Here is a 56,043-nt window from a genome sequence, read left to right on the forward strand (position 1 = left end):
TGGGTGTCGATGCCGCCGACCACCGATATCGAATCTGTCATCCTGATGGTGCTGCCTTCCGTGCGACGCGTGAAGTCAGTGCACGCGCGCGCCGGTCGGAAAGCCGGACAAGACAGTGACGGGACCTTTGGCCGGGCTCCTATGAAGTCACTGGCTCCCGGCCGGCGACGCGCTGAACGACACCGTCCGGGCAGCCGACGATTCAGACCAAAGACAGCCAAGGGACGTCAGTCAAGGGACGGGTCAGACCCCCGAACGGTGCCACCACCATCCTCACTGTCAAGGGTGGCCGAAGGCCATCGCGAAGCGACGCGACGACGAAGGAGGAGCGCCCTTTACAGGCCGGCCCGACACGGAAGGACCATGGGACTGACGGGAAACCCCCCGCGCCCTCCCTGATTCCGCCAAGCCCGGGCCCCCACCCCCCTCAGTGCTCCGGCAGTCGCTCCGACTCCCTCACCAGGGCCGCCAGGACCGGTGCGATCAAGGGGTGGGACTCCGCCCCGCGGCGGGTCGCCGCGAAGACGCGGCGGGTGGCGGCCGGGCCCGAGGCCGGGCCCCCCACCGGGGCCACCGGGCGGACCTGGACCTCCTTGAGGTCCATCCCGCGCAGTGCGGACCGCGGGACCAGGGCGACCCCCGCCCCTGCCCCGACCAGAGCGGTGACCGCCCTGAAGTCGTCCGAGGAGTGCACGAACCGGGGTTGGAAGCCCGCCAGTTCGCACGCCAGCAGCGTCACGTCGTGGCACGGGTTGCCCGGGTACTGGCCCACCCAGTCCGAGTCGGAGAGGTCCGCCAGCGACACCGCCGGGAGGTCGGCCAGCGGGTGCCCCGAGGGGAGCACCGCGTCGAAGGGTTCCGCGTACAGCGGGAGGACCGAGAGGCGGCCGTCGTCGGCGCCCGGGGCGCCCCGGTACTCGACCGCGAGGGCCACGTCGGCCTCGCCGTCCAGCAGCAGCGGCAGGCTCTGGTCGCCCTCCGCGTCCCGGACGCGGAGTCTGATGCCCGGGTGCTCCAGCGCGAGGCGGGCGATGGCCGGGGCCAGTACCTCCGCGATTCCCGTCGCGAAGGCGGCCACTGTGACCTCGCCCGCGGAGCCGCCCGCGTACGCGGCGAGTTCGGCTTCGGCCCGCTCCAGCTGCGCCAGGACCTCGTGGGCGTGCCCGAGGAGGATCTCGCCGGCCGCCGTGAGCCGTACGCCCCGGCCGCTGCGGGTGAGCAGCGTGTGGCCCGTCTCCTGCTCCAGTGCCGCGAGCTGCTGGGAGACGGCGGAGGGGGTGAGGTACAGGGCTGCGGCCGCGGCGGTCACCGTACGGTGGTCCGCCACGGCCCGCAGGATGCGCAGCCGGCGGGGGTCGATCACCCCACCATTGTCTCAGGCCTCCTCGGCCTCCAGCGCCGCCCGGGCGTCCGTGAACGCGGCCACGGCCCGCTCCACGTCCGCCGTCGAGTGGGCCGCCGAGAGCTGGACGCGGATGCGGGCCGCGCCCATCGGGACCACCGGGTAGGAGAAGCCGATCACGTACACGCCGCGCTCCAGCAGCAGCTCCGCCATCCTGGCCGCCTTCGCGGCGTCGCCGATCATCACGGGGGCGATGGCGTGGTCGCCGGGCAGGATCTCGAAGCCGGCCTCGGTCATCTTCGTGCGGAAGAGGGAGGTGTTGGCCGCGAGCTGCTCGCGGAGGTCGCCGGCCGACTCCAGGAGGTCGAGGACCTTCAGCGAGGCCGCGGCGATGACCGGGGCGAGGGAGTTGGAGAAGAGGTACGGGCGCGAGCGCTGGCGCAGCAGCTCGACGATCTCGGCGCGGGCCGCGACGTAGCCGCCGGAGGCACCGCCGAGGGCCTTGCCGAGGGTGCCGGTGATGATGTCGACGCGGTCCATGACCCCGTGCAGTTCGGGGGTGCCGCGGCCGCCGGGGCCGACGAAGCCGACCGCGTGGGAGTCGTCGACCATGACCATGGCGTCGTACCGCTCGGCCAGGTCGCAGATCTCCTGGAGCGGGGCGACGTAGCCGTCCATGGAGAAGACGCCGTCGGTGACGACCAGCTTGCGGCGGGCGCCGCCCTCGGTGGCCTCCTTCAGGCGCGCCTCCAGCTCGGCCATGTCGCGGTTGGCGTAGCGGAAGCGGCGGGCCTTGGAGAGGCGGATGCCGTCGATGATCGAGGCGTGGTTGAGGGCGTCGGAGATGACCGCGTCCTCGGCGCCGAGCAGGGTCTCGAAGACGCCGCCGTTGGCGTCGAAGCAGGAGGAGTAGAGGATCGTGTCCTCCTGGCCGAGGAACGAGGACAGGCGCGCCTCCAGCTCCTTGTGCACCTCCTGGGTACCGCAGATGAAGCGGACCGAGGCCATGCCGTAGCCCCAGCGGTCCAGCGCGTCCTTCGCCGCGGCGACGACCTCGGGGTGGTCGGCGAGGCCGAGGTAGTTGTTGGCGCAGAAGTTGAGCACCTCGCCGGCCTGTCCGCCCGAGGTGACGGCGACGGCGGCGCTCTGCGGGGTGCCGATGACGCGCTCGGGCTTGTGCAGGCCGGCGGAGCGGATCTCGTCGAGGGTGGTGCGGAGGTCTTCGCGGACGGTCTCGAACATACGGGTCTCCTATGCGGCGGAGGGCGGCGAGGGGAAGAGGAGGGGGCCGGACCCCGCGGAGGGGGGAGGGGGTGCGGGGTCCGGCCGTAGGGAGATGGTCTTGTGCGTGCCGACGGCCGACGCCCAGGTCGGGACCCGCCGGGCGGCTTGGCCCGGCCTGGCGGCCGGCCGGGCGGGCTTGGTCAGGCGGCGGAACCCGGAATCCCGCCGCGCTACGGCCGGAGGCCTACGCCGTCCAGTCCAGGATGATCTTGCCGCTGCGGGCGGTCGACGCCTCGTCGAAGGCGGCCTCGAAGTCGCGGTGCGAGTAGCGGCCGGTGATGACCGGGCTCAGGTCGAGGCCGCCCTCCAGGAGCACCGTCATCGCGTACCAGGTCTCGAACATCTCACGGCCGTAGATGCCCTTGATGGTGATCATCGAGGTGACGACCTTCGCCCAGTCCACCGGGAACTCCTGCGCGGGCAGGCCCAGCATGGCGATCCGGCCGCCGTGCGTCATGTTGTCGATCATGTCGCGCATGGCCTCGGCGCGGCCGGACATCTCCAGGCCGATGTCGAAGCCCTCGCGCAGCCCCAGCTGCGCCTGCGCGTCGGCGATGGAGCTCTTCGCGACGTTCACCGCGAGCGTGGCGCCGGCCTTGCGGGCGATCTCCAGGCGCTCGGGGCTGACGTCGGTGATGACCACGTTGCGCGCGCCGGCGTGCCGGGCCACGGCCGCCGCCATGATGCCGATCGGGCCGGCACCGGTGATCAGCACGTCCTCGCCGACCAGCGGGAAGGACAGGGCCGTGTGCACGGCGTTGCCGAACGGGTCGAAGATCGCCGCGACGTCCAGGTCCACCTTGGTGCGGTGCACCCACACGTTCTGCGCGGGCAGCACCACGTACTCGGCGAAGGCGCCGTCCCGGCCGACGCCGAGCCCGATGGTGCTGCGGCACAGGTGGCGGCGGCCGGCCAGGCAGTTGCGGCACTTGCCGCAGACCAGGTGGCCCTCGCCGCTGACGAGCGCGCCGATCTCGATGTCGCGGACGTCCGCGCCGAGCGCCGCGACCTCGCCCACGAACTCGTGGCCCAGTACGAGGGGGGTCTTGACCGCGCCCTGCGCCCAGCCGTCCCAGGCCCGGATGTGCAGGTCGGTTCCGCAGATACCGGTGCGCAGCACCTTGATCAGCACGTCGCCGGGGCCGTATTCGGGCTCGGGAACGTCCATGAGCCACAGTCCGGGCTCGGCCTTGTGCTTGACGAGTGCCTTCATGAGGGTGGCTCCAGGCATGCGGAAGGGGGCGCCACGGGCGTGCGGGCCCGAACGGCGTCGGTGTGGTTGACGTGACCAATCTGCCGATCGGCACGGTGATCAGTCCATCGAGACTTTCTTAAGCGGGTCGACAGCGCAGCTTCACGCCTATGCTCCTCCCTTGACGGGGCAGGGTCCCGGGCTGGCGCTACGGCCCGGGGAAAAGGGGAGGTGAGGGGCGTGCCGAGTCTGCGCAGCAGGGCGCTGTCGGCGGCGCTGATCGCGGCGGGCCGGCGAAGACGGTTCGCGAGCGCCGAGGCGGTACGGAGCCAGGTGGCGCAGTCCGCCCGGCGGCCCGCGTCGCATCTGCCGCCGCGCTCGCTGGGCCGGGTCGCCGACATATCGCGGACGTTCGTCGGGGCCTGGCCGGTGTACGACGTGTCCCCCCGCGGGACCGAGCCCGCGGCGCGGGTCCTGTACGTGCACGGGGGCGGGTTCATCAACGAGCTGGTCCGCCCGCACTGGGCGTTGATCCGGCACCTGGTCACGCACGCGCGGGCACGGGTGGTCGTGCCGGCGTACATTCTGGCGCCGCGCGGGACCGCCGACCGGACGGTCCCGGTCGCCGCCGACCTGCTCAGCGGTCTGATCGAGAGCGGCGGCGCGGGCGGCACGGTGCTCCTCGGGGACTCCGCGGGCGCCGGGCTGGCGCTGGCCGCCGCGCAGCGGCTGCGCGACCGGACCGGGGCGCAGCCCTCCCGGATCGTGCTGATCTCGCCCTGGCTGGACGTGACCGTGAGCCATCCCGACCAGGCGCTGATCGAGGCGGCCGACCCGATGCTGGCCCGCCCGGGGCTGCGCGAGGCCGGGCGGCTGTACGCGGGCACGCTGCCCGCCGACGATCCGCGGGTGAGCCCGTTGCACGGGTCGTTCGCGGGGCTGGCGCCGCTGACGGTGTTCGCCGGGAGCCGGGACGTGCTGGTCACGGACAGCCGGGAGCTGCTGAGCCGGGCCCTGGCGGCCGGGGTGGACGTGGAGTTCCACGAGGAAGAAGGGCTGCCGCACGGGTATCCGCTGATGCCGCTGCCGGAGGGGCGGGCGGCGCGGGAGCGGATCGTACAGCTGATCCGGGCCACGGCGGAGCTGTGAGGGCTACGCCGTGCAGGTCATCAGGGAGCTGACCGGCCAGGCCCGGTACGCCGTCCAGTACGCCTCGTCGCGTACGGGGTCGGCCGGCGGGGTCCGGGTCGGCTGCCAGCCGATGGTGGTGAAGCCCGCCTCCACGGCGGCTTCGGCGAGGTCGGCGTGGGCCCATTCGCGGAACTCGAAGGGCACCGGCGGCTCGGTGAGGAAGTGTGCCTTGAGCAGGGGTGCGTCGCCTTCCGGGAGCCGGTCGAGGATGCGGACTCCGTACGGGGACCAGTCGACGCGGGGGAACGCCCCCGCGTTGGGCACGATGGCGAGGAGTTTGCCCCCGGCGCGCAGGTTGGCGCGGACGGACCGGAACATCGCGTGCAGTGAGGTGCGGTCGGGCGCGTAGTTGAACAGGTAGACGGCTGTGGCGAGGTCGAAGGGGCCGAGGTCGGGAAGGCCCGCGGCGTCGGCGACGAGGTACTCGATGTCCGGCCGGTCCCCGGCCGTCCCGTGTCCGTCCGTGCCGTGTTCGTCCGTCCCGTGTTCGTGCGTCTGGTGCTCGCGGGCCAGTCTGATCATCTCCGCCGAGATGTCCACCCCGACGGTCCGGCGGGCGCCGCCGCGGGCCAGCAGTCGGGTGTTGTAGCCGTATCCGCAGGCCAGGTCGAGGGTGTCGAGTCCGCGTACCCCGCCGAGCTCGTCGAGGGCGCCGAGCAGGGTGTGGGTGTCGGCGGCCGAGAAGGCGGCCGTGGTCTTGGACTCCGCGAAGCGCTCTCCGATGGTGTCGTACTGGTAGCGCATGTTCTGCCTTCCGGTGGCCCGCCGGGGTGTGGGACGCGTGCGTATGGTGCCCCGCGGCGGGACCGGGGGCGTTCGGTACGCCCGTGCGTCCCCCGGACGAGGGAAGCGGTCGGCCTACTGCCGCCGATCGCGTACGGGGCTCAGCGCGATCAGCGCCGGGGCCGAGGGCCGCCCCGAGGGCCGTCCCGAGGGGCTCGGGCACGCGGCCGAAGGAGCGGGACAGCAGCAGCCGGTCCGCGCGGTCGGTGAGGGTGGGGCGGACCCGCTCGGGGCGGGGCGCGGTGCGTTCGATGACGGCGTGCGCCCAGTCGTAGCGGGCCTCCGCGACGAGGAGCTCGGCGTCGGCCGGCTCGGCGTCGGCCGGCTCGGCCGGGGCTTCCCGAGTCGCCGCGCGCACTCCCCGGCGTGCGCCGCCAGCTCGGCCGGCACGCCTGGCGGGTGCTCCCCGCAGAGCAGGCTCACGGCCAGCCAGCGTGCCGGGTACGGGTGCGGGTGCCGGGCGGATGCCCGTACGAGCTCCTCCAATTCGGCGGCGAGCGGCGAGCCGGGCACCGCCCAGGCGTGGCGGGGACCGGGCTTCGGGTGGACGGGTCGGCGCAGCAGATCGGTGACGGTGTCGGCGAGCTGCTCGAGCCCGGTTCCGGTCCGGCCCTCCACCGGTACGACGGGCAGCGCGAGTTCGCGGGCCAGGGCCCCGGGGTCGGGGGTCCGGCCGCGACGGGCGGCGACGTCGGTCATGGTGAGGGCGACGACCACGGGGATCCCGGTGTCGAGGATCTGCGAGAGCAGGTACAGGTTGCGGGCCGGGTTGGCGGCGTCGAGGGTGAAGGCGACCGCGTCGGGCCGCTGTCCGGCCGGGGCCGTCAGCACATCGCGTACGAGTGCCTCGTCCGGGGAGTCGGGCAGCAGGCTGTACGAACCGGGCAGGTCGGCGAGGCGCAGCCGCCCGGAGAGGGTCCGCCAGTCCCCTTGGGCGACGGAGACGGTCTTGCCGGGCCAGTTGCCCACCCGCTGCCGGGCTCCGGTGAGGGCGTTGAAGAGGGTCGACTTGCCGACGTTCGGGTTGCCGGCGAGGGCGACGAGCGGCGCACGCGCGTCGAGCGCCACGCCCGCGTCGCGCGGCATACCCCCGGCGGTGTGGCAGCTCATCGGGCCCACCGCAGTCGCCCGGCCGTGCGGGAGTCCAGTGCCACCCGGGTCTCGCCGAGTCCGACGAGCAGGCCGCCGGTGGCCCCTCGGGCTATGACCGTGACGTCGGCGCCCGGTACGAAGCCGAACTCAAGGAGCCGTCTGCGGCTTCCGCCGTCCTGACCGGCGGCGGGAGCGATCCCCGTGAGGCGTACGGTCGTCCCGGGACGGCTGTCGTTGAGCGACGGCACCGGACCTCCTTCATCGACTCTTCTTAGGCCACCCTGAGCAGAGCCCGGCGGTCCGGCGGGGCGCGCAAAGTCCCCGATCGGCAGGGACCTTCAGCCCGCCCGTCCCGGCCTGGCGTCGGCCGTTCGACCGAGTCCGACCAGGGCGGGCCGCCGGAATCGGATCCCGGGCGGAATGCGTTCGGCGCCCCGGTCCGGAACCTCTTCTTCGCGGGGGAATCCGTTTCCCGACATGGCTGCGGCGCTCGCCGGATTCAGGGCGACGGGAATATCGCGGAGCACGGCAATTCGGACGAGGGCGAGTACGTCGTGCACGTGCGGGGCGGCCCAGAGCGGGTCCCAGAAGAAGACGAGCGAGGTGACATCACCGGAGATCACCATCGAGCCGATCTGCTGGTCACCGCCGCGCGGACCCGACTCAACCGATCTGATCCGCAGGCCCAGTTCGTCTCTGAGCATCCGGGCGGTGGAGCTGGTTCCCACCAGTCCGCACCGGGTCACGACATCGCGGTTGTGCCGCACCCAATTCAGCAGTTCCGATTTCCTCTGGTCATGAGCAACGAGAGCGATCATCAACCGACGCTAACCCGGCTGGATTCCTTCCGCCATTCCGGGGAAACACCGGACGCGCCGCAGGGGTCGAATTCCGAATGGCATGGCCCGGAATCCGATAATCGGCGAGACGGCGCGCTCGTCCCACGGGCGGTGCGGGTGCGACGGCCCGGGCGCATCCTGAAGGGGTGACGGTGAGCCCGGACAACGGCGGCCCCGCCGCCGACGCCACGGCCCGGTTGCTCGCCCGGGCCTCCCTGGACGCCGTGGAGGCCGTCGGCGGGTACGCAGGCGGGGTCTACCTGCGTTCGGAGAGCGAGGACATGCTGCTGCTGGCGGTGCTCGTGGGGCTCCCGGGGCCGCTGTTCCGGCCGTGGTGGCGGATGCAGGTGAACCGTCCCTATCCGGTGGCGGAGGCGTACCGCTCGGGGCAGTCCGTGCACCTGCCCGACGCGGAGGCGGTCATGCAGCGCTTCCCCCAGCTGATGGCCGGCCTGCCCTACCCCTTCGCCTCCCTCTATGAGCCGGTGACCGCCGGGCCCGAGCGGTTCGGGGTGCTGATGGTGCTGCGCGAGGCCACCCCCGACGTCCCGGTCGGGGCGGACGACCGCGAGCGGCTGCGCACGGCGGCGGCCGGGCTGGCCCGGGGGCTCGCCGCGCTCGCGGCGGCCGGGGAGCCGGTGACCTGGGAGGGGGACCCGGTGTTCGTACCGCCGACCGCCCCGGCCCACGGCGCCCGGATGGCCGTGGACCGGCTCACTCAGGCCGTACTGTCCCTGGACCGGCAGGGCGGGATCCGGCTGGCGAACGCGGCCGCCGAGAAGCTGCTCGGCGGCCGCGAGGCCGAGCTGCTGGGGCAGGTGCTGTGGGAGGCGGCGCCCTGGCTGGGGCACCGGGCCTACGAGGAGCACTTCCGGGCCGTCTTCCTCTCCGGCGCGCCGGTGCGCTTCGCGGCCCGGCGCGGCCGGAACCCGCCCGGTGACTGGCTCTCGGTGGACCTGTTCCCGGGGCCCGACGGGGTGACCGTGACGATCGACGCCGCCGAGCGGCCCGGCGACGCCTCCGGGCCGCTGGTCCGGCCGGCCGAGGGACCGGTCTCGGCGACCGACCGGACCTCGGGCCCGTACCGGCCCGTGGCCCTCGCGATCGCGTTGACGGAGGCGGTCACGGCCCGGCAGGTGTCGGCGGTGGTCACGGAGGAGCTGCTGCCCGCCTTCGGCGGCCGCCAGCTGGCGATCTACATGCTCGACGAGCGGCATCTGCACCTCGCCTGGGAGACCGGCTTCCCGCAGGGCTTCCTCGACCGGTTCGACGGCGTCGCCCTGGACGTGCGGCTGCCCGGCGTGGAAACCCTCACCACGGGCCGGCCGCTGTTCTTCGAGTCGATGGAGAACCTCGCCGCCGCCTACCCGGGGATCCCCCTGGACGCGCACGTCGGCGCCCGCGCCTTCCTGCCGCTGATCGCCTCCGGCCGGCCCGTGGGCTCCTGCATCCTCGGCTTCGACGCGCCGCGCGGCTTCAGCGCGGAGGAGCGTACGGTGCTCACCGCGCTCGCCGGACTGATCGCGCAGGCCCTGGCACGGGCGAAGCGCTACGACAACGAGGCCGAGCGGGCGCGCGGTCTACAGGCGGCCCTGCTCCCGCACCGGCTGCCGGTGCGCGAACACGTGGACACGGTGGGCCGGTACCTGCCCGGCACCCTCGGCATGGACGTCGGCGGCGACTGGTACGACGTGATCGACACCGACGGGGGGCTGCTGGCGCTGATCATCGGCGACGTCCAGGGCCATGGCGTGGAGGCCGCGGCGACCATGGGCCAACTGCGCAGCGCCGTACGGGCCTTCGCGCTCAGCGGCAGCACCCCGGAGCAGGTGATGAGCGGTACCAACAGGCTGCTCATCGACCTGGATCCGGGACAGTTCGCCAGCTGCTGCTACGTGTTGCTCGACCCGGCGTCGGGTTCCGCCCGGGCCGTGCGGGCCGGCCACCCCCAGCCGCTGCTGCGCCACCCCGACGGCCGGGCCGAGGTGCTCGACCTGGCCGGCGGGGTGGTGCTCGGCATCGATCCGGGGGCTTCGTACCCGGTCACCGAACTGCGCTTGGCGGTCGGCTCGGTGCTCGCCCTGTACACGGACGGGCTGGTGGAGAAGCCGGGCACCGACATCGACGTCGGCGTGGAGCGGCTGCGCGCGGCGCTGGCGGCGGCCCGGCCGGCCCCGCTGACCGAGACCGCCGACCGGCTGATCGGCGAGGCGGGGAGCTCCGACCGGCCGGACGACATCGCCCTGCTGCTCGCGTCCCGTACGGGCGGGCCCGCGTAGCGGCGCGGCTCAGGCGGCCTTGCCCGCGGTGGCGCGGGCGTACGCGTCACCGGCGAGGAGGGCCTCCGCGACCATCTCCGGGGTCACCGCGAACGGCATGTTGTGCGTGGTCTCGCCCTCGGCGGTGGCCGCGCGGCCGATCGCGAGGAGCTCCTCGCGGTCCGGGTCGACGAGACCGATCTCGGCGAGCGTGGTGGGAAGGCCCACGGCCCGGCTGAACTTCAGGTAGGTGTTCAGCTCGTCGGTGTCCGCGCCCTCCAGGACCAGCTGGGCGAGGGTGCCGATGTTGACCTTCTCGCCGTGCATCATGCCGTGCACCTTGTGCGAGACGGTGAGGCCGTTGTGGATGCCGTGGGCGGCGGCGAGACCGCAGGACTCGAAGCCGAGGCCGGAGAGCAGGGTGTTGGCCTCGGTGACCTTCTCCAGGGCCGGGGTCACCACGTGCTGCTCGGCGGAGATCCGCGCCTGGTGGCCGTACTCCATGAGGGTCTCCCAGCACAGCCGGGCCAGGGCGAGGGAGGCCTCGGTGGCGAGGCCGCCGGCCATCGCGGTGCGGCGCGCGGCGACGCAGACGCGCGCCTCGTACCAGGTGGCGAGCGCGTCGCCCATGCCGGAGACGATGAACCGGCTGGGGGCGCCGGCGACGAGCGCCGTGTCCACGAGGACGAGGTTCGGGTTGCGCTGGAAGAAGGAGTAGCGCTCGAAGGCGCCGTCCTCGGTGTAGATGACGGCCAGCGCGCTGGTGGGGGCGTCGGTGGAGGCGACCGTGGGGGCGCTGACGACGGCGATGTCGTCGAGGGCGTGGCCGACGGCCTTGGCCGTGTCGATGGCGGTGCCGCCGCCGATGCCGACGATCACGTCCGCGCCGACGGCCTTGGCGGCCGCGGCGACCCGGTCGATCTCCTTCTGCGTGCACAGTCCGCCGAAGACCTCCTTGGTCAGCTTGACCCCGGCGGCGGCGAGGGAGTCGGTGACCGCGGAGTCCACGAGGCCCCACACACCCTTGTCGGCGAGTACGACGGCGTTCGAGCCGAGGCGTGCGGTGTGCTCGCCCAGGTCGTTCATCGCTCCGGCGCCCTGGACGTATTTCGCGGGGCTGATCAGCATGCGGGTACCGACAGTCTTCACGGCGAAACCTCCTGATTGGGAACTCATTTCCGCTCCTGCATTTCATCCCTATCACGGATCAGCGGATTGACCGCAATGCACGCGGAATGTATGGATCAACGGCTCCAGAGGGGCCCTTCCGCGCCCGGATCCGGGACCAACGACCCGCCCCCTGCTAGGTATGACACCGGGTAACGTGCCTGGCAGGCGGCCTGGAAGAGGGAGCGGAATTCCCGTTTCCCGCTTTCATTTCCGCATTCCAGAAATCAGGAGAGAGGCTCCCGTGAAGAAGCTCATCAATTCCCCGGAGAGTGTCGTCGCCGACGCTCTGAACGGAATGGCAGCCGCCCATCCGGAGCTGTCGGTGGAAGCGGAGAGGGGCATCGTCACGCGGGCCGGCGGGCCGGCGGCCGGAAGGGTCGCCCTGCTCTCCGGCGGCGGCAGCGGGCACGAGCCGCTGCACGCCGGCTTCGTCGGCCGCGGCATGCTGGCGGGCGCCGTGGCCGGGCCGGTCTTCACCTCGCCGGTGCCGGACACCATCGCGGCGGCGACGGCCGCCGTCGACTCCGGCGCGGGCGTCCTGCACATCGTGAAGAACTACACCGGGGACATCCTCAACTTCACGATGGCCGCGGAGGACTGCGAGGACGAGGGCGTCAAGGTCGAGCAGGTCGTCGTCGACGACGACGTCGCGGTGACCGCGGCGGAGGGCGGGCCGGGCCGCCGCGGCACCGGCGCGACCCTGTTCGTGGAGAAGATCGCGGGCGCGCTGGCGGAGGAGGGCGCGACGCTCGCCGAGGTCGCCGCGGTCGCCCGCAAGGTCAACAGCCGCTCGCGCAGCTACGGGGTGGCGCTGTCCTCGTGCACCACACCCGCGAAGGGCAGCCCCAACTTCGAGCTGGGCGCGGACGAGATCGAGCTCGGCATCGGCATCCACGGCGAGCCCGGCCGCGAGCGCCGCACCGTGATGACCGCCGCCGAGACGGCCGGGGCGATGCTCGACGCGATCCTCGCCGACCTCCCCGAGGCGGCGGGCGCGCCGGTGATCCTGCTGGTCAACGGGCTCGGCGGGACACCGCCGATCGAGCTGTACGTGATGCGCGCCGAGGCCGGGCGGGTCCTCGCCGAACGCGGGATCACCGTGGCCCGCTCGCTGGTCGGCTCCTACGTCACCAGCCTGGACATGGCCGGCTGCACCTTCACCCTGTGCCGTGCGGACGACGAGCTGCTGCGCCTGTGGGACGCGCCGGTCGACACCCCGTCCCTGCGCTGGGGCTGCTGAACCCGTTCGCCACACCCGCTTTCCGTTCCGAGGAGCCATCCCCATGACGACCACGTCGACCACCACTCCCGCGCCCGTTCTGGACACCGCCTACTTCCGTCGCTGGCTCGCCGAGACCGACCGTCTCGTACGCCGTGACAGCGCGCGCCTCACCGAGCTCGACGCCGTCATCGGCGACGGGGACCACGGGGCGAACCTCGTACGGGGCTTCGGCGCCGTCGGGGCCGCCGTGGCCGAGGCCCGGCCCGAGACCCCCGGGGAGCTGCTCACCCTGGCCGGGAGCACGCTGACCAACACCGTGGGCGGCGCGTCCGGCCCGCTGTTCGGGACGGCGCTGCGCCGCACCGGCAAGGTGCTCGGCGCCACCGCCGTCCCGACGGGTGCCGAGCTGGCGGACGCGCTGGGGGCGGGCCTGAAGTCCGTACAGAAGCTGGGCGGTGCGGAGGTCGGCGACGCGACGCTGGTGGACGCGCTGGCTCCGGGCATCGCGGCGCTGTCCGATGCCGCCGGGGCGGGCCGCCCGCTGCGGGAGGCCCTGGACGAGGCGTGCCGGGCGGCGCGCGCGGGCGCGGACGGCACGGCCGCGCTCCAGGCCCGCAAGGGGCGGGCCAGTTACCTGGGCGAGCGGAGCGTCGGCCACCAGGACGCCGGGGCCAACTCGGTGGCCCTGCTGATGGAGGCCCTGCGTACGGCGGTCGACGCCACCGAGGTCCCGGCAGGAGCGGAGCCGGGCCCGGTCGCGGAGTCGGTCGCGGAGGCCGTCGCGCAGCCGGTCGCGGAGGCCGTCGCCGCATCGGACCCCGGCACCGAGCCCGCGCGCGGGACCCGTACGGGCCGCGTCGGGGTGGTCCTGGTGTCGCACAGCGCCAAGGTCGCCGCGTCCGTGGCCGAACTGTCGGGCGCCCTGCTCGGTTCCGTCGACCCCGCCCCGCTCGCGGTCGCGGGCGGCACCCCGGACGGCGGCATCGGCACGAGCGCGGACCTGATCCTGGCCGCCGCCCGCGAGGTGGACGAGGGCCACGGCGTGGCGGTGCTGTGCGACATGGGCAGCGCGGTGCTGACCCTCAAGTCGCTGCTCGCCGAGAGCCCTTCGCCGCTGCCGGCCGACACCCGGATCGTGGACGCGCCGTTCCTGGAGGGCGCCATGGCCATCACCCTGACCGCGGCGATCGGCGGCGACCTCGACTCGGTCCTCGCGGCGGCCGAGGACGCCCGGCAGTACCGCAAGCGCTGAACGCATCGGGTCGGATGCCGCATGCCGGACAACCCCCCTGACGGGGTGTCCGGCATGCGGGCGCCGTCCGGCAAAGCGGAGGGAAATTCTTCGGCGGGTGAGCTGCGGTTCCCGCACCCGCCCCTCATGCCGTCTTAACACGGCCTTTACGCCGTATCGGGTGCCCGGCAGCGCCCGGGACGACGGAATCCGCAGGTGAACAGCTATTGACCTGCGGATCTCGCGGGGATTGCATGTCGGCCCGGGAGCCACGGAACCACTTGCTCACCACCGCCCCGGAGGCGATACAGCTCCCCCGCTCATTCCCCGCACCTGCCGATCGGAACACCGCACCGATGACTGACACGATCAGCGCACCACAGGCCCTCTCCCCCGAGACCGGGCCCGTCCCCCAGAAGCTCAAGCGTTCCATCGGCGTCGTCGGCGGCACTCTGCTGACGCTCTCGTGCGTGACGCCCGCCTCGACCCTCTTCGTCGTCGTGCCCGACCTGTTCGCCGGTCTCGGCACCTGGACGGCCCTGACCATCGCGATCGGCTCGCTGCTCTGTATCGGCGTCGCGTTCTGCTACTCGGAGCTCGGGACGCTCATCCCCAGCGCCGGCGGCGAGTACGCGATGGTCTCCACCCTGGCCGGCCGGCTCGCCGGGTGGCTCGTCTTCGTCCTGTCCCTGCTGGTCGTCATGATCGTGCCGCCCGTGATCGCCATGGGCACGGCCGACTACCTCGCCCCCGTGGTGGAGATACCGGCGCCGGTCGCCGGTGGCGCCGTGATGCTGCTCGCCACCCTCGCCGGCCTCCTCGACCTGCGGGCCAACGCCTGGATCACCGGTGTGTTCCTGGTGCTCGAAGTGGTCGCCGCGGCGCTCGTCGCCGTACTGGGCTTCGCGCACAGCGAGCGCGGCGCCGACGCGCTCGTGCACGGCACGGTCGCGGCCGAGGGCGGCGGCATCTCCGCGGTCACCGCGGGGATGGTCGTCTCCGGGCTCGCCATCGCCCTGTTCGTCACCCAGGGCTTCTCGACGGCCGTCTACCTCTCGGAGGAGCTGGAGAACCCGAAGCGCAACGTGGCCCGCACGGTGCTCGCCACCCTCGCCATCTCCAGCGCCGTCATCCTGGTCCCGGTCATCGCCATCACGATGGGCGCCCCCGACCTGGAGGCGCTGGCCGCCGGTGACCTCGGCGGGATGGTGACCGCCTGGTCCAACTCCGCCGTCGGCACCTTCGTCAGCCTCTGCGTGGCCCTCGCCATCGTCAACGCGGGCATCGTCATGGTCATCCAGAACTCCCGCGTGCTGTTCGCCTCCGCCCGCGACCGCGCCTGGCCGATGCCGGTGAACAACGCGCTGGCCAAGCTGGGCCGCTTCGGCTCCCCGTGGGTGGCCACCCTGGTCGTCGGAGTCCCGGGTGCTGCGCTGTGCTTCGTCAACCTCGACACCCTGTACGGCGTCACCGGCGTCTCCGTGACCGGCATGTACCTGCTCGTCGCGATCGCCGCGCTGTTCAGCCGGCGCGGGGCGCACGGCCAGACGGCCGCCTGGCGGATGCCTCTGTGGCCGGCCGTACCGATCGTGCTGATCGCGGTGTTCGCGTACATCCTGACCCAGCAGGAGGTCCAGTTCCTGCTGTGGACCGGCGGGATCACCGCTGTGGCCACGCTGTACTGGGCGCTGTACCTGCGCCCGCGCCAGGACACGCGCTGGCTCGTCAGCATCCCGGAGGACGGCCAGGGCCCGGCCGCGTAGTACGAGTCCGCGTTCCGCCCGTCCCGACACCGCGGGCCGCGTGCACCTCCACCGGGGAGGGGCGCGCGGCCCGCGCGCGTACGGGGGCCGGCGGGCCGCCGGTCAGCCGCCGCCCAGGGTGAGCGCGGTGTTCACGAGTCCGACGTGGCTGAACGCCTGCGGGTAGTTGCCGAGTTGGCGTCCGGCGACGGGGTCGTACTCCTCGGCGAGCAGGCCCACGTCGTTGCGTACGGCCAGCAGCCGCTCGAAGAGGTCACGGGCCTCCTTCTCCCGGCCCGTCATGTGCAGGGCGTCGGCCAGCCAGAACGAGCAGGCCAGGAAGGCCCCTTCGCCGCCGGGCAGTCCGTCGACGGCCGGCCCTTCGATGCTGTAGCGGCGGACCAGCCCGCTGCTGCCGAGTTCCGCGCGCACGGCGTCCACCGTGCCGATGACGCGCGGGTCGTCGGGCGGCAGGAAGCCGACCCTGGGGATGAGCAGGGTCGCCGCGTCGAGTTCGCTCGAGCCGTAGTACTGGGTGAAGGTGCCGCGTTCGGCATCGAAGCCGTTCTCGCACACATCGCGGTGCACCGCTTCGCGCATGGCCCGGAAGCGCTCCACGTCGCCGTCGAGCGAGGGGTCGTGCTCCAGCGTGCGCACGGCCCGGTCGGCGGCGACCCAGGCCATCACCTTGGAGTGCACGAAGTGGCGGCGCGGGCCGCGGACCTCCCACAGCCCTTCGTCGGGGCGGTGCCAGTTGCGCTCCAGGAAGTCGAGGAGCGCGAGCTGGATGCGCCAGGAGTGGTGCTCGGCGGGCAGCCCGGCGGACCTGGCCAGGTGGAGGGAGTCCATGACCTCCCCGTACACGTCGAGCTGGAGCTGGTCGACGGCGGCGTTGCCGACCCGGACGGGCGCGGAGCCGGCGTAGCCGCGCAGCCACGGCAGCTCGGCCTCGGGGATCCGGCGCTCGCCCGCGAGCCCGTACATGATCTGGAGGTCGGCGGGATCACCCGCGACCGCGCGCAGCAGCCACCTGCGCCAGGCGCGGGCCTCGTCGAGGAAGCCGGTGGCGATGAGCGAGTCCAGGGTGAGGGTGGAGTCGCGCAGCCAGCAGTAGCGGTAGTCCCAGTTGCGGACGCCGCCGATCTCCTCGGGCAGGGAGGTGGTGGCCGCGGCGGCGATGCCGCCGGTCGGGGCGTAGGTGAGGGCCTTGAGGGTGATCAGGGAGCGGGTGACCGCTTCCCGGTACGGGCCCTCGTAGCGGCACTGGGAGGTCCACTCCCGCCAGTCGTCGAGGCTCTGCTCCAGGGCCGCGAACGGGTCGACGGGTTCGGGGCGCGGCTGGTGGGAGGGGTGCCAGGTGAGCACGAAGGCGACGCGCTGTCCGGCGGCGATCGGGAACTGGGAGCGGGTGCTGTTCTCCTCGCCCCAGGTGCGGACCGGGGGTTCGCTGCGGAACCAGGCGGAGTCCGGTCCGGCGACGGCGACGCGGTCGCCGTCGCCGTCGCTGCGCCGCACCCAGGGGACGACGTGGCCGTAGTCGAACCGCAGGCGCAGGGTGCTGCGCATCCTGACCCGGCCGGAGACGCCCTCGACGATGCGGATCACGTCGGGGGCGACGTCGCGCTGCGGCATGAAGTCGATGACCTTGACGGTGCCGGTGTCCGTCTCCCAGTACGACTCCAGGATCAGCGAGCCGTCCACATAGGCCCTGCGGGTGCACCGCTCGCTGTCGAGGGCCGCGAGCGGTGCGATGCGCCAGTGGCCGTTCTCCTCGTCGCCGAGGAGTTTCGCGAAGCATGCGCCGGAGTCGAAGCGCGGCAGGCACAGCCAGTCGATGGACCCGTCGCGGCCGACCAGTCCGCTGGTCATCAGATCGCCGATGAGTGCGTAGTCTTCGATGGGTTGTGTCATTTGTGCGATCTTCCCCCAAATGCCCGGAGTCAATCAGCTCGGACCCCGGACACCCGCCGGTGCACTAAGACCTGATCCGTAATGACGCGTTGTCGATCTTGAGGTTGTCGAGGACGGCGACGGCGCGGGGTGGTGTCGTTGATCGCGGCCCCTCGGCGCCGGCGCTGGCGCAGGGCGCGGTAGTCCTTGAGGCGGGCGATGCCGTGTTCGGCCCATGCCCGCCGCCTGGCGAACGGCTTGCTCTTGTTCCGGCTGGTGAGGACTCCGGGGCGCTGCGGTACGCGCCGTCTCTGATGGTCAGCCGGTGTCCGGCGATCTGCTGGGTCATGGTGGCGCGGAAGACGACGATGTCGTTGCGGTTGCCGGGCCAGGCGTCGCCGACGGCGATGACGCGCGGGTCGCTCACGCGGAAGGCGAACTGCACGTTGACGCTGCGGCGGTAGCTCTTTGAGCCGGCGGTACAAGGTCGACGCGTTCTGGGCGGCGAAGCACGAGCGCGACCGTGACGGGATGAAGGCCGTACGGCAGCGTCTCGGCCTGTCCCGTGAGGCCCTGGAACGTTCCGCGTACAAGCACCTCGAAGGCGCCGGGCACCTCAAGCACCACGCGTCGAAGGCCCTTGCGATGCACATGGCCGATGAGGTGTGGAACGGGGTGCAGCGGCACCTGTTCCCCGACGCCACAGGCCAGCGCTTCGGACGCCCGAAGACCGGGCGCTGGCACGACTTCACACGTATTCCCGGCCGCGCCCGCTCCCACACCACCGTCAACAAGTGGGAGACCTTTCGCCTCGCCGGCACTCTCCACGGCCACGCCATGACCTACACCGGCGGCGGCCGGCATCCCCTGATGCAGCCCCGGCGGATGCCCAAGCCCGTACTTCCGACCAGCAGTGTGCCCACCGGAAAGACCACCGCGTCCGGTAAGCCGCTGATGCGTAAGGCAACGTGGTGGGACCACACCGGCGCCCTCGCCGTGGTGTTCGCGGGCGGCCCCTACTCCAGCGCGGGTGACCTCGTGCTCCCGGTGCGGGTGCCGCAACAGCCCGGCCAGTACGCCCGCGTCGAGCACTTCCTCACCAACCCCGGCCGCTGGCACAAGGTCGACCTCGTCCGCCGTCGGAAGGCGTCCGCGCCGGGCGGCTGGGCGTACGAGGCGCACCTGATGATCCTCGGCCCCGGCTACACCGCCCCCGCCATACGGCAGATGCGCGAACAGGCCGCCGCCCTGGACCGAATCGGTGGCGTGGACGGCAACGTCTCCAACCTGTCCGTCGTGTCCTTCCCGATGAACCTGGACCCCACCACGGGCGCCCCGGCGTCCACCGAAATCGTGCTCACCGACGCCGAGCGCGCCCGGCTGGACGGAGTACCGAAGCAGGCGTTCCGGCGGGACAAGCTGTCCACGGCCTACCGGAAGACGCGGGCCCGTCAGGCCGAACACGCAGCCAGCGCAGCCGAACACCGCCGTCACCGTGCCCGCAACCCGGCCCGTCAGATCATCGCCGCCCACGGCCCCGTGCTCGTGGTGGAGGACTGCGACATCCGCACCTGGTACCGGCTGTGGGGCAAACGCCTCTCCCAGACCACGCCCGGCCTGCTCATCACCGCCCTCGACCGCGAATGCCGGGCAGCGGGCGGACGGCTCGTACGGGCCTCCACCTGGTCAACGGCCCTGTCCCAGCACTGCCTGTGCGGTGAGCCCGTGAAGAAGACGCTGCGGGACCGGGAACACCAGTGCACCGCCTGCGGCCTCGTCGGCAAGAGAGACCTTGTGTCCGCCGCGCTCGCCGTGTTCGTCCGCCTCACCGACGTGGACGACCCCAAGACCGCACACCTGGACACCACCATGTCCCGGCACGCACAGATCGTATTTTCCGAAGGGCTGGAAGAAGCCCTGCGTGAGTCAACCACACCGTGCCAGAACACCTCTCGGGGTGCTGGTCGCGTGGCAGTTCCGCCCCAGCGCGGGACCTCTGCTCACCGAACTGCCGGAAAGCGGCCCCGAGCAACCCCGGATGAGACACGCCCCGTGCGTGACCACGCCGGAAAGCCCGGACGCCGCCCCGGACGCAATCCACAGCTCACCCTCTGGTGAATTGCGGATCAAGTTTTAGCCGCGTACGAGGAGCAGCGCGCCCGCGAGGACGATGCCGACGGCCAGGGCGAGGGCTCCGTGGCTGAGCCGGTGGGCGCGCAGGACGGGCAGGAAGCGGTCGAAGGCGTACCGCCCGGGGCCGGTGAGGGCGAGGGCCGTGGCGGCCGCCGTCAGGAGGATCTCGTACTCGATGCCCTGCGGGGCGAAGAAGGATCCGGCGCCGTGGACGGCGATGGCGTTGATGAGGGTGCCGACGACGGCCGCGCCGGCGAGCGGGGTGAGCAGCCCCACGGCGAGGCCGAGGCCGCCGAGGGTCTCGGTCAGGCCGGCGAGGACGGCCATGGCGTCACCGGCGGGATAGCCGCTGGCGGTGAAGAACTTGCCCGTACCGCTGATGCCGCCGCCCCCGAACCAGCCGAAGAGCTTCTGGGCGCCGTGGGCGGCCATGGTCAGCCCGAGGACGAGGCGCAGGATCAGCAGGCCGACATCGTGGCCGGGGGTGGAGAGGGCCGCGGGGAGGGCCGGGGCCGCGGTGGAGGCCGAGGGCTTCATCGTGGCGGTGGGGGTGCTCATGGGGGGATCCTTCCAGGTTGTTCAAATTCGAACCGCAGGTACAGACCCTAGCCAGTGATTCAAATTCGAACAACCCGTGTAGGGTGGGGCCATGGCTGAAACGAGATGGCTGGACGACCGTGAGATGCGGGCCTGGAGCGGGTTCCTGGCCGCGTCCGCCCTGGTGAACCGGCGCCTCGACCAGCAGCTCAAGGACGACTCCGGGCTCTCGCACCCGCAGTACGAGATCCTCGTACGGCTCGCGGCGGCCCCCGGGCGCGAGCTGCGGATGACGGAGCTCGCGAACGGCCTGATCAACTCCAAGAGCGGGCTGACCTACCAGGTCACCCAGCTGGAGAAGGCCGGCCTGGTCCGGCGCCGCAGCTGCCCCTCCGACGTCCGCGGGGTCTTCGCCGTCCTCACCGACGCGGGCGCGGCCAAGCTGGAGGCGGCCGCGCCGGGGCACGTGGCGACCGTCCGGGAGGCCCTCGTGGACGTCTTGACCCCGGCGCAGCTGGACGCGCTCGCCGACGGGCTGGGCGAGGTCGGCCGCCGGCTGCGGGCGCAGGGCGCGTAGCGTCCCGCGGTAGCGGGGGCCGTCATCGGGGTATAAGGGGCGACATGGACGGAAAGGCCTGGCTCACACTGGCCGCGGTCATCGCGGCGGGGCTCGCGATCGCCGCGGCCGTGCTGCTCGTACGCGTCTTCAAGGCGCGCCGGCTGCTGCTCGACTCGGGGATCCCACTGCGCGACAAGGCCCTCTTCTGGGTCGCCGTGGTGTACACGGTCTCCCCCGTGGACCTGGTCCCGGACCCGGTGTACCTCGACGACATCGGGGTCCTGCTGCTGGCCCTGCGCTCCCTGCAGGCTGCGGCCGCCGCGGTCCGCCCGGGGAAGGACCCCGGCTCGGCCTGACCGGCCGCCCGGAGACGCCGACGGCTGAGCAGTGCCGACCGCTCAGCGGTGCTGATCGACGAGGATGGGATTGCCGTCCGGGTCGACGATGACGAAGTGGCCGGGACCCGAGCCGGACTCGTCGGCCTCGGTCAGGAACTCCACGCCCCGCGCCTTCAGCTCGCGCTGCAGATCACGCACGTCGGTGAAGGAGTCGAGCGCCGCCGCGTTCGAGTCCCAGCCCGGGTTGAAGGTCAGGGTGTTCTTCTCGATGATGCCCTGGAACAGCCCGATGACGTGGTCGCCGTTCTTGAGGATCAGCCAGTTCTGCGCGGGGTCCCCGCCGAGCGCGGCGAAGCCGAGCTTCTCGTAGAACGCCCTGGAGGCCTCGATGTCGCGTACGGCGAGGCTGACGGAGAATGCGCCGAGATCCATGCGCTCCAGCCTGGCCGCCCTCCCCTGAGCCCGCAACCGCGCTCAGCGCACGCCCCGGGTGCGGAACTGGACGCTGATGCGCGGCCCGACGGCCCGCGTCGACTTGGGTACGGCGTGCTCCATGGTGCGCTGGCAGGAGCCGCCCATGACGACGAGGTCGCCGTGGCCGAGCGGCAGCCGCAGCAGGGCGGGCCCGCCGTCGCGGGGGCGCAGGGCCAGGTCGCGGGGGTCGCCGACCGAGAGGATGGCGACCATGGTGTCCTCGGTGGCGGAGCGGCCGTTGCGGTCGCCGTGCCAGGCGACGCTGTCGCGGCCGTCCCGGTACAGGCACAGCCCGGCGGTGGTGAAGGGCTCGCCGAGTTCGGCCGCGTAGTGGCGGGTGAGCGTGTCGCGGGCCTCGGTGAGCGCGGGGTGTGGGAGGGCCTCGCCGTCCGCGTAGAAGGCGAGCAGCCGTGGCACCTCCACCTCGCGCTCGTACATCTGCCGCCGTTCGGCGTGCCAGGGCACGTCGGCGGCGAGCCGCTCGAAGAGCGCGTCGGCGCCGTTGAGCCAGCCGGGCAGGCGGTCGACCCATGCCCCGGCCCCGAGGTCGGTCCGCCGCAGGCCTTCCAGCGGGCCGAACCTGATCTCGTCGCCCTGGTCGAAGAGCGAGCCCTGAAGGCCTTGGACTGCGTACGTGCTCCCACCCTAACCCCGGGAACCGAACACATGCACGAATAAGCGGTGCGCACGGCGAGGTCAGGTCAATTGGTCCAGACCTATTGACGGCGAAGCATCCGGAAGATTAGGTTCCCGGTCACGAGGCCGCGGTCACCCCAACTACCGCCGCCCGCAACGGCGTTGCCGCCGCCCCCACCCCACTGGAGGCCCTTCCTTGCGTACCCCCACACGCACCCGCACCAACGCCCGCACCCGCCTCGTCTGCGGCCTGGGCGCCGCCGTGCTCGGCGCGGCCGCGGTGCTGACGGCTCCCGGCTCCGCCTTCGGCGCCAACCTGCTCGCGAACGGCGACTTCGAAGCGGCCGGCACCCCGGCCGGCTGGTCGTGCAGCGGGGGCCTGGGCTCCGTGGTGAGTTCCCCCGTACACGGCGGCACCAAGGCACTGGCCGGCGCGGCCACCGCCTCCGACAACGCCAAGTGCAGCCAGTCCGTCTCCGTCCGGCCCAGCACCACCTACACCCTCTCGGCCTGGGTCCGCGGCAGTTACGTGTACCTCGGGGTCACCGGCGGCGCCTCCACCTGGACGAGCTCCGCCGGCGCCTACTCCCGGCTCACCGTCACCTTCACCACGGGCGCCTCCCAGACCAGCGCGGACGTGTACCTCAACGGCTGGTACGGGCAGGGCACTTACCACGCCGACGACGTCACCCTCGACGGCCCCGGCGGCAGCGCCGACACCCAGGCGCCCACCGTCCCCACCGGCCTGGCCGCCACCGGCAAGACCTCCACCAGTGCCTCGCTCGCCTGGGCCGCCTCCACCGACGACGTGGGCGTGACCGGCTACGACGTCTACGCGGGCGCCACCCAGGTCGCCACGTCCACCGGCACCAGCGCGACCGTCACCGGTCTGACCCCCGCCACGGCCTACACGTTCACCGTCCGGGCCCGCGACCTCGCGGGCAACGCCTCGGCCTCCTCCGCCGGCGTCTCGGTCACCACCGACAACGGGACGACCCCGACCGGTTTCAAGCAGGCCGCGCCCTACCTCTACCTCGGCTGGGGCAACCCTCCGAGCGCGACCACCGTGATGAACGCGACCGGCGCGAAGTGGTTCACCATGGCGTTCATCCTCTCCTCCGGCGGCTGCAACCCGTCCTGGGACGGCCAGCGGCCGCTGACGGGCGGCGTGGACCAGAGCACCATCGCCTCGATCCGCGCTGCGGGCGGCGACGTCGTCCCCTCCATCGGCGGCTGGCAGGGCAACAAGCTCGGCCCCAACTGCGCGACCCCCGAGGCCCTGGCCGGCGCCTACCAGAAGGTCATCGACGCGTACGGGCTCAAGGCCATCGACGTGGACATCGAGAACACCGACGAGTTCGAGAACGCCGTGGTCCAGGACCGGATCCTCGGCGCCCTCAAGATCGTCAAGCAGAACAACCCCGGCCTGAAGACCATCTTGACCTTCGGCACCAGCACCACCGGCCCGACCCCGTGGGGCAACCGGCTCATCGAGCAGGCGAGCGCGCTGGGCGCGGACATCGACGTCTTCACCATCATGCCGTTCGACTTCGGCAACGCCTCCACCGACATGTACGCGAGCACGGTCAGCGCGACCGAGGGCCTCAAGACCAAGCTCAAGTCCACCTTCGGCTGGAACGACGCGACCGCCTACGCCCACATCGGCATCTCCGGCATGAACGGCATCAGCGACACCCAGGAGACCACGACCGTCCAGAACTGGACCGACATCCGCGACTGGGCCAACTCCCACCACATCGCCCGCCTCGCCTTCTGGTCCGTGAACCGCGACCGGGGCTGCCCCGGCGGCGGGCTTCAGGAGACCTGTTCCGGCATCGCCCAGAGCGACTGGCAGTTCACCTCCATCACGGCCGGCTTCACCGGCTGAAGCCCGGCGCCCCGCCGCGGAGGCCGCCGCCGGACACCGGCGGCGGCCCTTCCGTACGTGCCCTCAGATGTCCCGGCGCCGTACGACGGTCACGGCGACGGCCGCCGAGACCAGCGCCCACCCCGCCAGCGCGATCCAGGCCCCCGTGATCGTCCCCGGGTACGCGCCCAGGGTGGTGTAGGAGTCGGGGTTCAGTCCCAGCCGGGACCGCGCGGCCATCGGCAGGTGGTTGCCGATCTCCTTCAGGAACCGGTACCTGTCGCCGCCGAAGAGCATGGGCACGATGAAGATCATCCCCACGACGCCGACGATCGAGGCCGTGGCATGGCGCAGCACGGCGCCGAAGGCCATCCCGACGAGCCCGCAGACCGGGACGACCAGTGCGTACGCCGCGACGGCCCGCAGGCAGCCCGGGTCGCGGAGGGAGAGCCCGACGTGGCGGGAGGCCAGCATCGCGTTGGTGGTGAAGAAGGAGGTGACGGAGACGGCCGTACCGAGCAGGAGCGCGATCCCCGCGACCAGCACCACCTTGGCCGTGATCACCGCACGGCGGTCGGGCACGGCGGCGAGCGTGGTGCGGATCATTCCGGTGGCGTACTCGCCGAAGACCGTGATCGCGCCGAAGGCGGCCGCGGCCAGCGCCACGAGGGCCGCGGCGATGTCGTTCATGCCCCGGTGCAGCGGGTCGTACTTGAAGGGCCGCATGTCGTGCGCCGGGGGCGGCGGCTGGTCGATGTACGGCAGGTCCGCGTGGACGGCGTTCACGTTGATCGCGATCGCGACCAGGGCGCTGAGGACGAGCACCCAGTACGTCGACCTGAGCGAGCGCATCTTGATCCACTCGGCGGCGAGCAGATCGGTGAACCGGGGGGCCGGTGCGTTCATCGGGTCTCTCCCGCGAGGTATTCGACGCTGTCGGCGGTGAGGGACATGAACGCCGACTCCAGGGACGAGGTGTGGGTGGCGAGTTCGTGCAGCACGATGCCGTGCCGGTGGGCGAGCTCGCCGATCCGGGCCGCGCTCAGGCCCGTGACCCGGCCCTCCGCCCCGCCCTCCCGGCGCACCGACGCGCCCTCCGCGCGCAGCACGGCATCGAGTGCCGCCAGGTCGGGGGTGTGCACGATCACGCCCCGCTTGGCGTGGCGGTCGGAGAACTCGCGCAGGCTCTGGTCGGCGATCAGCCGGCCCTGGCCGATGACGACGAGCTGATCGGCGGTGGCCTCCATCTCGGCCATCATGTGGCTCGAGACGAACACGGTCCGCCCCTCGGCGGCCAGGTTGCGGAACAGGCCGCGGACCCACAGCACTCCCTCGGGGTCGAGGCCGTTGAGCGGCTCGTCGAACAGGAGCACCGGCGGATCGCCCAGCAGCGCCCCCGCGATGCCGAGGCGCTGCTTCATCCCGAGGGAGAAACCGCCGATGCGCCGCCGCGCCGCCTTCGCGAGACCGACCTCCCGGAGCACCTCGTCGACGCGGGAGAGCGGGAGGCGATTGCCCCGGGCCAGGGCGGACAGGTGGGCCCGGGCGGTGCGCCCGCCGTGGACGTCGTGCGCGTCGAGCAGTGCGCCGACGTGGCGCAGTCCGCGCGGGCGGGACGAGAAGGGGACCCCGTCCACGGTGACGGAGCCACTGGTGGGGGTGTTCAGGCCGAGGATCATCCGGAGGGTGGTGGACTTGCCGGCGCCGTTGGGGCCCAGGAAGCCGGTGACCCTGCCGGGGGCCACCGTGAAGGTCAGGTCGTCGACGGCGGCGGTGTCGCCGTACCGCTTGGTCAGTCGGGTCGCTTCGATCATGGGTCCACGGTGCCGGTGAGGGCGTGGAGCGGGCATCGGCCGACGGTCCACACCCTGCGGCGCAGGGGGTGGCCCGGGGGCTTAATCCCGTGGGCCAATGCCGGGGACGGGCCGCGTGGCTACGATCGTCGGATGATCGCAACTCCGCGTCCACCGCTGCTCAAGCGCCTGCCGGCGGGTGTGTGGGTGGGGGGCTTCTGGTCGGCCCTCATCCTGATGCGCACCTTCCAGCGGCCGGACGAGCTGCGCCGGCTGCTGCGCTACCACGGCAACATCGAGGACGCCCCGCTCCTGGTCACGGCCATCGTCACGACCCTGGGCGCGTTCCTGCTGCTGCGCGCGCCGCTGGCGGCCCTGGCCCTGGCCCTCGCGGGCACGCTCTTCTCCCTCGGGATGGAGGTGCGGGAGACCCCGATCGTGCTGTTCCTGCTGGGCGACGGGGTGGTGGGCTACATCGCGGCGACCCGCCCCCGGCGCGTCTCGGTCCTGGCCGCCGCGCTGCCGGTCGCATTGGTGGCGGGGCACACCTTCTGGCGATGGGCGATGGAGTACGCCTTCAGCCTCGCGGCCCCGGTCCTGCTGACCGCCACCACCGCCATCGCCTGGCTGGTCGGCAACACGGTCCACCAGAGCCGGGCGCACGCGGACACGGTGCGCGAACAGTCCACCCGCCAGGCGGTCACGGCCGAGCGGCTGCGGATCGCCCGGGAGCTGCACGACATGGTCGCGCACAACATCGGCATCATCGCCATCCAGGCCGGCATGGGCAGCCGGGTCATGGACACGCAGCCCGCCGAGACGCGGGGCGCGCTGGAAGCCATCGAGGCCACCAGCCGGGAGACCCTCGCCGGACTGCGGCGGATGCTCGGCGCCCTGCGGCGCGACGACCAGGAGTCCGTCCCGCTGGACCCGACCCCGGGGCTCGCCGCGCTCGACGGCCTGGTCGCGAACACGGCGGCCGCCGGGGTGAACATCGAGGTGCGGTGGCGGGGCCGTCGTCGCGCACTGCCCTCCGACGTCGAACTGGCCGCCTTCCGCGTCATCCAGGAGGCGGTCACCAATGTGGTGCGGCACTCCGGGACCCGCGCGTGCTCCGTGACGGTCGACCACCGGCCGGACGTGCTGGCCGTCGACATCGTCGACCTCGGCCGCGGGACCGGGGCCGCCGCCCTCGCTTCCGTACCCCAGGGCTCGGGCGCCGGATTCGGCATCGTCGGCATGCGGGAGCGGGTCGGCCTGCTGCACGGGGAGTTCAGCGCCGGACCGCGCCCGGAAGGCGGGTTCCGCGTGGCGGCCCGGCTGCCGGTCCCCGCGGAAGCGGAGGGGGTCCGGTGATCCGCGTTGTGCTGGTCGACGACCAGCCGCTGATCCGTACCGGCCTGCGGGTGCTGATCGCCGACACCCCCGATCTGGAGGTGGTCGGGGAGGCCGGGGACGGCGACGAGGCGGTGGACCTGGTCCGGCGGCTGCGCCCGGACGTCGCCATCATGGACATCCGCATGCCCGGCACGGACGGCATCGAGGCCACGCGGCGGATCCACGCGGATCCGGAGTCGCGCACCCTCGTCCTCGTCCTGACCACGTTCGACGACGACGCGTACGTGTACGGGGCGCTGCGCGCCGGCGCGAGCGGCTTCCTGGTCAAGGACATGCCGCTGGAGACCATCCTCGACGGGATCAGGGTCCTGGCCGCCGGGGACGCCCTCATCGCACCGAGCGTCACCCGCCGCCTCATCGCGGAGTTCGCCGCTCGGCCCGAGCCCTCCTCCGGCCACCGGCCCCTGGCGGCCGGCGGGATCACCGACCGGGAGCGCGAGGTCCTGACCCTCGTAGGCCGCGGGCTGTCCAACACGGAGATCGCCGGCGAACTCTGCATCAGCGTGGCCACCGCGAAGGCACACGTGGCCCGCCTCTTCACCAAGCTCGACGCCCGGGACCGCGTGCACCTCGTGATCCTGGCCTACGAGTTCGGCCTGGTCGCTCCCTCGCGGTGAGGACGCCCGCTCCGGGAGCCCGCCGCGCCCGCGCGCGGGTCCGCCCGGGGCGGGCCCACAATGGGGAGAGCGAGCGATGCCCGTCGGCCGTGGCGCCGCCCAGGCCGTCGTGACTCCGTGGAGGTGCCCCATGTCCCGCAGTCACCACTTCCACGTGGACCACGGGGACCACTCGATCACCGTCAACGTGGGTCCCGGCAGGACGGGTGAGATCGAGCTCCTCGTCGACGGCAAGGTCATCGCCTACCGCAAGGAACACGAGCCGGGGACCACGGTCCTGGAGGGCGTCCTGCCCGAGGAGCCGTCCCACCCCTTCCGGATCATGGTGCGCCAGCCGCACCTCGTACCGACCGGGCCCCGCTGCATTTGGGAACTGGACGGCGTCGAATCGGTCATGCCGGAGCGCTACTCCCCCTAGCCTGGCCCCGACGCTCCGTCGCAGCCGGGCACCTGAGGGAGACATCCGTGAAGATGCTGATCAACTCTGCGGAGACCGTGGTCGCCGACGCCCTGCGGGGGATGGCGGCCGCCCATCCCGAGCTGGACGTCGACGTCGAGCGGCGGATCGTCGTACGGAGGGACGCGCGCGCGGGTGGCCGCGTCGGGCTGGTGTCCGGGGGCGGATCCGGGCACGAGCCGCTGCACGCCGGGTTCGTGGGGTACGGAATGCTGTCCGCGGCCTGCCCCGGGGAGGTGTTCACCTCGCCGGTGCCCGACCAGATGGTGCGGGCGGCCGGGGCCGTGGAGTCCGGGCAGGGGGTGCTGTTCATCGTCAAGAACTACACCGGCGACGTACTGAACTTCGACATGGCCGCCGAACTCGCCGAGGAGGACGGCCTGCGCGTCGAGCGCGTACTCGTCAACGACGACGTCGCGGTGACCGACAGCCTGTACACGGCCGGGCGGCGGGGCACCGGGGCCACGCTCTTCGTGGAGAAGATCGCCGGGGCCGCCGCCGAGGAGGGGGCGCCGTTGGAGCGGGTCGCCGCGATCGCCCGGCGGGTCAACGAGGCCTCGCGGAGCTTCGGGGTGGCGCTGAGCGCCTGCGCCACCCCCGCCAAGGGCAGCCCGACCTTCGAACTCCCGGAGGGCGAGCTGGAGTTGGGCGTCGGGATCCACGGCGAACCGGGGCGGGAGCGGCGCGCGATGATGCCGGCGCGGGAGATCGCGGAAGTCGCGGTGGGAGCCGTACTGGAGGAGCTGGCGGAGGTGGGCCCGGCCGACGGGCCGGTGCTGGCGCTGGTCAACGGGATGGGGGCGACGCCGCTGCTGGAGCTGTACGGGTTCCACGCAGAGGTGGCGCGACTGCTGGGGGCGAGGGGTGTGCCGGTGGCGCGGACGCTCGTCGGAAACTACGTCACCTCGCTGGACATGGCGGGGTGTTCGGTCACGTTGTGCCGGGTCGACGAGGAACTGCTGCGGCTGTGGGACGCGCCCGTCCAGACGGCGGCGCTGCGCTGGGGCCGCTGACTCGTATGGTGTCGGTGGACCGTCCCGTGCGAGGCGAGGAGACCCGGTGCGTGACGCAGACTTCTTCCGGCGCTGGATGACGGCCGCCGCGGCCGCGGTGGAGCGGGAGGCGGACCGGCTGACCGAGCTCGACTCCCCCATCGGCGACGCCGACCACGGCAGCAACCTGCTGCGGGGCTTCTCGGCGGTGCTCGCGGCGCTGGAGGCGGAGGCCCCGGCGGCGCCGGGCGGGGTGCTGCAGCTCGCCGGACGGACGCTGATCTCGACGGTGGGCGGCGCCTCGGGCCCGCTGTACGGGACGCTGCTGCGCCGCGCCGGCAAGGAGCTCGGGGACGCCGCGGAGGTGTCCGACGCGGAGCTGCGGAAGGCCCTGTACGCGGGGGTGGGCGCGGTGGCCCAGCTCGGCGGGGCGGCGCCGGGCGACGCGACGATGCTGGACGCGCTGGTGCCGGGGGTGGCCGCACTGAGCACCTCGTACCGGGCGGCGGGTGACGCGGCGGAGAACGGGGCCCTCGCCACGGTGCCGATGCAGGCCCGCAAGGGGCGGGCCAGCTATCTGGGCGAGCGGAGCATCGGCCACCAGGATCCGGGCGCGACCTCCTCGGCGCTGCTGCTGGGGGCGCTGGCCGACGTCGCGGACGGCACCCTGTGACTGTGACGGACCTGGTGGGCATCGTGCTGGTGTCGCACAGCGCGGCGGTGGCGGAGTCGGTGGCCGAACTGGCGCGCGGCCTGGCGGCGGGCGGCCCGGTGGCCCCGCTGGCCACGGCGGGCGGCACGGCCGGCGGCGGACTCGGCACGAGCCCGGACCGCATCCTCGCGGCCGCGGAGGCGGTGAACCGCGGCGCGGGGATCGTACTGCTCGCCGACCTCGGCAGCTCGGTGCTGACGGTGAAGGCCCTGCTGGCGGAGTCCGAACTCCCCGCGGGCGCGATCCTGGCGGACGCCCCGTTCCTGGAGGGCGCGGTATCCGCCCTGATCGCCGCCTCGACAGGCGCCCCGGCCCCCGAGGTCTCCAAGGCCGCGACGGAGGCCTACACGTACCGCAAAACCTGACCCCACCCCACCCGCAGCCGGCGCCGAGTGCTCACGCCCAGGGCGACACCCCGGCACTCACGCTGCGCCCCTGCCAGGCCCGGGCCTGCCGGGCCCCGGCACTCACGGGCCGGGCTCACCTGGGCCCGGGCACGCGCGGCCGGGCTCGCCAGCCCCGGGACCCGTCGGCCGGGCACGCCGGGCCCGGGGCTGCCGGGCCGGACCTGCCGGCGCCCGCCACTCACGGGCCGGACTCACCTGGGCCCGGGCACGCGCGGCGGGGCTCGCCAGGCCTGGGACTCCTCGGGCTCGGGGCTCGCGGGCCGGGCCTGCCGGGCCGGGGGTCCGCCGGGTCCGGGGTTGCCTGGGCCTGAGCTCGCGGGGCAGGGCTGCGGGCCCCGGGGGTGTCCCGTACCGGTGGCCGCCGGAGGCTACTGGCGGCCGCGGAGGGATTCGATCTCGCGGCGTTCACGCTTCGTCGGGCGGCCCGCGCCCCGGTCGCGGATGCCTACCACCGCGGCCTCGATCGGCGTCGGCGGCGGCGGGCTGTTGTCGATGAAGCACTCCGCGGCGACGGGCGGGCCCACCCGCTTGGACACGGGCCGCCGGACCACCACGATCCGCTCCCGCCCCGCGTGGAAGAGACGTACCTCGTCGCCGGCCCGTACCGACTGCGCGGGCTTGGCGCGCTCCCCGTTGACCTTCACGTGGCCCGCCCGGCAGGCGGTCGCCGCGATCGAGCGGGTCTTCGTCAGGCGCACGGACCAGATCCACGCGTCGACCCGCACCGTGCCCGTGTCCGTGTTCGTACCCGTTCGGGATACCTGTTCAGCCATGCCCCGACTTTAGCGAGGCGTCCGGGCCGGCGCGGAACGACTTTTGGGGGATGCGACAAGAGGAATCGCACTTACCAGGTACATCATCCCGAGCAGATTGCAAATGCGCGGCACATGCCCCTACCTTGTCGCACATGCAGTCCTACACCATCGGACAGGCGGCACGCCTGCTGGGCATCAGCCCGGACACCGCGCGCCGCTGGGCCGACGCCGGCCGGGTCACGACCCACCGCGACGAGACCGGCCGTCGACTGATCAACGGCCGCGACCTGGCCGCCTTCTCCATCGAGGTGGGACAAGGTGCCCACACCGAGGACGAAGAGCCGTACACCTCGGCGCGCAACGCCTTTCCCGGCATCGTCACGGCCGTCCGGCTCGGCGACGTGGCCGCCCAGGTCGAGATCCAGGCGGGTCCCCACCGCCTGGTCTCCCTCCTCACCCGTGAGGCCGTGGAGGAGCTGGGGCTGGAGGTCGGAATGCGGGCTACCGCCCGCGTGAAGTCCACCAGCGTGCACATCGACCGCATCTGAACACCGAGGAGTCACCGCTCGTGTCCCCGATCTCCACCCCTGCCCGCCGCCGCGCGGCCTCCGCCGTTCTGGCCGCCGCCCTGCTCGTCCCGCTCGCCGCCTGCGGCAAGAGCGGCGACAGCGAGAAGAAGGACGCCCCCGGCGCCGGCTCCTCCGCCTCGGCCTCCGCCGCGCCCAAGGCCGCGAACCTCACCGTCCTGGCCGCCTCCTCCCTCACCGACGTCTTCAAGGCGGCCGGCGCCGAGTACGAGAAGACCCACCCGGGTACGAAGATCACCTTCTCCTTCGCCGGTTCGCAGGAGCTCGCCGCGCAGGTCAAGCAGGGCGCCCCGGCCGACGCCCTGGCGACCGCCGACACCAAGACCATGGACGGCCTCAAGGCCGAGACCAACGAGCCCGTGGTCATCGCCAAGAACCGCCTGGTCATCGTGGCGGGCAAGGACAACCCGTTCAAGGTCGGCGCGCTCAAGGACCTCGCGGACACCAAGATCAAGGTCGTGCTCGCCGCGCCCGAGGTCCCGGTCGGCAAGTACAGCAAGCAGATCCTCGACGCCCAGAAGATCGAGGTGAAGCCGGTCTCGCAGGAGCCCAACGTCCGCGCCGTGCTGAGCAAGGTCGAGCTGGGCGAGGCCGACGCGGGTCTCGTCTACAAGACCGACTCCATCAAGTCCGGCGACAAGGTCGCCGCCGTGGACATCCCGGACGAGCAGAACGTGGTCGCCTCCTACCCGGTCGCCACGCTCAAGCAGTCCAAGAACTCCGAGGCCGCCGCCGCGTTCGTGGCCTGGCTGAGCTCGCCGGAGGGGCAGAAGATCCTCCAGGACGCGGGCTTCCAGAAGCCGTAACCACTCCCGCGCGTCGCTGAGAGCCAGAGGGACTGCCCGGTCCGGGGGGACGGGCAGTCCCTCTCGGCGTGCCCGGCGCTCCCGGCCGTACGAAGGCCGCTACGAAGGCCACTTCGAGGGCCGCCGCGCGGGTCGCCGCGTACGCTTCCCACGGCGGCCGCCCGCCGCCGCCCGCCCCAGCCAGGAAACCGATGAGCAGACTCCGCACCCGCACCCGGCCCCCCCTTACCCTCGCGCTGCCCGCGCTGCTCGCCGTCGCGTTCCTGCTGCTGCCGCTGATCGGCATCCTCACCCGCACCCAGTGGGGCGAGCTCGGCGCCCACCTCTCCAGCCCCGGCGTGGTCGAGGCCCTCCGGCTGTCGCTGCTGGTGTCCTTCTGGGCCCTCGGGCTCTCGCTGCTGCTCGGCGTGCCGCTGGCCTGGCTGCTGGCGCGCGTCGAGTTCAAGGGCAAGGCGCTGGTCCGCTCGCTGGTCCTGCTCCCGATGGTGCTTCCGCCGACCGTCGGCGGTGTGGCCCTGCTGCTCGGCTTCGGGCGGCGCGGGCTGCTGGGGCCCTGGCTGGAGGACACCTTCGGGATCACCCTGCCCTTCCACACCTCGGGCGCGGTGGTCGCGGCCACCTTCGTCGCGATGCCGTTCCTCGTGATCAGCCTGGAGGGGGCCCTCGGCGGTCTCAAGCAGAGTTACGAGGAGACCGCGGCCTCCCTCGGCGCCTCGCCGGTCCGGGTGTTCTTCACCGTGACCCTGCCGATGGTGGCCCCCGGCCTGGTCGCGGGCGCCGCCCTCACCTGGGCCCGGGCGCTCGGCGAGTTCGGCGCGACCATCACCTTCGCCGGGAACCTGCCCGGCACCACCCAGACCCTGCCGCTCCAGGTCTACCTGCTGCTCCAGGACCAGCCCGAGGCCGCCACCTCCGTCTCGCTGCTGCTCCTCGCCATCGCCATGGCCGTGCTCATCGCGCTGCGCGGCCGCTGGACGGGAACCCCGAGCAGGGTGTCGGAGCGGCCGGCGGTGGCCGAAGACCCGGCCGCCCCCGCCCCGGAAGCGGCAGCGTCCCCGGCCCCGGTGGCCGAGCCGGCCGGCGGCCACTGGCCCCTGCACGCCACCGTCACCGGCTTCAACGAGCTCACCCTCGACGCCGAGCCCGGCACCACCATCGCCGTCGTCGGCGAGAACGGCGCCGGCAAGACCACCCTGCTGCGCGCCCTGCTCGGCCTCACCCCCCGCGCCCGCGCCGACCTCCGGCTCGGCGACGCCGACGTCACCGCGCTCCCCCCGCACAGGCGGCAGGTGGCCTGGGTCCCGCAGGACGGCGCACTGTTCCCGCACCTGAGCGCCCTGGCCAACACCGCCTACGGGCTGCGCGCCCGCGGGGTGCCGCGCGCCGAGGCCCGCCTCGAGGCGCAGGCCTGGCTGGACCGGCTCGGCGTCGGCCACCTCGCCCGGCGCAGGCCCGCCCAGCTGTCCGGCGGCCAGGCCCAGCGGGTGGCGCTGGCCCGCGCCCTGGCGGCCCGGCCCCGGCTGCTGCTGCTGGACGAGCCGCTAGCGGCCCTCGACCAGACGACGCGGGCGCACGTGCGGCACACCCTGCGCACGCACCTGGCCGGCTTCGGCGGGGTCTGCCTCATCGTGACGCACGATCCCGTCGAGGCGGTGTCGCTGGCCGACCGGGTCCTCGTACTCGCCGACGGGCGCGTCCTGCAGGACGCGCCGCCGGCCGAGGTGACCCGGCACCCGCGCTCCCCGTGGGTGGCCCGCATGCTGGGCCGCAACGCCTGGCCGGGCACGGCGTCGGCCGACGGACTCGCCCTGGCGGCGGGCGGTCGCCTGGTCGTCGCCGAGCGGCTTCCGGAGGGGGCGCAGGCGCTCGCGATCATCGCCCCGGAGGCGGTGTCGGTGCACCGGAAGCAGCCGGGCGGCAGCCCCCGCAACATCTGGCAGGGCACCGTACGGGAGATCACCGCGGTCGGCAGCCGGCTGCGCGTGCTGGTCGCTTCGCACGGGGCTCCCGACCTGGTCGCGGAGATCACCCCGGAGGCGGCCGCCGAGCTGGGCGTCGTCGACGGCGCGGAGGTGTGGACAAGCGTGAAGGCCACGGAGGTCACGCTCGTACGGCTCTAGTCGGCGATGCCCGCGTCCGCCCGGCGGCTCGTACCGCCATGTCTCGCCCGTACGCCGCGGTCTGAACCTCACCCCGCCTGCGCCGGGGCGGCCACGGCGAACTCGCACCACACGCACTTCCCGCCGCCCCGGGGCTCCACACCCCACTGGTCCGACAGCCGGTCCACCAGCATCAGGCCGCGCCCGGACACCGCCCAGTCCCCCGCCTCACGACGCCTCGGCAGGGCGCTGCTGAAGTCCTCGACCTCGATCCGGATCCGGCCGTCCGCCGTGAGCCGCATGCTGACGTGGCCTCCGCCGTCCGTGTGGACCAGGGCGTTGGTCATCAGCTCGTCCGCGGCCAGCTCGATCTCGTCGGCCCGGTCCCACGCGCCCCACGCGGCCGCCGCCGCCCGGATCAGGTGCCGGGCCATCGCCGGGGCCTCCGTGTCGCCCGGTTCCAGCCGCTGGCACAGCGGGCCGCCGCCGCGCGCCGGGGGCGTGCCCCGGCGGCGGAGCAGGAGCAGGGCCATGTCGTCCCCGCCCCCGGAGTCCCCGACCAGGTCGCACAGCACGTCGGCGAGTTCCTCGACATCCACGGGGCCGCTGTGGACCGCCGCCATGAGTTCCCGCATCCCGCTGTCGGGGTCCGCGCCGGGCCGTTCGATCAGGCCGTCCGTGCACAGCAGCAGGGTGTCTCCCGGGTGCAGTTCGAGGCTGGTGACGGGGTAGCCGGTGCCGCTGCCCTCGTGCTCGCGCGGGGGGAGTCCGAGCGGCAGGCCGCCCGCCACCTGGATGCGGTGGCAGCTGCCGTCGCCGCGCCGGACGACCGGGTCGAGGTGGCCCGCGCGGACCATGCGGAGCATGCCCGTGGCGAGGTCCACCTCGGCGTACGTGCAGGTGGCGAAGCGTTCCGTGGCCAGCTCGCGCAGGAAGGCCGAGGCGCGGGCCATCGCCGTGCCCGGGGTGTGCCCCTCGACGATGTACGCGCGCAGCACGATCCGCAGTTGGCCCATGACGGCGGCGGCGTCCGTGTCGTGCCCCTCCACGTCGCCGATCATCACCCCGACCCGGCCCTCGCCGAGCGGGATGACGTCGTACCAGTCCCCGCCGATGTCCCGCCCCATCCGCGCCGACCGGTACCGTACGGCGATCAGCGCGCCCGGCACCTCGGGGATCCGGCGGGGCAGCATGGCCCGCTGGAGGCCTTCCGCCAGATCGTGCTCCTGCTCGAAGAGGATGGCCCGCTGGAGGCTCTGTGCGATCCCGCTGCCGAGCGCCATCAGCAGGTTCCTCTCCTCGGCGGTGAAATCGCCCTCGCGCTGGTAGAGCAGGCCGAGCGCGCCGATGACCCGGCCCTGGGCGATCAGGGGCAGGTAGACCCCGCTGCGCACGGACAGCGGCTCGATGTAGGGCCAGAGCAGCGGGTAGCGCCCCCTGAACTCCTCCCGTGCGGCCAGGTAGACCGGCTGCATGGTCCGTACGGCCTCGCTCATCGGGAACTGCGCGTCGATCCGGGTGTACTCGATCTCGGGTACGTACGAGCCCAGCTGCCCCTCCGCGACCAGGTGGATGCGGCCGCCGTCGACGACGCCCAGCATCACGCTGACCGCGCCGAGGTGGCCGAGGGCCTCGGGGTCCTTGAGGACGTCGGTCACGTCGTTGACGGTGCGGGCGTGGGCGAGGATCGCGGTGGTCCGCTCGACGACCCCGGTCATGCGGCGCCGTCCCTCCGCCTGGTCCCCGGCGGCGCCCGGCTCGCCGGGGTCGTGGGCGGCGTCGCGCAGGATGCCGATGACGCGGTACGGGCGGCCGCCCGGATCCCGCAGGATGTGGCCCTGGATGTGGGTCCAGGCCGGTGATCCGTCCCGGCGGCGGCTGCGCACGTACGCCCCGTAGTGGCTGCGGCCGTCCTTCAGCGCCTGCGCGACGCGGGCGTCGAGCCGGGCCTCCTCGGCGGGCAGGATGCGCGAGCGCAGTCCGGCGGGGGTCCCGGTGAACTCGTCCGGGCGCAGGTCGAGAACCTCCAGAGCGGTGGGATCGAGGTGCATCCGACCGCTGTCGAGGTCCCAGTCGAACGTGCCCATGCGGTTGAGCGCAAGGCTCGTGTCCGGCCGCGCGGGCCAGTCGACCTCGGGGTTCCTTCCCCTCTGGGCCATGCAGCCAGGGTCTCACCCTCCGGTCACATCGGCAGGAAAAGGGACTTAAGTCCCGGCCTGTCGGGACCTTTCCCGGAATGTCCGCTTATACGATTCCGCGAAGATCAATCAGTTCTTGATCATCTTTTGTGGCGCCAACGGTCCTCCGACACGGGACGGTTGGGGCCCACGGCTGTGTGGGGTGTGGCTTGTCGCAAGCGCCGAAGACCACCGGAGAACCGGGCGAGGAAGTGGAGAACGGGGGGAGCGAGGGGAACGAGGGGAACGGCCGGCGGGACGGCGCGGCCGCCGCCGGCGAGGGCGCGGAGCCCGGCCGGATACCCGTCGCACTCGCCGCCTCGCGCGGTGTGCTCGTCCGCCCCTACCGGGACCCCGTCGTCCTGGCCCCCCTCTTCCGCGACGAGCGGCCGGCCCCCGGCGACGGCCACCGCGACAACACGGACACCCTCCGGCAGCCCGCGGCCGGCGGCACGATACCCGGCCCCACCGCAACCACCCGGACGCGGACCCTGCCGCCCGTCCTCGACCCCGAGATCACCGAGCGCCCGGCCCGGGCCTGCTCCGGCTGGTGGGCCGTGGCGGCCGTGCTCCTCGCCGCGGGCGGCGCCGCCGCCCTGGCCCGCTTCGCGGACCTCCGCCTCACCACCACCCCCGCCGAGGCCTGGCCGGCGGCCGCCCTCGCGGGCTGCGCCGCCGTCGCCGTCCTCGCCCTCGGCGGGCTGCGCCGCGGGCGGACCGGCCACGCGTGGGCGCTGACCCTGTTCGGCCGCTACCGCGGCACCATCCGCCGTACCGGACTCGTCTGGTCCAACCCGCTGCGCCGGCACGCGCGGGTCGACGTACGGCTGCGGCACTGGCGCAGCGAGCCGCTCTCCGTCGTCGACGCCGAAGGCACCGCCCTGCGCGCCGTCGTGCTCGTCGTCTGGCGGGTCAAGGACACCGCCCGCGCGCTGCTCGCCGTCGACGACCACGCCTCCTACCTGCGCGGACAGGTGGAGTCCGCGACCGCCCGGGTGCTCTCGCGGATGCCCGCCGACTCCTTCCGGGCGCCGGACGGCCCCACACCCGCGACCCTGCGCGACACCGAGGCCGTCGGCGAGGAGCTGACCCGGCTGCTCGCCGCCGAATGCCGGGGCGTCGGCGTCGAGGTCTTCTCCGCGCGGCCGCTGCACGTCGAGTACGCCCCGGAGGTCGCCGCCGCGATGCAGCGCCGCCGGATCGCGGCGATCGACGCCCGCCACCGCGACTCCGTCCTCACCTCCGTCCTCGACGCGGTCGACGACACCGTCCACCGGATGTCCGACCGCGGGCTCGTGAGCCTGGACGACTACGAACGCAAGGCCCTGGTCAAGGACTTGACCGTGGCCTTCTACACGGCGCGTGGCCCTGCCGCCGACGCCCGCTGAAGCACCACACCCCCGATGGAAAAGGAACCATGCATGCGCACGCCCGAATTCACCGAAGAAATACCCGACAGCTGTGACTGCACCGGCTGCGCCCGCGGCACGACGGCACTGACCGCCTCGGCCGCCCGCCGCCGCTGCACCCTGCGCGGAGCGGTGGTCGCAGCCATCGGCGCGACCTTGCTGATGGGCGCCGGCGCGGGCACCGCGTCGGCCGAGCCGGCCCCGGCGCACGCGGGCTGGGACGGCTCGAAGTACTGGTACAAGGACGAGACCGGCTGGTGGCGCTGGACCTCGTACTACGACAAGTACCTGGCCAAGACGGGCCGTTCGGGCAGCGGCTCCGGCAAGGCATCGAATACCTCGGCCGGTTCGGCGTCGACGGCACGGACCTCCGAGCCGACCTTCCGCGGCCGCGCGGGCTGGGACGCGACGGACCGCGTGTACTGGTACAAGGACGCGACGGGCCGGTGGCGCTGGACGAGCCACCGCGACAAGTACGAGCGCAACACGGGCCGTTCGGGCGGCGGCTCCGGCTCCTCGGGTTCCTCGGGTTCCTCCGGATCCTCGGGCTCCACGGGCTCCGGGACCCCGGTCCGGCAGGGCACCGAGGCCGCCATCGCCTTCGCCGGCAGCCACATCGGCGACCCGTACGTCTGGGGCGGCAACGGACCCCGCGGGTGGGACTGCTCGGGCCTGGTCCAGGCCGCCTACCGCAGCGCCGGCATCTCGCTCCCCCGCGTCGCCTCCGACCAGTACCGGGCCACCACCCCGATCTCCCGCTCCGAACTGCGCCGCGGCGACCTGGTCTTCTGGTCCTCGAACGGCTCGCCGTCCGGGATCCACCACGTGGCGATCTACCTCGGCAACGGCCAGTACCTCGAGGCCCCGCGCCCCGGCAAGAACGTCCGGATCTCCAGCTTCAGCGCGTACAACCCGAACATGTACGGCCGCGTCCGCTAGCCGCACCCGGACGGGCCCGGACACGCCACGGGTCGCGGCGGGTGAGGTGCTCACCCGCCGCGACCGGTGCCTGTCCGGCTACTGCCCCTGATTCCGCTGCTGGTCCTGATTCCGTTGCTGGTCCTGCTGCTGGTCCTGCTGCTGCTGTGTTCCGTTGTCGTTCCCGGCACCTCCGTCACTGCCCTGCGTGGGCCGGACGCGCACGGACGGCGTGGGTGACGGCGGGGGCGGCGGGGCCGGGGGCGAGATCTGGGGCGCCGCCGTCGGCAGCTCAGGCCGCACCGTGACCTGGGGTTCGGGCTCCGGCTTCGCCGATGTCGGCGGGGCCGGAGTTCTTGGTTCCACGGAGTTCCGCTGGGTCGGCGGCACCGAGCGCTCCGTCGGGGACACCGACGGGGAGACGCTCTCCGCCTTCGGGGACTCCTTGGCCGTCCCGGACACCGAAGGCGACGTCGACGGAGACTCGGAGCGGGACTCGGAGGGGGACTCGGAAGGGGACTCCGAAGGCGACTTCGAAGGCGACTTCGAGGGCGTCTCGGAAGGGGACTCCGAAGGCGACTTCGACGGCGACTCGGATCCCGACGGTGAGACCGACGGGGTCGGCGACGTCGGCGATACGGACGGCGTCGGCGAGCGCGGGTTCGGAGTCGGGGTCACCGTCACGGTCGGCGGGATCACGGTCGGCGTCGGGATCACCGGCGGCGGGACCGGCCGGTCGCGCTTGCCGTGGTGGTCGCCGCGGTCGCGCTCGTACCAGTGCCGGGCGTGGTGGTCGTAGATCACGAACTTGTTGACGACGGTCACCGACGGCGCGATGACCACGACGCGCGCCGGCTGGTACGAGTTCCACACCTGCCCGTAGCGCTTCGGGTTGGCCTGCAGCGCCACCGGCGGCCCGAGCGGGTTCCCGCAGGCGCAGCGCACCCGCGGCACCCCTCGGTCGTCCACCAGAACGGCGGTCCCGGCCTGGAGCACGGCCTGGTAGCTGGTGACCTGGCCGTCGCGGTAGCCGTGGTTCGTGACCCGGGTGTCGTTCCGCAGCTGCACCGGGGTGAGCGAGCGGAGGTACGCGGGGACGGCCGCCGGCTGGATGCCGAGGGCCGAGGCGAAGGCACTGTTCTTGGCGGGCTCCGCCGCCAGCAGCTTGATCTGCTTCTCCACGTCGCAGCTGGCGACGTTGTTGGTGCCCCCGTAGACGCCCGGCGAGGCCCCGTTCACGCTCCGGGTGCCCGCCGGTGTGGCCGTGGCGGTGCGCTCCTGGGACGGTTGCGGGCTCTCCGGCGGCGCCTCGGCCTCCTTCGTGGCCGTCGACGCGGTGAACGGGTCGGGGCCGGAGGCGGCGACCGGCTGGAGGAACACCTCGCGGCCGGCCTGGTCGGTGGTGCCGCTGGGCCGGGTCAGGACCACGGCCAGTGCCACGGCGGCCGCCACGGCTACGAGCGCGGTGGCCAGCCGGGGTACGGATCGCCACCACGGGCCCTTCGGCTGGTCACCGGGACCGCCCGGGCCACCGGGTGCGCCCGGCCCGCCCGGCGGCGCGGACGGCGGAGGGGGCGGCGGGGGTCCCTGTTGCCCGCCCGAGAGCGGGCCGGACGGCGGCCCCGTGGGGCGGCCGGACGGCGGAACCGAGGGACGCTCTGGTGACGGCGGCTGCTGGCCGGAAGGTTGCGTGGTCACGGGCTCTTCTTCCCAGGAGGAGGAGTTCCCTGCCGGACCATTGTGTGCGCCGTTCAGGTGGTGCCCGCAAGCCGAGGCTGCCTACGGTGGCAGGGTGAGCCATACGACGAGATCACCATCTCCGGGGGGCTCCGTGGGGGCACTGCGCGACGCCCTCGTGGCGGTCCTCGCGGCCTTCGCCGTGATGGCCGCCGTCGCGGCGGCCGGGCTGGCCTGTGCCGGTGCGGGCGATCTGCCCGGCGGCGCGTTCCCCCGGGTCGTCGCCGCGGTGGTCGTGATGGCGGCCGGCGGCTCCGTCGAGGTGACGGGCGGCGCGGGGTTCCTGGCGGGCGCGGACGCGAGCCTGTCCGTGCTGCCGCTCTCGGTGAGCCTGGCCGGCGCCCTCACGGCCGGCTGGCTGTTCCTCCGCCCCCTGCACAACCGGGCGGTGGCACGGCCGCGCGAACTCCTGGGCCGGGCCGTCCCGTTGGTGCTGCTCTGGCTGCTCGCGCTCACGGGCGCGACCCTCCTCGCCCGGCAGACCTTCGCCGTCTCCACGGGGGACAACCCCCTCGGCGAGCTCGGCGAACTCCTCGACTCCTCCCCGACGGTCGGCTTCGAGGGCGACCTGGCCGCCACGCTCCTCTACGGACTGCTGTGGATCCTGGGCCTGTTGCTGGTCGCCCTGCTCGTCTCGCGCCGCGCTCCGCTCCCGGCCCGCCTGGTCCGCTTCCATACGGCGCTGCGCCCGGCAGCCTTCGCCACCGTCGCACTGCTCCTCGCGTACGTGGTGATCGGCATCGGCGTCGGCATCGTGGTGGCGGCCACCCAGGGCCATGCCGCGCGGACCTTCGCCGTGCTCCTGCTCGGGCTGCCCAACCTGGTCTGGCCGGCGCTCACCCTGGGCTTCGGCGGCGCCTGGGAGGGCAAGGTCGAAGGCCCCTTCGGACTGCCGATGCCGCAGCTGCTGGACCAGGCCCTGCGCGGCCCGGACCTCTCCACCGTCGACGTGGCCTCGCTCGCGGAGCGGGACGCCCGGGCGTGGTGGCTGGTGGCGGTCGCCGCCGTCCTGCTGCTCGGCACGGGCGTACTGGCCGCCGTACGCTCCCCCGCGCACGTGCGCCCCTGGCAGCACGCGCTCCACCTGGGCGTGGCGCTGGCCCTGGCGACCCTGACGGTCTGCCTGCTGGCCCGCGTGCAGGCGCAGTTCGGGCTCTCGCTGCTGGGCATCGGCGACGTGGACGGGCTGGGCGGCAAGGTCGAGCTGAGCGCGGTGCTGTGGCGCACGGTCGGCCTCGGCCTCCTCTGGGGCGCGGTGGCGGGCTTCCTGGGCGCCTTCCTGGCCCGCCCCCTGCACCGCGGCGGCCGCGTGGACGAGGCGGCCCCGCTACTGAAGCGGTAAGCGGGTGCCGCTACTGAAGCGGTGGGCGCGGGCCGTCCTCGAACACCGGCAGTGCCCAGCGCGGCGGCGGGGGCGGCGGCGCGGACGATGGTGAGGACGCTCCCCCGGCCGCGCGTTCCGGCTGCCTGGCGGTGTCCGCCTGGCGCAGGGCGCCGGTGAACTCCAGGCAGGTGTTCCAGCGGTCCTCGGGCGATTTCGCGAGGGCCTTCGCCAGGACCTCGTCCACCGCGGCGGGCAGGCCCGGCCGGCGGGAGCTCAGCGGGGGCGGCGGGTCGTACTGGTGGGCCCAGAGCAGGGCCATGTCGTCGTCACGCTGGAAGGGCGGAGCGCCCGCCAGGGTCTCGTAGACCACGCAGCCCAGGCTGTAGACGTCGCACCGGCCGTCCACCGGCTTGCCCCAGATCTGTTCCGGCGCCACGTAGTCCAGGGTCCCGACGAACTGCCCGGCCGTCGTGAACCCGGTCAGGGACAGCGACTTCTTCGTCAGGCCGAAGTCCGTGAGGTACACGTGCTCCGGGTGTTCGCTGTCCGTGCCCCGCGCGACCAGGATGTTGCCCGGCTTCACGTCCCGGTGGACCAGGCCGTGGTCGTGCGCCGCGTCCAGGGCCGAGGCCACCTGTCCGGCGATCCGCGCGGCCGTCTCCACCGACAGCGGACCCGTCCGGTCGAGCATCTGCCGCAGGTCCTGCCCGGCCACGTAGCGCATGGCGATGTACAGCAGCCCTTCCGTCTCCCCCGCTTCGAACACGGGCACGATGTGCGGGTGGTCGATGGCCGCGGCCACCTTCGACTCGTGGACGAAGCGCTGCCGGAAGGTGTCGTTGCGCGCCAGCTGGGGGTCCAGCAGCTTGAGCGCCACCGTCCGGTCGAGCCGCAGGTCCCGCGCCCGGTAGACGACCGCCATGCCGCCGCGCCCGATCTCGCTCTCCACCAGGTATCCGGCGACCTGCTTGCCCCGCAGGTCCGAGGGGCGCCCCGAGGACTGTTCCGCGCCGGACGCCTCCGCCATCACCCGGCCCCCGGCTCGTCCACCACCTGCGTCGGGGCGTGCCCCACCGGTCCGGCGGGCGGTACGTCGGCGCCGTCGGGCAGTACGTCGAGCTGGACCCCGACCGGGTCGGTGTCCGCGTCGGGCGCGGCGCCCGGTCCCGCGGCGACGGCGTAGGTGCTCAGGTGGCTCCCGTCTCCGTACAGCCACCGCCCGGCCGTCTCGTCGTAGAGCCAGACCGACTCCCCGTCGAGCACGATTCCGGCGCGCAGGCCCCGTACGGTACGCCGGAAGGCCTCGGCGTCCGTCCGCCCGGAGGCGAGCTCCTCGACGGCCCGCCGGTAGCGCTCCACGGTCTGGGTGCTGCGCGCGAGCAGGGGCCGCGGGTCGTCGCCGCGGGCAGGCGGCTTCCCGTCGGCCGTGGGCGGCGGTTGCGGTACGGCGACCAGGAGGCGCCCGTCCACCCAGGCGGACCAGCCGTTGGAGCAGAGGACCTCGCCCCAGTCCCCGCGCCGGGTCAGCAGCTGCACCGGCAGGAAGGGGTCCAGGGGGACGGTCGGCCGGGTCGCGTCGGGTGACTCCCAGGCGGGCAGCCCGTCCTGCGGGACGACGTGGGTGGGCTCGAAGCCCTCGACCGCATCGGGGAAGGTCATCGCTTCGGCTGCTTCCGCATGACGGCCGGCTCGTGCCGGCGCAGCAGCCGGGACACGAACAGGCCGAAGACCACGGACAGGGCGGGCAGCATGCAGATGCTGAGCAGCCAGGCGTCGGCCTCGTGGGCGAAGATCGGGTCCTGGGTGAGTTTGCCGGGGACGATCGCCCCGAGCCCGATGGTGCCGCCCATCGCGCCCATCGCCCACCGGGCCGGGGCGAACCACGCCACCTGCTCGAGGACGGCGACGTCGTAGAGCTTCAGCAGGGTGCCGCAGAAGACGACCTGGACGATGGCGAGGAGGACCAGCAGCGGCATGGTGACCTCCTCCTTGCGGACCAGGGCGGAGATCAGCAGACCGAGCATCATCGCGGTGAAGGACAGCAGGGCGACGGCGAGGGTGATCTCGATCAGCGGTGGCATGAGGACGCCCTTGCCGCCGGGGGCGTTCAGTTTCACCCCACCGAGGGCCACCAGGGTCAGCACCACCGCCTGGCCGACGGTGATCGTGCCCAGCACCACCACTTTCGACATCAGGTAGGCGGAGCGGGACAGCCCCACGGCGCGTTCGCGCTGGTAGATCACGCGTTCCTTGACGAGTTCGCGGACGGCGTTGGCGGCGCCGGTGAGCACTCCGCCGATGGTCAGGATGAGCAGGGCGTTCAGCGCCGTCTCGGCGGTGAGGGTGCTGCCGGCCAGCGCGCGGGCCATGACTCCCATCATGAACGGCAGCGCGACCATGATCACGAGGAAGGTGCGGTCGGCGCTGAGCACGGCGGCGTACCGGCGGATCAGGGTGGACAGCTGGGAGCGCCAGCTCTGCGCCTTCGGCGGTGGCAGGGGCGCGGCCCTGGCTGGACCGCCGGGCTCCCCGGCCTCGCCGGCGGCCGCTGCCCCGGCGGCCGCCGCCCCGGCGACGGCTGCCTCGGTGAGCAGGGGCCGGCGGGCGGTGGCCTCCACGTAGCGGCGGTGGGTCGGCGAGTTGCGGTAGGCCCCCGCCCAGTCGCGGCCCTGCTGGGTCTCGAACGCCTCGAACGCCTCGGGCCACTCCTCGAAGCCGAAGAAGGAGAGCGCCTCCTGGGGCGGGCCGAAGTAGGCGACGCGGCCGCCCGGGGCGAGGAACAGCAGCCGGTCGCAGACGTCGAGGCTGAGCACGCTGTGGGTGACCACGATGACGGTGCGGCCGTCGTCGGCGAGACCGCGGAGCATGTGCATCACCGAGCGGTCCATGCCGGGGTCGAGGCCGGAGGTGGGTTCGTCGAGGAAGAGCAGGGAGGGCTTCGTCAGCAGTTCCAGGGCTACGGAGACGCGTTTGCGCTGGCCGCCGGAGAGGCTGTGGATGGGCTGGTCGGCCCGCTGGACGAGGCCGAGTTCGCGGATCACCTCGTCGACCCTGGCCTCGCGTTCGGCCTTGGCGGTGTCCTGCGGGAAGCGCAGTTCGGCGGCGTAGACGAGGGCGCGGCGGACGGTGAGCTGGGCGTGCAGGATGTCGTCCTGGGGCACGAGGCCGATGCGGCTGCGCAGTTCGGCGTAGTCACGGTAGAGGTCGCGGCCGTCGTAGAGGACGGTGCCGCTGTTGGCGGGGCGCAGGCCCGTGAGCGCGCCGAGCAGGGTGGACTTGCCGGCGCCGCTGGGGCCGACGACGGCGAGCAGGCACTTGGCGCCCACGGGGAAGGAGACCCCGTCCATGAGGGTCTTGCGGCCGTTGTCGACGGTGACGGTGAGGCCCTCGACGTCGAGGGAGACCTCGCCCGTGTCGACGTACTCCTGGAGCTGGTCGCCGACGAGGCAGAAGGCGGTGTGGCCGATGCCGACGATGTCGCCCTCGGCGAGGCGGGCGGCGCCGTCGATACGGGCTCCGTTGAGGTACGTGCCGTTGTGGCTGCCGAGGTCGGCGATCTCGTAGCCGCCGTCGGCCAGGGAGCGCAGTTCGGCGTGCCGGCGCGAGACGACGAGGTCGTCGATGACGAGGTCGCTGTCGGGGGCGCGGCCGATCCGCACGGCGGTACGGGGCGCCAGCGGGCGCACGGTGGTCGGCTGCCGGAAGGTGCCGGTCATGCCGGGGTTGGAGACCCGGGACGGCCGGGCGGCACCGGGCGCGACCGAGGGCGTCCGGCCGGTGACGCGGGCGCGGGGGCCGTCCTCGACGCTGCCGAAGCGGAGCTCGGTGCCGACGCCGACGCTCCACTCCTGGACGCGGTGGCCGTCGACCCACGTGCCGTTGGTACTGCCCTCGTCCTCGATCGTCCAGTGGTCCCCGTCGGGGCGCAGGATCGCGTGGTGCCAGGAGACGCGGGCGTCGTCGAGGCAGATCTCGCAGAGGGGGTCCCTGCCGACGTGGTAGGTCCGGCCTGGGTTCATCCGGGTGGATCCCAGGTCGGTTTCCAGAACGAGCTCGGGCGCGGTCGGCACACCGGGGCGCTGGACCATGAACAGATCTTCCCACGATCGGACGGGTGCGGCAGCGGCGCGGCATCGCCGCAGGTCAGAGGCCTGTTATGGGTAATGACAACGGTCCCCGTTGCAGCCTTTGCCCATCTTGTCCAGGTGCGCTTCACTTCACGCGACGGACCCGAACACACGGGTGTGCGACGGAGACGGGGGATGCCATGTCTGGGCTCGACCAGGCGCACGAGCACGAAGACGCGAACGGGCACGCGGAGGCAGGGCACGACCACGGCCCCGGCGACCGCGACCACGGCGACCACGGCCACGGCCACGGCCACGGGCCGGGAGGCCACAGCCACGGCGTGTCCGCGGACGCCGACCGCCGGTGGCTGGCGATCGCGCTCACCCTGATCGGCACGTTCATGGCCGTCGAGGTGGTCATCGGCGTGCTGGCCAACTCGCTGGCGCTGATCTCCGACGCGGCCCACATGCTGACGGACGCCGTCTCGATCGTCCTCGCGCTCATCGCGATGCGCCTGGCCGCCCGGCCCGCCCGCGGCGGGTTCACGTACGGCCTCAAGCGCGCGGAGATACTCTCGGCGCAGGCCAACGGCCTGACCCTGCTCCTGCTGGCGGTCTGGCTGGCGTACGAGGCGGTGCGGCGGCTGATGGACCCGCCGCCCGTCGAGGGCGGTCTGGTCGTGGTGACGGCGCTCGCGGGTATCGCCGTGAACGTGGCGGCGGCCTGGTGCATCTCCAAGGCGAACCGCTCCTCCCTCGCAGTGGAGGGCGCCTACCAGCACATCCTCAACGACCTGTTCGCCTTCATCGGGACGGCCGTCGCCGGCCTGATCGTGCTGACCACCGGCTTCCGGCAGGCCGACGCGATCGCCACCCTCGTGGTGGTGGTGCTGATGGTCAAGGCGGGCTACGGGCTGGTCCGCGAGTCCGGCCGGATCTTGCTGGAGGCCGCCCCGGCCCACGTGGACCCGGACGCGGTCGGCGACCGGCTCGTCGGGCAGCCGCCGGTCACCGAGGTGCACGACCTGCACATCTGGACGATCACCTCCGGCCAGGCGGCGCTCTCGGCGCACGTGCTCGTGGAGCCGGCCGGTGACTGCCACGCCGTCCGCCGCGACCTGGAGCGGCTGCTGGCCAAGGAGTACGGGATCACGCACACCACCCTCCAGGTGGACCACGTGCAGGACTCGCTCCTCACGGTGGGCCGCGCGGGCTCGGACCCCGAGGACCCGCACTGCGCGGACGCGCACGGGCCGGTCCACCGCCAGGGCCCGCACGACCACTGAGCCGGCGACCGGCGGGGCATACATGCACCCATGGGCAACAAGAAGCGCAGCGCGGGACTGCTCCTCTTCCGCCGTACGGGCGCCCCGGGCGCGACGGGCGCGACGGGCGACCGCGGCATCCAGGTCCTGCTCGGCCACATGGGCGGCCCCCTGTGGTCCGGGCGGGACGCCGGGGGCTGGGCCATCCCGAAGGGCGAGTACGAACCGGACGAGACCCCGCGGGACGCGGCCCGCCGGGAGTTCACCGAGGAGCTCGGGCTGCCGCCGCCCGAGGGCGAATACCTGCCGCTGGGCGACGTGCGCCTCACCAGCGGGAAGCTGGTGACGATCTGGGCGGTGGAGGCGGACCTCGACCCCGCGCGGATGGTGCCGGGCACCTTCTCGATGGAGTGGCCGCCGCACTCGGGGACCGTACAGGAGTTCCCCGAGCTGGACCGGGTCGACTGGTTCGCTCCCCCGGCGGCCCGGCGCCAACTGATCCCCGCTCAGATTCCGTTTCTGGACCGGCTGTTGACCCTATTGGAGGATTGATCGGACATTGACCCGACCTTTACTTGCCAACAAACCCTACCTGCATGGACATTACACATATGACGAACGTCGTGCTGGTGGGAACCCTGGACACCAAGGGTGTGGAGTACGGCTGGCTGCGCGAGAGGCTGCTGCGCGCCGGCGTCGAGGTGGTACTGGTCGATACAGGAATCATGGGCGAACCCCGCGTGCCCGCGGACGTGCCGCGAGAGGCGGTGGCCCGGGCCGCGGGAGCGGAACTCTCCGAACTGCGCACGGCAGCCGACCGGGGCGCGGCCGTGACCACGATGGCGCGGGGCGCGGAAGCGACGCTCTTACGCCTGCACGCCGAAGGCCGGCTGCACGCGGTGCTCGCGATCGGCGGCAGCGGCGGCACGTCCATCGCCACAAGGGCGATGCGCGCGCTGCCGCTGGGCGTACCGAAACTGATGGTCTCGTCCATGGCGTCCGGGGACGTCTCCCCCTACGTCGGCTCCGCGGACATCACGATGATGTACAGCGTGGTGGACATCGCGGGGATCAACAGCATCTCCGCCCCGGTCCTGGCCAACGCGGTGGAGGCCGTCGCCGGGATGGCCAAGGCCTTCGCCCGCGCCTCGCTGGACATGCACCGTCCGGCGCGGCTGGGGGCGGGCTCGCGGCCGCTGGTCGCGGCGAGCATGGCGGGGGTGACGACGGACGGCGTGGACGCGGCCCGCGAGAGGCTGACGGAACTGGGCTACGAGGTGCTCGTCTTCCACGTCAGCGGCACGGGCGGCCGCACCCTGGAGACCCTGGCCGGTCAGGGCGTCTTCGCGGGCGTCCTCGACCTCACCCTCAGCGAGCTCGCCGACGACCTGTGCGGCGGCATCCTCACCGCGGGTCCCGACCGGCTCAGCGCCGCCGGGCGGACCGGGATCCCGCAGGTGGTGAGCCTGGGGGCGCTGGACATGGTCAAGTTCGGGCCGCTGGAGACCCTGCCCGAGCGGGTCCGCTACCGCCGGGTCCGGGTGCACAACCCGTCCATCACGGTGATCCGCACGACCGAGTCCGAGTGCGCGGAGCTCGGCCGCCGGGTCGCCGCCAAACTCCGTGCGGCGACCGGCCCCACGGAGATCTGCGTCCCGCTCCGCGGACTGTCCACGCTCGGCGCGCCGGGCGGGCCCTACCATGACCCCGACGCGGACCGGGCCCTGTTCTCGGCGCTGCGCGACGGCTTGCGGGGCAGCGCCGCCCGGCTCCACGACTACGACACGCACATCAACGACCCGGCGTTCGGCCGGGCCGCCGCGGACCGTCTGCACGCCATGATCGGCGCGGTGTCGGCGGCGGCCTGAGACGGCCGGCCCGGTTGGGAACCGGCCGCGGCGGAAAGCGTGTCGTGTGGGGTGGCAGGTCGATATCCGGCCACCCCACACGACTCCGCATTCAGGGGGCTCAGACGATGACCAGTACGTGGACGGTCCCCGGCTACTCGGAGGTCCGGGAACTCGGCTCGGGCGGCAGCGGCCGCGTGGTGCTCGCCGTCCACGACGGCACGGGCACGGCCGTGGCGGTGAAGTACCTCAGCGACCGGCTGCGCCAGGATCCCGTCTTCATCGGGGAGTTCAGGGCCGAGGCACGGCTGCTCGGCGGCCTGCGCTCGCCTTGTGTGGTGGGGCTGTACGAGTACGTGGAGGCGCCCGGCGGCGCCGCCATCGTGATGGAGCTGGTGGACGGGATCTCCCTGCGGGCGCTGCTGAAGCAGTCCGGGCGGGCGGACGCCGAGGCGGCGCTGGTGGTCCTGAAGGGCTCGCTGCTCGGGCTGGCGGCGGCGCACCGGGCGGGTGTCGTCCACCGGGACTACAAGCCGGAGAACGTGCTGGTCGCGGCCGACGGCTCCTCGAAGCTGGTGGACTTCGGCATCGCGGCGAACCGCGGGACCACCCCCGGCGTGGCCGGGACCCCCGCCTACATGGCCCCCGAGCAGTGGCAGGGCCGGCCGGCCTCGCCCGCCGCGGACGTGTACGCGGCGACGGCCACCTTCTTCGAGTGCCTCACCGGCCGCAAACCGTACGACGGGGAGAACTTCGCGGAGCTCGCCGTCCAGCACATCGAGGCCCCGGTACCGGAGACCGAGGCCCCGGAGCCCGTACGGCCGCTGATCCGGCGCGGCCTGGCCAAGCAGCCGGAGCAACGCCCGGAGAACGCGGAGGCGTTCGTGGCGGAGCTGGAGGGCGTGGCGCTCGCCGCGTACGGGCCCGAGTGGGAGGAGCGCGGGCAGCGCAAGCTGGCGGCGCTGGCCGCGCTGCTGCCGCTGCTGTTCCCCTCGGCGGGGGCCCCGGCGGCGGGGACGACGGCGCTGGCGACGACCACGCTGAGCAGCGGCTCGGGCTGGGCCCCGGGCCGGCGCGGCTGGCTGGCGGCGGGGGCCGCGCTGGTGCTGGGGGCGGCGCTCGTGCTGACCACGGACGCGCTCGGCGCTTCCCCGGGCGGGTCCGCGGCGCTCAGCGCGTTCGCCACGACGAGCGCGGCACCGCCCGGTTCGGCTTCGCCGACGCCGAGCCCGACCGCGTCCGCGTCCGCGTCCGCTTCCGCGACGCCGTCGACGTCTCCGAGTCCGTCCGCCTCGCCGAGCGCCTCGCCGTCCCCGTCGCCCTCGCCGTCGTACAGCCCGGGCACGAGCCCGACGCCGAAGCCGACGACCCCCAAACCGACGACGGCGCCGCCGTCCCCGACGGTGAACGTGTTCGCTGCCGGGGTGACCCTCACTCAGACGGCGCTGGACCGGGCGCAGGCCGCGGCCACACTGAAGGCCTCGGGCACCGGGACGGTGAAGGTCACCTACCAGTGGTTCACCGGGGACGCGAAGAACCCCTTCGCCGTTCCCGACGGCAGCGAGGTGCACGAGTACGCCGTCGGCTCCGCGCTGCCCGCGGTCCCGCACACCTTCACCGGGGCGGGCTGCTACTGGGGTGTGCGGGTCACCACCACGCCGGCGGCCGGGGCCGGTCCGGCGACGCACAGCATCCAGGCCAAGCGGAGGTGCGTTCCCGCATGAGCGACATCACGCGCAAGCTCCCGAGCGGCGGCGCCGGCGACGGCGCGGGCGACGACGGCTACAGCGCCACGGTCCTCGGCAGCCACTGGTTCAGCGGCCCCCAAGGGCCCGGCACGGTCGCGCCCGACCGGGTCGAGGGGTCCGTGCTCCGCTTCGGGCCCGGGGTCACCGCGGCCATGCCCGCGCCGTTCCCGGTGGCCGCCACCGCCGCGCCCCGGCGCGGCCGGGGGGCGGGTCTGCGGCGGTACGCGCTCGCCGGGGCGGTGCTGCTCGCGGTTTTCGCGTACCTCGGGTGGCAGCGGTTCGGGCCCGCCCTCGAAGTCCGGAGCCTGGCGGTGAGCACCGCCCCCCAGGGCCCGCCCTGTGACGCGGCGGCCGATGTGGTGGCCGTCGTCGGCACGAACGGGCGCCCGGGCACCCTCACCTACCGGTGGGCGCGCAGCGACGGCACGTACTCCGAGCAGCTGACCGAGCGGGTGCCGCGCGGGCAGCGGGAGGCGCGGCTGCACCTGCTGTGGACCTTCCAGGGCCAGGGCACCTACCCGGCGAAGGCCGAGCTCCAGCTGCTGTCGCCCGAGCGGCGCACCGCGGCCGTGGAGTTCACGTACCGCTGCCGCCCGTAGCCGGGGTGCCCGGGGCGGGCAGGCGGATGACGGCGCGGCCGCCGTCGGATTCGGCCTTTCGGCCGAGGTGGTCGTGGCCGTCCGGCCGAAGCCCCGGGCACCGGCCGCCTGGTTGACTCGGGGGTGTTGGCAAGGGCGTGCAGGACGCCCTTTCGGCACCCATGCGCGTCACGTTCCAGCCGGCGAACACCCCAACCGGAACGTGGCCGTCCCGCACGGATGCCAAGTCCACGCGGGAGGCCCGCGGCCGCTTTGGGGAGTGGTCGCGGGCCGTTTCGTACGCGTTCTTCCATGTTTGGCCGCCCCCCGCCGCAACCGGGGGACGGAGTTCAGAAGCGGGCGTGGGCCGTGATGTCGGCCTCGAACTCGCCCGTCATGGCCGGCGTCACCGTCGGCCGGCACTGCGCCACCGCGGCCAGGTAGTCCTCCGTGGTCGCGCCCAGCTGCGCGGCCGCCGCACCGCGCGCGCCCACCGCCTCCAGGTCCCGTTCGAAGGACACCTGCGCCGCGATCCGTGCCGCGTGCTCGATGTCGGCCGGCGTGAACAGCTCGGTCGCCGCCACCAGTGCCGCTACGTCGACGTCCGCGCGCCCGGCCGTGTAGCGCGACCAGATCGCGGCGCGGGCCCCGGCGTCCGGGGTGCCGATCGGGATCAGGTAGTCGAAGCGTCCGGGCCGCAGGAAGGCCGGGTCGAGGGAGCGGATGGAGTTCGTGGCGCACACCAGCAGCCGCTCGTCGCCCTCCCGGAAGCCGGGTATCAGCTTGAGCAGTTCGTTGGTGACCCCGTGCATCCCGCCGGGCTGGGCGGGCTCGCTGCGCACGGGGGCGATCTCCTCGACCTCGTCGATGAAGACGAGCACCCGCTCCAGTTCGGAGATCCGCGCGAAGGCGTCGCGCAGCGCGGTGGCCAGGTTGCCCCCGTCGGCGAGCCGGGAGGGCAGGAGTTCCACGAACGGCCAGCCGAGCCGGGAGGCGATGGCGCGGGCGAAGGTGGTCTTGCCGGTGCCGGGCGGGCCGAAGAGGGTGATGGCGCGCGGCGGCCGGACCCCGTGGGCGGCGGCCCGCTCGGGCTCGGCGAGCGGCAGGACGACGCGCCGCTCGATGAGGTCCTTCTCGGTCTCCATCCCGGCGACCTTGGTCCACAGGTCGTTGGGCAGGAAGCGGCCGCCGAGGTCGGCGAGGAGCCCGGCCGCTGGTCCGTGGAGGGGTTCGGTCTTCTCGAAGTAGGCGACCGCGGGCTGCCGGGTGTATCCGGCGTTCAGCAGGCCCTCGCCGAGGAGGTCCTCCTCCGGGAGCACGTACGCGATGCGGCCGACGCGGGCGGCGATCAGGCGCCGCTCCAGTTCGACGAGCAGGGCGCTGGCGAGGCCCCGGCCGCGCCACCCCGAGGCGATGGCGATGCGCATGACCCAGGCCCGCTCGCCGGTGACGCAGGCGAGGGCCGCGCCGATCGGGACGCCCTGGTGGACGGCGACCACGCAGGGCTGCCGGTCGGTGAGGGCGCTGATGCACTCGGCGAGCGAGAACACGGACTCCTGGCCCAGTTCGGCCGTGGTGTCGATCAGGTGGACCACCGCGGCGAGATCGCTCTCGCGGTAGTCGTGGATGAGCCAGTTCACCGGGTACCGCCCCTCGTTCGTGCTCCTGCGGCGAGGCTAGGGGCGACAGGGCCGGGCGATCACGCTCCGCCGTGCACAACAGGCGGCAGGGAAACCGTCCGTGTCGTCCATAGACTGGTACTTTCCGCCCGAACGCCCGGCCGGGGATCCCCGCACCTTCATGCGTTGCCACACATCCGCGGCCCGAGGCGGGCACTGGTCCGAGTTTCACCGCGGGTTCACGGGATTCACAGGGGATTCATACGGAGTCCCAGCCTCCGGACAAAGGTTCGGCGGGCAGGGTGGGGGCATGATCCACCGAACGCTCCACCGACCGGCCCGGCGCACCCGTGCGCGGCGGGCGTCGCGGGTCCTCCTGGCCCTGGCCGCCATGGCCGCGCTCATCAGCGTGGACGTGCCCGACGCGGTGGCCGGCGCGCCGCTCGGCGTCACCGCGCGGGCCCTGCCCGACGCCACCGCGGACCGGGTGGGCGCCCTGTTCGCGGGGGGCCTCGACGGCGGGCACTTCTGCACCGCCGCCGTGGTGCACAGCGCCGGCCGCGATGTGATCGCCACCGCCGCGCACTGCCTGGAGGACCCGGACTCCACCGTGTTCGCGCCGGGCTACCGGGACGGCGGGGCCCCGTACGGGCTGTGGCGGATCACCGGCGTGCACGTCGCCGCGGGCTGGACGGACGGCGCGGACCCGGACGCGGACATCGCCTTCGCGACGGTGGCCCCGCTGGACGAGGGGCGGGGCCGGTACGTCGAGGACGTGGTGGGCGGCTTCCCGGTCGCGGCCGATCAGCCGGACGACGCCGTGGTGACGGTCATCGGCTACCCGCGCACCCTGGAGACCCCGCTGCGGTGCGCGAACACCACCACCCTCTTCTCCGGGTCCCAGCGCCGGATCGACTGCCCGGACCTCAGCGGCGGCACCAGCGGCAGCCCGTGGCTGGTGGACGGCGCGCTGGCCGGGGTGCTCGGCGGGTACGAGGGCGGCGGGACCGTGCCGGAGGTCTCGTACAGCGCGGTGATGGGCGACCGGGCCGTGGAGCTCTACCGGGAAGCGGCCGACGCCGGCTGAGACGGCTCCTCGCGGACACCGGGCAGACGCTCGGCGTCGGGCGCGGACGGCTGGGCGGGAAGCCGGTCCACCGAGGGCCGGGAGGGGCCCGGGGTGCCCGACCGGATGTCCTGCACTCCGCGGCGCAGGCTGTCGCGCAGCCTGCGGCCCAGCGGACGTTCCACGAGCCGGTGGATGAGCCAGGCGACGGCCATCATGGCGGCGGTCACGCCGAAGACGAGGGGCACGGGCGCCAGCTCGGAGCGGAAGTGATGGATGATCGTCAGCCCGGCCATCATGTGGATCAGGTAGAGCGGGTAGGTGAGCGCCCCCGCGTGCGGCAGCCAGCGCCAGCGGACGCGGTCGAAGGCGCCGAGCGCTATGCCCGCCATGACGGCGAAGCCGAGCAGGATGATCAGGTGGGCGGGCCAGTCGCGCGTCTGCTCCGTGGCGGCCTTGCCCAGGCTGGCGATCATGCGGGGCCGCACGTAGTGCTGCGCGAGGAGGAACTGCGCCCCGACCACGGCCCACAGCACGGCGTTCGGCCGGAAGCGGCGCATCAGGTAGAACGCGATCCCCGCGATGAAGTACGGGGAGGCGGACGGGACGGCGAAGAAGGACAGCACCCCGTTGTCGACGGTGGGGGCGACGACGCCGGCGAGGGTCCAGATCCCGCAGAAGAGGACGCAGTTGCGGTAGGTCAGACCGCGCATCACGACGACCGCGAACAGGACGTAGAACTTGAGCTCGACGAAGAGGGTCCAGTACGCGTCGTCGATGTGCGGGACCCCGAGGCCGCCCTGGAGCATCGACAGGTTCACCATGACGTCCGTGATCCGCTCGACCCCCCTCACCTCGGGCCAGTTCAGGAGCACGAGGGAGGTGAAGGCCACGGCCGCCCAGTAGGCGGGGAAGAGCCGGGAGAACCGGGACACCGCGAAGTCGCCGACGGTGCGGCCCCAGGCGCTCATACAGATGACGAACCCGCTGACGAGGAAGAAGATCTCGACGCCCAGCCAGCCGTAGACGGCGAACGGGCGGGCGACCGGGAAGACACCCTCGGTCGGCTCGCCCCAGGCGCTCGCGAGGACCACGTAGTGGTAGAAGAGCACGGCGAAAGCGGCCAGTACCCGGACGCCGTCGAGGACCGCGAGGCGCCCGGCGGGCGCCGCGGCGCGCGCTCCGGCGCTCGTACGGCCGCTCACTATCGGCTCCGCGGCCGCACTTCGCACACTCATTCCTCGACCGCCCCCTGGTCCACTCCGCTGTCCGAACAATTCGATCAGGCGAGCGAAACTCTAGCGCGGTCACAGCCGGCTCACAGGAGCGGGCAGTGTGACGGACGCCGCGCCTCCGGTGTGCGGGCGCCCTACTCCGTGATCTCGGCGGGGGTCTCGGCGGCGGCCGCGCCGGCGGCGGGCCCGGCTGCGACGGTCTCGGCGAAGTCCTCGGCGGGCATCTCGAACCAGGTGGGCTCGTCGCGCAGGGCCTGGTGGATCCGGAGCAGGGCGAACGGCTCCAGCGGCGGCAGCGCATCCACCTCGAACCAGGCCACCTCCAGGGACTCGGGGTCGTTGACCCGGGCCTCGCCGCCCGTCGCGCGGCAGCGGAAGGTGATGTCCTGGAACTGGCAGACGTCGCCGTTGGGGTAGGTCATCGGCTCGAGCATCTGTACGAGGACCACCCGCTCGGGGACGCAGCGCACCGCCGTCTCCTCGTAGACCTCGCGCACGGCCGTCTCGGCGGGCTGCTCACCCGGCTCGGGGATCCCGCCCACCACGGACCACCGCCCGGTGTCGGAGCGCCGGCCGAGCAGTACGCGGCCCCGGTCGTCGAGGACGATGGCCGTGACTCCGGGCAGCAGGAGCAGCCTGTGTCCGGCGGT

General features: G+C 73.3%; 50 protein-coding genes and 1 pseudogene (1 of these 51 only partly in view). 27 read left to right on the forward strand and 24 right to left on the reverse strand.

What is annotated here, in order from left to right:
* Positions 1 to 427 precede the first annotated feature (427 nt).
* The 3 genes from AB0O21_RS10655 to tdh all read right to left on the reverse strand — a co-directional run bounded on the left by AB0O21_RS10655 (position 428) and on the right by tdh (position 3,839).
* A complete protein-coding gene (locus AB0O21_RS10655; RefSeq protein ID WP_365168882.1) occupies positions 428 to 1,363 on the reverse strand; it encodes a LysR substrate-binding domain-containing protein in 936 nt (311 codons plus the stop codon).
* Positions 1,364 to 1,375: 12 nt separating this feature from the next.
* The gene (locus AB0O21_RS10660) at positions 1,376 to 2,584 is read right to left on the reverse strand and encodes a glycine C-acetyltransferase (protein WP_365168884.1); all 1,209 of its coding nucleotides are present in this window, start codon (positions 2,582 to 2,584) and stop codon (positions 1,376 to 1,378) included.
* Between the two features lie 226 nt (positions 2,585 to 2,810).
* The gene (gene tdh / locus AB0O21_RS10665) at positions 2,811 to 3,839 is read right to left on the reverse strand and encodes an L-threonine 3-dehydrogenase (RefSeq protein WP_365168886.1); all 1,029 of its coding nucleotides are present in this window, start codon (positions 3,837 to 3,839) and stop codon (positions 2,811 to 2,813) included.
* A gap of 219 nt (positions 3,840 to 4,058) precedes the next feature.
* Here tdh and AB0O21_RS10670 point away from each other — a divergent pair, with 219 nt between their 5' ends.
* The gene (locus AB0O21_RS10670; protein WP_365168888.1) at positions 4,059 to 4,967 is read left to right on the forward strand and encodes an alpha/beta hydrolase fold domain-containing protein; all 909 of its coding nucleotides are present in this window, start codon (positions 4,059 to 4,061) and stop codon (positions 4,965 to 4,967) included.
* A gap of 3 nt (positions 4,968 to 4,970) precedes the next feature.
* On the opposite strand, the gene AB0O21_RS10675 is transcribed toward AB0O21_RS10670, so the two are convergent.
* The 4 genes from AB0O21_RS10675 to AB0O21_RS10690 form a co-directional block, all read right to left on the reverse strand.
* Positions 4,971 to 5,753 carry a class I SAM-dependent methyltransferase gene (locus AB0O21_RS10675; protein ID WP_365168891.1) on the reverse strand — a complete coding sequence of 261 codons (783 nt, stop codon included), beginning with the start codon at positions 5,751 to 5,753 and terminating at the stop codon, positions 4,971 to 4,973.
* 114 nt (positions 5,754 to 5,867) lie between these two features.
* On the reverse strand, positions 5,868 to 6,902 hold the full coding sequence (locus tag AB0O21_RS10680) for a FeoB small GTPase domain-containing protein (RefSeq protein WP_365168893.1): 1,035 nt from the start codon (positions 6,900 to 6,902) through the stop codon (positions 5,868 to 5,870).
* Positions 6,899 to 7,132 carry a FeoA family protein gene (locus AB0O21_RS10685; RefSeq protein WP_365168895.1) on the reverse strand — a complete coding sequence of 78 codons (234 nt, stop codon included), beginning with the start codon at positions 7,130 to 7,132 and terminating at the stop codon, positions 6,899 to 6,901. Before AB0O21_RS10685 ends, AB0O21_RS10680 begins: the two co-directional genes overlap by 4 nt.
* 90 nt (positions 7,133 to 7,222) lie before the next feature.
* The gene (locus AB0O21_RS10690) at positions 7,223 to 7,702 is read right to left on the reverse strand and encodes a methylglyoxal synthase (protein ID WP_365168897.1); all 480 of its coding nucleotides are present in this window, start codon (positions 7,700 to 7,702) and stop codon (positions 7,223 to 7,225) included.
* Between the two features lie 173 nt (positions 7,703 to 7,875).
* Here AB0O21_RS10690 and AB0O21_RS10695 point away from each other — a divergent pair, with 173 nt between their 5' ends.
* Entirely contained in the window at positions 7,876 to 10,002 is a 2,127-nt protein-coding gene (locus tag AB0O21_RS10695) for a SpoIIE family protein phosphatase (protein WP_365169433.1), read from the forward strand.
* Positions 10,003 to 10,011: 9 nt separating this feature from the next.
* Here AB0O21_RS10695 and AB0O21_RS10700 read toward each other — a convergent pair whose 3' ends face one another.
* Positions 10,012 to 11,130, reverse strand: a complete 1,119-nt coding sequence (locus AB0O21_RS10700) for a glycerol dehydrogenase (RefSeq protein WP_365168900.1) — start codon at positions 11,128 to 11,130, stop codon at positions 10,012 to 10,014.
* Positions 11,131 to 11,392: 262 nt separating this feature from the next.
* Here AB0O21_RS10700 and dhaK (AB0O21_RS10705) point away from each other — a divergent pair, with 262 nt between their 5' ends.
* From dhaK (AB0O21_RS10705) to AB0O21_RS10715, 3 genes are all read left to right on the forward strand, one after another.
* A complete protein-coding gene (gene dhaK, locus AB0O21_RS10705; RefSeq protein ID WP_365168902.1) occupies positions 11,393 to 12,391 on the forward strand; it encodes a dihydroxyacetone kinase subunit DhaK in 999 nt (332 codons plus the stop codon).
* Positions 12,392 to 12,434: 43 nt separating this feature from the next.
* Complete coding sequence (gene dhaL / locus AB0O21_RS10710) at positions 12,435 to 13,625, forward strand: dihydroxyacetone kinase subunit DhaL (RefSeq protein ID WP_365168905.1); 1,191 nt, start codon at positions 12,435 to 12,437, stop codon at positions 13,623 to 13,625.
* Between the two features lie 335 nt (positions 13,626 to 13,960).
* Entirely contained in the window at positions 13,961 to 15,367 is a 1,407-nt protein-coding gene (locus AB0O21_RS10715; RefSeq protein WP_365168907.1) for an APC family permease, read from the forward strand.
* Positions 15,368 to 15,469: 102 nt separating this feature from the next.
* Here AB0O21_RS10715 and AB0O21_RS10720 read toward each other — a convergent pair whose 3' ends face one another.
* Complete coding sequence (locus tag AB0O21_RS10720; RefSeq protein ID WP_365168910.1) at positions 15,470 to 17,257, reverse strand: glycoside hydrolase family 15 protein; 1,788 nt, start codon at positions 17,255 to 17,257, stop codon at positions 15,470 to 15,472.
* Between the two features lie 64 nt (positions 17,258 to 17,321).
* On the reverse strand, positions 17,322 to 17,681 hold the full coding sequence (locus tag AB0O21_RS10725) for a hypothetical protein (protein WP_365168912.1): 360 nt from the start codon (positions 17,679 to 17,681) through the stop codon (positions 17,322 to 17,324).
* Between the two features lie 23 nt (positions 17,682 to 17,704).
* On the opposite strand from AB0O21_RS10725, the gene AB0O21_RS10730 reads away from it, so the two are divergent.
* Complete coding sequence (locus AB0O21_RS10730) at positions 17,705 to 19,354, forward strand: transposase (protein WP_365168914.1); 1,650 nt, start codon at positions 17,705 to 17,707, stop codon at positions 19,352 to 19,354.
* 15 nt (positions 19,355 to 19,369) lie between these two features.
* Here AB0O21_RS10730 and AB0O21_RS10735 read toward each other — a convergent pair whose 3' ends face one another.
* Entirely contained in the window at positions 19,370 to 19,906 is a 537-nt protein-coding gene (locus AB0O21_RS10735) for a DoxX family membrane protein (RefSeq protein WP_365169436.1), read from the reverse strand.
* A 112-nt stretch (positions 19,907 to 20,018) separates the two neighbouring features.
* Between AB0O21_RS10735 and AB0O21_RS10740 the strand changes: the two genes are divergently transcribed.
* Positions 20,019 to 20,483 carry a MarR family transcriptional regulator gene (locus tag AB0O21_RS10740; protein ID WP_365168916.1) on the forward strand — a complete coding sequence of 155 codons (465 nt, stop codon included), beginning with the start codon at positions 20,019 to 20,021 and terminating at the stop codon, positions 20,481 to 20,483.
* Positions 20,484 to 20,527: 44 nt separating this feature from the next.
* Positions 20,528 to 20,821, forward strand: a complete 294-nt coding sequence (locus AB0O21_RS10745; protein WP_365168918.1) for a YkvA family protein — start codon at positions 20,528 to 20,530, stop codon at positions 20,819 to 20,821.
* A gap of 42 nt (positions 20,822 to 20,863) precedes the next feature.
* Here AB0O21_RS10745 and AB0O21_RS10750 read toward each other — a convergent pair whose 3' ends face one another.
* A complete protein-coding gene (locus AB0O21_RS10750; protein WP_365168920.1) occupies positions 20,864 to 21,235 on the reverse strand; it encodes a VOC family protein in 372 nt (123 codons plus the stop codon).
* 42 nt (positions 21,236 to 21,277) lie between these two features.
* The gene (locus tag AB0O21_RS10755; RefSeq protein WP_365169439.1) at positions 21,278 to 21,862 is read right to left on the reverse strand and encodes an alpha-ketoglutarate-dependent dioxygenase AlkB; all 585 of its coding nucleotides are present in this window, start codon (positions 21,860 to 21,862) and stop codon (positions 21,278 to 21,280) included.
* A gap of 247 nt (positions 21,863 to 22,109) precedes the next feature.
* Here AB0O21_RS10755 and AB0O21_RS10760 point away from each other — a divergent pair, with 247 nt between their 5' ends.
* On the forward strand, positions 22,110 to 23,801 hold the full coding sequence (locus AB0O21_RS10760; protein ID WP_365168922.1) for a carbohydrate binding domain-containing protein: 1,692 nt from the start codon (positions 22,110 to 22,112) through the stop codon (positions 23,799 to 23,801).
* Positions 23,802 to 23,864: 63 nt separating this feature from the next.
* Here the strand turns inward: AB0O21_RS10760 and AB0O21_RS10765 are convergent, their stop codons facing one another.
* Both AB0O21_RS10765 and AB0O21_RS10770 read right to left on the reverse strand, forming a co-directional pair.
* Positions 23,865 to 24,686, reverse strand: a complete 822-nt coding sequence (locus tag AB0O21_RS10765) for an ABC transporter permease (RefSeq protein ID WP_365168925.1) — start codon at positions 24,684 to 24,686, stop codon at positions 23,865 to 23,867.
* Entirely contained in the window at positions 24,683 to 25,594 is a 912-nt protein-coding gene (locus tag AB0O21_RS10770; protein ID WP_365168928.1) for an ATP-binding cassette domain-containing protein, read from the reverse strand. Before AB0O21_RS10770 ends, AB0O21_RS10765 begins: the two co-directional genes overlap by 4 nt.
* Before the next feature lie 132 nt (positions 25,595 to 25,726).
* Here AB0O21_RS10770 and AB0O21_RS10775 point away from each other — a divergent pair, with 132 nt between their 5' ends.
* From AB0O21_RS10775 to AB0O21_RS10800, 6 genes are all read left to right on the forward strand, one after another.
* Positions 25,727 to 26,929, forward strand: coding sequence for a histidine kinase (locus AB0O21_RS10775; protein ID WP_365168931.1), 1,203 nt, complete (start codon positions 25,727 to 25,729; stop codon positions 26,927 to 26,929).
* Positions 26,926 to 27,588 (forward strand): response regulator transcription factor, encoded by a 663-nt coding sequence (locus tag AB0O21_RS10780; protein ID WP_365168935.1) that lies wholly within the window; start codon positions 26,926 to 26,928, stop codon positions 27,586 to 27,588. The genes AB0O21_RS10775 and AB0O21_RS10780 overlap by 4 nt, the downstream gene beginning before the upstream one ends.
* 130 nt (positions 27,589 to 27,718) lie before the next feature.
* Positions 27,719 to 28,006: a hypothetical protein gene (locus AB0O21_RS10785; RefSeq protein ID WP_365168937.1), complete on the forward strand. Its 288-nt coding sequence runs from the start codon at positions 27,719 to 27,721 to the stop codon at positions 28,004 to 28,006.
* A 47-nt stretch (positions 28,007 to 28,053) separates the two neighbouring features.
* Positions 28,054 to 29,058, forward strand: a complete 1,005-nt coding sequence (gene dhaK / locus AB0O21_RS10790) for a dihydroxyacetone kinase subunit DhaK (RefSeq protein ID WP_365168939.1) — start codon at positions 28,054 to 28,056, stop codon at positions 29,056 to 29,058.
* Between the two features lie 46 nt (positions 29,059 to 29,104).
* A complete protein-coding gene (gene dhaL, locus AB0O21_RS10795; protein ID WP_365168942.1) occupies positions 29,105 to 29,710 on the forward strand; it encodes a dihydroxyacetone kinase subunit DhaL in 606 nt (201 codons plus the stop codon).
* A gap of 2 nt (positions 29,711 to 29,712) precedes the next feature.
* Positions 29,713 to 30,114 carry a PTS fructose transporter subunit IIA gene (locus tag AB0O21_RS10800; protein WP_365168944.1) on the forward strand — a complete coding sequence of 134 codons (402 nt, stop codon included), beginning with the start codon at positions 29,713 to 29,715 and terminating at the stop codon, positions 30,112 to 30,114.
* 410 nt (positions 30,115 to 30,524) lie between these two features.
* Here the strand turns inward: AB0O21_RS10800 and AB0O21_RS10805 are convergent, their stop codons facing one another.
* Complete coding sequence (locus tag AB0O21_RS10805) at positions 30,525 to 30,929, reverse strand: RNA-binding S4 domain-containing protein (RefSeq protein WP_365168947.1); 405 nt, start codon at positions 30,927 to 30,929, stop codon at positions 30,525 to 30,527.
* Positions 30,930 to 31,063: 134 nt separating this feature from the next.
* On the opposite strand from AB0O21_RS10805, the gene AB0O21_RS10810 reads away from it, so the two are divergent.
* The 3 genes from AB0O21_RS10810 to AB0O21_RS10820 all read left to right on the forward strand — a co-directional run bounded on the left by AB0O21_RS10810 (position 31,064) and on the right by AB0O21_RS10820 (position 34,424).
* Positions 31,064 to 31,459 carry a helix-turn-helix transcriptional regulator gene (locus AB0O21_RS10810; RefSeq protein WP_365168951.1) on the forward strand — a complete coding sequence of 132 codons (396 nt, stop codon included), beginning with the start codon at positions 31,064 to 31,066 and terminating at the stop codon, positions 31,457 to 31,459.
* A 20-nt stretch (positions 31,460 to 31,479) separates the two neighbouring features.
* Positions 31,480 to 32,304: a molybdate ABC transporter substrate-binding protein gene (gene modA, locus AB0O21_RS10815; protein WP_365168954.1), complete on the forward strand. Its 825-nt coding sequence runs from the start codon at positions 31,480 to 31,482 to the stop codon at positions 32,302 to 32,304.
* A 191-nt stretch (positions 32,305 to 32,495) separates the two neighbouring features.
* Positions 32,496 to 34,424: an ABC transporter permease gene (locus tag AB0O21_RS10820; protein ID WP_365168957.1), complete on the forward strand. Its 1,929-nt coding sequence runs from the start codon at positions 32,496 to 32,498 to the stop codon at positions 34,422 to 34,424.
* A 68-nt stretch (positions 34,425 to 34,492) separates the two neighbouring features.
* On the opposite strand, the gene AB0O21_RS10825 is transcribed toward AB0O21_RS10820, so the two are convergent.
* Positions 34,493 to 36,562 (reverse strand): SpoIIE family protein phosphatase, encoded by a 2,070-nt coding sequence (locus AB0O21_RS10825; protein WP_365168960.1) that lies wholly within the window; start codon positions 36,560 to 36,562, stop codon positions 34,493 to 34,495.
* Between the two features lie 188 nt (positions 36,563 to 36,750).
* Here AB0O21_RS10825 and AB0O21_RS10830 point away from each other — a divergent pair, with 188 nt between their 5' ends.
* Together AB0O21_RS10830 and AB0O21_RS10835 are read left to right on the forward strand one after the other, a co-directional pair.
* Positions 36,751 to 37,968 (forward strand): SPFH domain-containing protein, encoded by a 1,218-nt coding sequence (locus AB0O21_RS10830; protein WP_365168963.1) that lies wholly within the window; start codon positions 36,751 to 36,753, stop codon positions 37,966 to 37,968.
* Positions 37,969 to 38,001: 33 nt separating this feature from the next.
* A complete protein-coding gene (locus AB0O21_RS10835; RefSeq protein WP_365168965.1) occupies positions 38,002 to 38,928 on the forward strand; it encodes a C40 family peptidase in 927 nt (308 codons plus the stop codon).
* 435 nt (positions 38,929 to 39,363) lie between these two features.
* On the opposite strand, the pseudogene AB0O21_RS10840 reads toward AB0O21_RS10835, so the two are convergent.
* A pseudogene (locus AB0O21_RS10840) lies at positions 39,364 to 40,605 on the reverse strand (DUF6777 domain-containing protein); the annotation flags it as partial.
* Between the two features lie 133 nt (positions 40,606 to 40,738).
* Between AB0O21_RS10840 and AB0O21_RS10845 the strand changes: the two are divergent.
* Positions 40,739 to 41,986 (forward strand): streptophobe family protein, encoded by a 1,248-nt coding sequence (locus AB0O21_RS10845; protein ID WP_365168968.1) that lies wholly within the window; start codon positions 40,739 to 40,741, stop codon positions 41,984 to 41,986.
* Positions 41,987 to 41,996: 10 nt separating this feature from the next.
* On the opposite strand, the gene AB0O21_RS10850 is transcribed toward AB0O21_RS10845, so the two are convergent.
* From AB0O21_RS10850 to AB0O21_RS10860, 3 genes are read right to left on the reverse strand one after another with little or no spacing between them, the layout of a single operon-like run.
* Positions 41,997 to 42,995 (reverse strand): serine/threonine-protein kinase, encoded by a 999-nt coding sequence (locus tag AB0O21_RS10850; RefSeq protein WP_365168971.1) that lies wholly within the window; start codon positions 42,993 to 42,995, stop codon positions 41,997 to 41,999.
* Positions 42,995 to 43,627 carry a hypothetical protein gene (locus AB0O21_RS10855; protein ID WP_365168974.1) on the reverse strand — a complete coding sequence of 211 codons (633 nt, stop codon included), beginning with the start codon at positions 43,625 to 43,627 and terminating at the stop codon, positions 42,995 to 42,997. Before AB0O21_RS10855 ends, AB0O21_RS10850 begins: the two co-directional genes overlap by 1 nt.
* Positions 43,624 to 46,056, reverse strand: a complete 2,433-nt coding sequence (locus tag AB0O21_RS10860; protein WP_365168977.1) for an FHA domain-containing protein — start codon at positions 46,054 to 46,056, stop codon at positions 43,624 to 43,626. The genes AB0O21_RS10855 and AB0O21_RS10860 overlap by 4 nt, the downstream gene beginning before the upstream one ends.
* A gap of 179 nt (positions 46,057 to 46,235) precedes the next feature.
* Here AB0O21_RS10860 and AB0O21_RS10865 point away from each other — a divergent pair, with 179 nt between their 5' ends.
* From AB0O21_RS10865 to AB0O21_RS10885, 5 genes are all read left to right on the forward strand, one after another.
* Complete coding sequence (locus AB0O21_RS10865) at positions 46,236 to 47,321, forward strand: cation diffusion facilitator family transporter (RefSeq protein ID WP_365168980.1); 1,086 nt, start codon at positions 46,236 to 46,238, stop codon at positions 47,319 to 47,321.
* 30 nt (positions 47,322 to 47,351) lie between these two features.
* Positions 47,352 to 47,852, forward strand: coding sequence for an NUDIX domain-containing protein (locus AB0O21_RS10870; RefSeq protein WP_365168983.1), 501 nt, complete (start codon positions 47,352 to 47,354; stop codon positions 47,850 to 47,852).
* A gap of 59 nt (positions 47,853 to 47,911) precedes the next feature.
* On the forward strand, positions 47,912 to 49,168 hold the full coding sequence (locus AB0O21_RS10875; protein ID WP_365169442.1) for a Tm-1-like ATP-binding domain-containing protein: 1,257 nt from the start codon (positions 47,912 to 47,914) through the stop codon (positions 49,166 to 49,168).
* Positions 49,169 to 49,275: 107 nt separating this feature from the next.
* A complete protein-coding gene (locus tag AB0O21_RS10880) occupies positions 49,276 to 50,871 on the forward strand; it encodes a serine/threonine-protein kinase (protein WP_365168986.1) in 1,596 nt (531 codons plus the stop codon).
* On the forward strand, positions 50,868 to 51,494 hold the full coding sequence (locus AB0O21_RS10885; protein WP_365168989.1) for a hypothetical protein: 627 nt from the start codon (positions 50,868 to 50,870) through the stop codon (positions 51,492 to 51,494). Before AB0O21_RS10880 ends, AB0O21_RS10885 begins: the two co-directional genes overlap by 4 nt.
* Positions 51,495 to 51,823: 329 nt before the next feature.
* Here AB0O21_RS10885 and AB0O21_RS10890 read toward each other — a convergent pair whose 3' ends face one another.
* A complete protein-coding gene (locus tag AB0O21_RS10890; protein WP_365168992.1) occupies positions 51,824 to 53,113 on the reverse strand; it encodes a bifunctional GNAT family N-acetyltransferase/ATP-binding protein in 1,290 nt (429 codons plus the stop codon).
* A 289-nt stretch (positions 53,114 to 53,402) separates the two neighbouring features.
* Here AB0O21_RS10890 and AB0O21_RS10895 point away from each other — a divergent pair, with 289 nt between their 5' ends.
* Entirely contained in the window at positions 53,403 to 54,179 is a 777-nt protein-coding gene (locus tag AB0O21_RS10895; protein ID WP_365168995.1) for a serine protease, read from the forward strand.
* Here AB0O21_RS10895 and AB0O21_RS10900 read toward each other — a convergent pair.
* Together AB0O21_RS10900 and AB0O21_RS10905 are read right to left on the reverse strand one after the other, a co-directional pair.
* Positions 54,152 to 55,363: an acyltransferase gene (locus AB0O21_RS10900; protein ID WP_365168997.1), complete on the reverse strand. Its 1,212-nt coding sequence runs from the start codon at positions 55,361 to 55,363 to the stop codon at positions 54,152 to 54,154. The genes AB0O21_RS10895 and AB0O21_RS10900 overlap by 28 nt on opposite strands.
* A 164-nt stretch (positions 55,364 to 55,527) precedes the next feature.
* Positions 55,528 to 56,043 carry the 3' portion of an NUDIX domain-containing protein gene (locus tag AB0O21_RS10905; RefSeq protein ID WP_365168999.1) on the reverse strand. Its footprint extends 36 nt past the window's final position, so only the last 516 of its 552 coding nucleotides appear in the window; its start codon lies off the right edge, out of view; its stop codon occupies positions 55,528 to 55,530.

The sequence above is a fragment of the Streptomyces sp. NPDC091371 genome (assembly GCF_040684275.1).
GTDB lineage: Bacteria > Actinomycetota > Actinomycetes > Streptomycetales > Streptomycetaceae > Streptomyces.

What these genes read in the sequence shown, in the direction of transcription:
- AB0O21_RS10660 (WP_365168884.1), bottom strand. Translation starts at nt 2,584, where the DNA reads ATGTTCGAGACCGTCCGCGAAGACCTCCGCACCACCCTCGACGAGATC.
- tdh (WP_365168886.1), bottom strand. Translation starts at nt 3,839, where the DNA reads ATGAAGGCACTCGTCAAGCACAAGGCCGAGCCCGGACTGTGGCTCATG.
- AB0O21_RS10675 (WP_365168891.1), bottom strand. Translation starts at nt 5,753, where the DNA reads ATGCGCTACCAGTACGACACCATCGGAGAGCGCTTCGCGGAGTCCAAG.
- AB0O21_RS10680 (WP_365168893.1), bottom strand. Translation starts at nt 6,902, where the DNA reads ATGAGCTGCCACACCGCCGGGGGTATGCCGCGCGACGCGGGCGTGGCG.
- AB0O21_RS10690 (WP_365168897.1), bottom strand. Translation starts at nt 7,702, where the DNA reads ATGATCGCTCTCGTTGCTCATGACCAGAGGAAATCGGAACTGCTGAAT.
- dhaL (WP_365168905.1), top strand. Translation starts at nt 12,435, where the DNA reads ATGACGACCACGTCGACCACCACTCCCGCGCCCGTTCTGGACACCGCC.
- AB0O21_RS10715 (WP_365168907.1), top strand. Translation starts at nt 13,961, where the DNA reads ATGACTGACACGATCAGCGCACCACAGGCCCTCTCCCCCGAGACCGGG.
- AB0O21_RS10720 (WP_365168910.1), bottom strand. Translation starts at nt 17,257, where the DNA reads ATGACACAACCCATCGAAGACTACGCACTCATCGGCGATCTGATGACC.
- AB0O21_RS10735 (WP_365169436.1), bottom strand. Translation starts at nt 19,906, where the DNA reads ATGAAGCCCTCGGCCTCCACCGCGGCCCCGGCCCTCCCCGCGGCCCTC.
- AB0O21_RS10740 (WP_365168916.1), top strand. Translation starts at nt 20,019, where the DNA reads ATGGCTGAAACGAGATGGCTGGACGACCGTGAGATGCGGGCCTGGAGC.
- AB0O21_RS10745 (WP_365168918.1), top strand. Translation starts at nt 20,528, where the DNA reads ATGGACGGAAAGGCCTGGCTCACACTGGCCGCGGTCATCGCGGCGGGG.
- AB0O21_RS10750 (WP_365168920.1), bottom strand. Translation starts at nt 21,235, where the DNA reads ATGGATCTCGGCGCATTCTCCGTCAGCCTCGCCGTACGCGACATCGAG.
- AB0O21_RS10765 (WP_365168925.1), bottom strand. Translation starts at nt 24,686, where the DNA reads ATGAACGCACCGGCCCCCCGGTTCACCGATCTGCTCGCCGCCGAGTGG.
- AB0O21_RS10770 (WP_365168928.1), bottom strand. Translation starts at nt 25,594, where the DNA reads ATGATCGAAGCGACCCGACTGACCAAGCGGTACGGCGACACCGCCGCC.
- AB0O21_RS10775 (WP_365168931.1), top strand. Translation starts at nt 25,727, where the DNA reads ATGATCGCAACTCCGCGTCCACCGCTGCTCAAGCGCCTGCCGGCGGGT.
- AB0O21_RS10785 (WP_365168937.1), top strand. Translation starts at nt 27,719, where the DNA reads ATGTCCCGCAGTCACCACTTCCACGTGGACCACGGGGACCACTCGATC.
- AB0O21_RS10805 (WP_365168947.1), bottom strand. Translation starts at nt 30,929, where the DNA reads ATGGCTGAACAGGTATCCCGAACGGGTACGAACACGGACACGGGCACG.
- AB0O21_RS10810 (WP_365168951.1), top strand. Translation starts at nt 31,064, where the DNA reads ATGCAGTCCTACACCATCGGACAGGCGGCACGCCTGCTGGGCATCAGC.
- AB0O21_RS10820 (WP_365168957.1), top strand. Translation starts at nt 32,496, where the DNA reads ATGAGCAGACTCCGCACCCGCACCCGGCCCCCCCTTACCCTCGCGCTG.
- AB0O21_RS10825 (WP_365168960.1), bottom strand. Translation starts at nt 36,562, where the DNA reads ATGGCCCAGAGGGGAAGGAACCCCGAGGTCGACTGGCCCGCGCGGCCG.
- AB0O21_RS10835 (WP_365168965.1), top strand. Translation starts at nt 38,002, where the DNA reads ATGCGCACGCCCGAATTCACCGAAGAAATACCCGACAGCTGTGACTGC.
- AB0O21_RS10850 (WP_365168971.1), bottom strand. Translation starts at nt 42,995, where the DNA reads ATGGCGGAGGCGTCCGGCGCGGAACAGTCCTCGGGGCGCCCCTCGGAC.
- AB0O21_RS10855 (WP_365168974.1), bottom strand. Translation starts at nt 43,627, where the DNA reads ATGACCTTCCCCGATGCGGTCGAGGGCTTCGAGCCCACCCACGTCGTC.
- AB0O21_RS10860 (WP_365168977.1), bottom strand. Translation starts at nt 46,056, where the DNA reads ATGGTCCAGCGCCCCGGTGTGCCGACCGCGCCCGAGCTCGTTCTGGAA.
- AB0O21_RS10865 (WP_365168980.1), top strand. Translation starts at nt 46,236, where the DNA reads ATGTCTGGGCTCGACCAGGCGCACGAGCACGAAGACGCGAACGGGCAC.
- AB0O21_RS10870 (WP_365168983.1), top strand. Translation starts at nt 47,352, where the DNA reads ATGGGCAACAAGAAGCGCAGCGCGGGACTGCTCCTCTTCCGCCGTACG.
- AB0O21_RS10875 (WP_365169442.1), top strand. Translation starts at nt 47,912, where the DNA reads ATGACGAACGTCGTGCTGGTGGGAACCCTGGACACCAAGGGTGTGGAG.
- AB0O21_RS10880 (WP_365168986.1), top strand. Translation starts at nt 49,276, where the DNA reads ATGACCAGTACGTGGACGGTCCCCGGCTACTCGGAGGTCCGGGAACTC.
- AB0O21_RS10885 (WP_365168989.1), top strand. Translation starts at nt 50,868, where the DNA reads ATGAGCGACATCACGCGCAAGCTCCCGAGCGGCGGCGCCGGCGACGGC.
- AB0O21_RS10895 (WP_365168995.1), top strand. Translation starts at nt 53,403, where the DNA reads ATGATCCACCGAACGCTCCACCGACCGGCCCGGCGCACCCGTGCGCGG.